This window comes from Klebsiella sp. 10, from assembly GCF_018223925.1.
In the GTDB taxonomy this organism is placed as follows: Bacteria; Pseudomonadota; Gammaproteobacteria; order Enterobacterales; family Enterobacteriaceae; genus Klebsiella; species Klebsiella pneumoniae.
Map to the genome: position 1 here is coordinate 115,344 of NZ_JAGRRB010000016.1, position 57,671 is coordinate 173,014.

Here is a 57,671-nt window from a genome sequence, read left to right on the forward strand (position 1 = left end):
GCCTTCGTTCAGGTTGACCGCGATGATACCGGCGGAACGCGGACGGCTGAACTCGGTCAGCGCGGTTTTCTTCACGGTACCGCTGGCGGTCGCCATAAAGACGTTGACGCCCTCTTCGTACTCGCGGACCGGCAGGATGGCGGTGATGCGCTCATCGGCTTCCAGCGGCAGCAGGTTGACGATCGGCCGACCGCGCGCGCCGCGGCTGGCTTCCGGCAGCTGATAGACCTTCATCCAGTACAGACGGCCGCGGCTTGAGAAGCAGAGGATGGTGTCATGGGTGTTGGCCACCAGCAGGCGGTCGATAAAGTCTTCTTCTTTAATGCGCGCTGCCGATTTGCCTTTACCGCCACGACGCTGTGCTTCGTAGTCGGTCAGCGGCTGATACTTCACATACCCCTGATGCGACAGGGTGACCACCACATCTTCCTGGTTGATCAGATCTTCGATGTTAATATCAGCGCTGTTGGCGGTGATTTCGGTACGACGTTCGTCGCCGAACTGGTCGCGGATCAGCTCCAGCTCTTCGCGAATCACTTCCATCAGACGGTCGGCGCTGCCGAGAATGTGCAGCAGCTCCGCGATCTGCTCCAGCAGCTCTTTATATTCGTCGAGCAGTTTTTCATGCTCAAGGCCGGTCAGTTTCTGCAGACGCAGATCCAGAATCGCCTGAGCCTGCTGCTCGGTCAGATAGTATTTACCGTCGCGTACGCCGAACTCTGGCTCCAGCCATTCCGGACGCGCGGCGTCATCCCCGGCGCGCTCCAGCATCGCCGCGACGTTACCAAGATCCCACGCCTGGGCAACCAGCGCCGTTTTCGCTTCTGCCGGGGTCGGCGCGCGACGGATCAGTTCGATAATCGGGTCGATGTTGGCCAGCGCAACGGCCAGCGCTTCGAGGATATGCGCCCGGTCGCGCGCTTTGCGCAGTTCGAAAATCGTACGACGGGTCACCACTTCACGGCGGTGGCGTACAAACGCGGCGATGATGTCCTTCAGGTTCATGATCTTCGGCTGACCATGGTGCAGAGCTACCATGTTGATGCCGAAGGAGACCTGCAGCTGGGTCTGGGAATAGAGGTTGTTAAGCACCACTTCCCCTACCGCATCGCGCTTCACTTCAATCACGATGCGCATCCCGTCTTTATCAGACTCGTCACGCAGCGCGCTGATGCCTTCCACGCGTTTTTCTTTGACCAGCTCGGCGATTTTCTCGATCAGGCGCGCTTTGTTCACCTGATACGGAATTTCGTGCACGATGATGGTTTCGCGGCCGGATTTCGCGTCCACTTCCACTTCCGCGCGCGCGCGAATGTACACTTTACCGCGACCGGTGCGATAGGCCTCTTCGATGCCGCGACGGCCATTGATAATGGCGGCGGTCGGGAAATCAGGGCCAGGAATATGCGCCATCAGCCCTTCAATGCTGATGTCTTCATCGTCAACATACGCCAGACAGCCGTTAATCACTTCCGTCAGGTTATGCGGCGGTATGTTGGTGGCCATCCCTACGGCGATCCCGGAGGCGCCGTTCACCAGCAGGTTAGGAATTTTGGTCGGCATGACGTCCGGAATACGCTCCGTACCGTCATAGTTGTCGACGAAATCGACCGTCTCTTTTTCAAGATCGGCCATCAGCTCATGAGCGATTTTCGCCAGACGAATTTCGGTATAACGCATCGCCGCGGCGGAGTCGCCGTCGATGGAACCAAAGTTACCCTGGCCGTCCACCAGCATGTAACGCAGCGAGAACGGCTGCGCCATACGCACGATGGTGTCGTATACCGCGGAGTCGCCGTGCGGGTGGTATTTACCGATTACGTCACCAACGACACGGGCTGATTTTTTATAGGCTTTGTTCCAGTCATTGCCCAATACGTTCATGGCGTAAAGTACGCGACGGTGTACCGGCTTCAGGCCATCTCGGACATCCGGCAGCGCACGGCCAACAATGACCGACATCGCATAATCCAGATAAGAGTTCTTAAGCTCTTCCTCAATGTTGACCGGTGTAATTTCTCTCGCAAGGTCGCTCATCTAACCGCTATCCCTCTACTGTATCCCGGATTCAAAGGTCGCAAATTATAACACAGCCGCGCTAATAGAGGTAAAGCAATACGGTTTATTCATGGCGCGCTGCTGATATACTCGCAGGTCTGAACAGAAAAGGAGTAAAAGCGCCCATGAATGCCGAAAAAACGTCGGTAGCCCCTAACGTCGATCATGCTGAAATCGCCAAATTCGAAGCCGTCGCCTCGCGCTGGTGGGATCTGGAGGGCGAGTTCAAACCGCTCCACCGCATCAACCCGCTGCGGCTGGGCTATATTGCCGAACGCTCCGGCGGCCTGTTCGGTAAAAAAGTCCTCGATGTCGGCTGCGGCGGCGGCATCCTCGCCGAGAGCATGGCGCGCGAAGGCGCGACGGTCACCGGGCTGGACATGGGGGCCGAACCGCTGCAGGTCGCCAGGCTGCACGCCCTGGAGAGCGGTATTCAGGTAGACTATGTTCAGGAAACAGTTGAGGAACATGCCGCGAAGCACCCGCAGCAGTATGACGTCGTGACCTGCATGGAGATGCTGGAGCACGTCCCCGACCCGCAGTCGGTGGTACACGCCTGCGCGCGGTTAGTGAAGCCCGGCGGCCAGGTCTTCTTCTCCACCATCAACCGCAACGGCAAGGCCTGGCTGATGGCGGTAGTCGGGGCGGAATATGTCATGAAGATGGTGCCCAAAGGCACTCATGATGTGAAGAAGTTTATCAAACCGGCCGAGCTGCTGGGCTGGGTAGATCAGACTACTCTGAAAGAGCAGCATATCATCGGTCTGCATTACAATCCGCTGACCAATACCTTCAAGTTAGCGCCGGGGGTTGATGTTAACTATATGTTGCATACCACCGCCAAACAGGACTGAGGTCAGCACCTCCGCTTATGATGATTGCGCGGCATCAAGCCGCGTGATTATTTCTTCCGATGAAGAAATCAGCACTCGATCAAATTTTCATTTTTTTTTCTGTTTTATTGACTTCTTCTCCAGGCCTTATGCGACGTGGACTTGCGGATTATTACCCTTCCGCAACCTCAATTTAACGTCAAAATCAACCCTTGTACTCAAAAGATTCCTTACTAAAATACTCACCATATAGCGTTTCTTTTATCGACAACCCCCTACATATAGTATTTATCCACAGAGTTAGTCACAACGGCCTTCTGTGGATAAACGGGGGATATTTTCTTTCACGGACAGGTAAAATCCACATGAATCAGAGTCTGCTGGTGACAAAGCGCGACGGGACCACCGAGCGCATCAATCTCGACAAAATCCATCGCGTACTGGATTGGGCGGCAGAAGGACTGAATAACGTTTCGATTTCCCAGGTAGAGCTGCGCTCCCATATCCAGTTCTATGACGGCATCAAAACCGCGGACATCCACGAAACCATTATTAAAGCCGCTGCGGATCTGATCTCCCGCGACGCACCGGATTACCAGTACCTCGCCGCGCGTCTGGCGATTTTCCATTTGCGTAAAAAAGCCTTCGGTCAGTTTGAGCCGCCGGCGCTCTACGATCACGTGGTGAAGATGGTCGAGAAAGGTAAATACGATCATCATCTGCTGGAAGACTACACGGAAGAAGAGTTCCAGCAGATGGACGGTTTCCTCGACCACTGGCGCGACATGAACTTCTCCTACGCAGCCGTTAAGCAGCTGGAAGGCAAGTATCTGGTACAAAACCGCGTCACCGGCGAAATTTATGAGAGCGCGCAGTTCCTCTATATTCTGGTCGCCGCTTGCCTGTTCTCGAACTATCCGCGCGAAACGCGTCTGGACTATATCAAGCGTTTCTACGACGCGGTGTCCACCTTTAAAATCTCGCTGCCGACGCCGATCATGTCCGGCGTGCGTACCCCAACCCGTCAGTTCAGCTCCTGCGTGCTGATCGAGTGCGGCGACAGCCTGGATTCCATCAACGCCACCTCCAGCGCGATTGTGAAATACGTTTCCCAGCGCGCCGGCATCGGCATCAACGCCGGGCGCATTCGCGCGCTGGGCAGCCCGATCCGCGGCGGCGAAGCCTTCCACACCGGCTGCATTCCATTCTACAAGCATTTCCAGACCGCGGTGAAATCCTGCTCGCAGGGCGGCGTGCGCGGCGGCGCGGCAACCCTCTTCTACCCAATGTGGCATCTGGAAGTGGAAAGCCTGCTGGTGCTGAAAAACAACCGTGGTACCGACGCCAACCGCGTTCGTCACATGGACTACGGGGTACAGATCAACAAGCTGATGTACACCCGTCTGCTGAAGGGCGGCGATATTACCCTGTTCAGCCCTTCCGACGTCCCGGGCCTGTATGACGCCTTCTTCGCCGATCAGGACGAGTTTGAGCGCCTGTACACCCAGTACGAGCAGGACGACAGCATTCGTAAGCAGCGTATTAAAGCCGTTGAGCTGTTCTCGCTGATGATGCAGGAGCGCGCCTCTACCGGCCGCATCTATATCCAGAACGTCGACCACTGCAACACCCACAGCCCGTTCGATCCGGTAGTCGCCCCGGTGCGTCAGTCTAACCTGTGCCTGGAGATTGCTCTGCCGACCAAACCGCTGGAAGATGTCAACGACGAAAACGGCGAAATCGCGCTGTGCACCCTGTCGGCCTTCAACCTCGGGGCTATCGACAGCCTCGACGAGCTGGAAGAGCTGGCGGTGCTGGCGGTGCGTGCTCTGGATGCGCTGCTCGACTATCAGGATTACCCCATCCCGGCGGCTAAACGCGGCGCGATGGGGCGTCGTACGCTGGGTATCGGCGTGATCAACTTCGCTTACTATCTGGCGAAGCATGGCAAACGCTACTCCGACGGCAGCGCCAACAACCTGACGCACAAAACGTTCGAAGCGATTCAGTACTATCTGCTGAAGGCCTCTAACGAGCTGGCTATCGAGCAAGGCGCCTGCCCGTGGTTCAACGAAACCACCTATGCGCAGGGCATCCTGCCGATCGATACCTATAAGAAAGATCTGGACGGCATCGTCAGCGAACCCCTGCACTACGACTGGGAAGCATTGCGCGAATCCATTAAAACCCACGGCCTGCGCAACTCCACGCTCTCCGCGCTGATGCCGTCCGAGACCTCGTCGCAGATCTCCAACGCCACCAACGGCATTGAGCCGCCGCGCGGCCACGTGAGTATCAAAGCGTCCAAGGACGGTATCCTGCGCCAGGTGGTGCCGGATTACGAAAACCTGCAGAACGCCTACGAGCTGCTGTGGGAGATGCCGAACAACGACGGTTATCTGCAGCTGGTGGGTATCATGCAGAAGTTTATCGACCAGTCGATCTCTGCCAACACTAACTACGATCCGACGCGCTTCCCGTCCGGAAAAGTGCCGATGCAGCAGTTGCTCAAAGACCTGCTCAACGCCTATAAATTCGGCGTCAAAACGCTGTACTATCACAACACCCGTGATGGCGCTGAAGACGCCCAGGATGACCTGGCCCCGTCCATCCAGGACGACGGCTGCGAAAGCGGCGCTTGTAAGATCTAAGGTATTTTTGCCGGGTAACGCTACGCTTACCCGGCCTACGTTTGTGTAGGCCCGGCCAACCCATTCCTGCCGGGCAATACAGTTCAACAGGACTCACTTCAATGGCATACACCACTTTTTCACAGACGAAAAACGATCAGCTGCTGGAACCTATGTTTTTTGGCCAGCCGGTTAACGTGGCCCGCTACGATCAGCAAAAATACGACATCTTTGAAAAGCTGATTGAAAAGCAGCTCTCCTTCTTCTGGCGCCCGGAAGAGGTTGACGTTTCCCGCGATCGCATCGACTACCAGGCGCTGCCGGAACATGAAAAACATATTTTCATCAGCAACCTGAAGTACCAGACGCTGCTCGACTCCATCCAGGGCCGTAGCCCGAATGTGGCGCTGCTGCCGCTGATCTCCATCCCGGAGCTGGAGACCTGGGTAGAAACCTGGGCCTTCTCCGAGACCATTCACTCGCGTTCGTACACTCACATCATCCGCAACATCGTCAACGACCCGGCGACCGTGTTCGACGACATCGTCACCAACGAGCAGATCCAGAAACGTGCGGAAGGCATCTCTCACTATTACGATTCGCTGATCGAGATGACCAGCTACTGGCATCTGCTGGGCGAAGGCACCCACACCGTCAACGGCAAAACCGTGACCGTGAATCTGCGCGAGCTGAAAAAGAAACTCTATCTGTGCCTGATGAGCGTTAATGCCCTGGAAGCGATCCGCTTCTACGTCAGCTTCGCCTGCTCCTTCGCCTTTGCCGAACGCAAACTGATGGAAGGCAACGCCAAAATTATCCGCCTGATCGCCCGCGATGAAGCGCTGCACCTGACCGGCACCCAGCATATGCTGAACCTGCTGCGCTCCGGCAGCGACGATCCGGAAATGGCGGAAATCGCCGAAGAGTGCAAGCAGGAGTGCTATGACCTGTTCGTGCTGGCGGCGCAGCAGGAGAAAGAGTGGGCGGACTACCTGTTCCGCGACGGCTCGATGATCGGCCTGAATAAAGACATTCTCTGCCAGTACGTCGAGTACATCACCAATATCCGCATGCAGGCGGTGGGCCTCGATCTGCCGTTCCAGACCCGCTCCAACCCGATCCCATGGATCAACACCTGGCTGGTCTCCGACAACGTTCAGGTGGCGCCGCAGGAAGTGGAAGTCAGTTCTTATCTCGTCGGCCAGATCGATTCTGAAGTCGATGCCGACGATCTGAGTAACTTCCAGCTGTAATGAAGCGGATCTTCCTGAAAATCTCTGACACTCGCCTTGAGTGTCAGGATGAACACCCTTCCCTGCTGGCGGCGCTGGAGTCGCATAATATCGACGTCGAATATCAGTGCCGCGAAGGCTACTGCGGCTCCTGCCGCACGCGTCTGGTCTCCGGCCAGGTTGACTGGCTGACCGAGCCGCTGGCCTTTATCCAGCCGGGAGAAATTTTGCCCTGCTGCTGCCGGGCGAAAGGCGATATTGAGATCGAGATGTAGTCTTGTCAGGTGGCGCTACGCTTACCTGACCTACTGTTCCAGGACCGGCCGTTTACGCACTGCCGCCCTGGGCTGCTGAAACTGCCGGTGTTGACGGCCTCAAAATCGCTGAGACGTTCCCGGAAGGCCGGGGCAGCCCGCATGGATGCGGGCTGAGGGCCGTGTTTTGCATGGACGCTACCTCGGCCCGACCCGAAGCCTGCAGGGATAAGTCGAAGGGACCGCGCAGCGGCGATTTTGCTGGCCGGAGCCCGGGGGTACAGGGGGAGGCGGCGACTGGCCTCCCCCTGTGCGCTCCCTGCGCTATAAAAGGCATAACGCAGAAGAAATATCGGGAGCGCAATCTTCCAGGAAATAACATAGAACAAACGTTATTCCCGGGTCGAAATCGTTGCACGCCGAGAACAGTGTCAACAAAACCGCAGTTCGTACGCCGGGTAAGGCGTAGCCGCCACCCGGCTTTTTACTGTTTCGCGTCCAGGAACTGCACCGCTTTATCCGGGAAATCGGTAAACAAGCCGTCGACGCCCGCCTGGTGATACAGCAGGTCATAGAGCTGATTAACGTTAGTGGCGTACTCCGGCAACTGATCCGCGCGCACGGTGTACGGATGCACCTGCAGATGGCTGGCATGCGCCTCTTTTACCATCGCCGTCAGCTTCACCGCGCCCGGCTTTGAGCCTTCCGCCACCAGCATATGGTAATCCGGGCCAATACCGTCGGCGTACTGCGCAATCTGCGCCATCGCACCCGGCTGGAACATCCAGTCGTAGCTGTAGTTCACCCATTTGCCATCTGCCTGTTTCTGCTGGGTTTCATTCCAGTCGGTATAGGCGATGAGCTGCACCAGATTGAGATCCATCCCCATCTTCGGTTCCAGCTCATTTTTGATACGTTTGAGCTCGTTGGCGTCAAAGCACTGCAGATAAACCTTATCCTGCTTGCTGGTGTAGCCATATTCCTTCAGCACTTTCAGGGTACTGGCAGCAATATCTTTGCCTTCCTGATGGTGGAACCACGGCGCTTTGATTTCCGGGTAGATACCGATATTTTTACCCGTCGAATGGTTCAGCCCCTGGACAAACTCAATCTCTTCTTCAAAGGTATGAATGCGAAAATCGGATTTGCCCATCGGGAAACGCCCGGGATAGGTTTGGACGTTCTTACCATTTTTCGGCTCAAAACCTTCGGTAAACTTCAACGACTTAATCTCGGCCAGGGTAAAGTCGATGGCGTAGAAACGGCCATCTTTACGCGCCCGCTGCGGGAAACGCTGCGCAACGTCAGTCACCCGATCGAGATAATGGTCGTGTAACACCACCAGCCGGTCGTCTTTGGTCATCACCAGATCTTGCTCAAGGTAATCCGCCCCCTGAGCGTAAGCCATCGCTTTCGCCGGCAGGGTATGTTCCGGCAGATACCCGCTGGCGCCGCGGTGGGCGATGACCATTTTCTCCGCTGCGACAGCGCTGAAGCACAGCGCCGAACTGGCCAAAATCATGCCGCTCATTAGCGCGGTGAGTTTCATGTTCATCGTCGCTCCTTAGGCTTGTTTCAGTTGTTGATGATGACGACGCTCGCCAAGCATCACGATAACCAGCAGGATAACCGCCAGCACGCTGCCGCCGATCATCACCATGAAGCCGCCGTCCCAGCCGAAGAAATCGACGGTGTAGCCGACGATGGCGCTCGCCGCCACGGAACCGCCAAGATAGCCAAACAGGCCGGTGAAGCCCGCGGCGGTCCCGGCGGCTTTTTTCGGCGCCAGCTCGAGGGCATGCAGACCGATCAGCATCACCGGGCCGTAGATCAGGAAGCCGATAATAATCATACAGGCCATATCGACGCCCGGATTGCCCGGCGGGTTCAGCCAGTAAACGACAGTGGCGATGGTCACCAGGGTCATAAAGAACACGCCGGTCGCGCCGCGGTTGCCTTTAAACACTTTGTCCGACATCCAGCCGCACAGCAGGGTGCCAGGGATCCCCGCGTACTCGTACAGGAAGTAGGCCCAGGAGGATTTATCCAGCGCGAAGTGTTTGACCTCTTTCAGGTAGGTCGGCGACCAGTCCAGAATGCCGTAGCGCAGCAGATAAACGAAGACGTTAGCGATAGCGATGTACCACAGCAGCTTGTTCGGCAGAATGTACTGCATAAAGATCTGCTTCGCCGTCAGCTCTTCTTCGTGCTTTTCACTATAGTCATCCGGATAGTCGTTTTTATATTCTTCAATCGGCGGCAGACCGCAGGACTGCGGGGTGTCGCGCATCATTGCGAAGGCGAAAATCGCCAGCAGAATGGCGCCGAATGCCGGCATATACAGCGCCGCGTGCCAGTCGTTAAACCACGCCATCCCTAACAGGAACAGCAGCGGCGGAATGCCGCCGCCGACGTTATGCGCGCAGTTCCACACCGAGACAATCCCGCCGCGCTCTTTCTGCGACCACCAGTGCACCATGGTCCGGCCGCACGGCGGCCAGCCCATCCCCTGGAACCAGCCGCAGAGGAACAGCAGCACGAACATTATCATGATGCTGGACGTCGCCCACGGCACGAAGCCCATCACCAGCATCACCAGCGCGGCGAGGATCAAGCCAGCCGGCAGGAAAATGCGCGGATTCGAGCGGTCAGAGACCGATCCCATGATGAATTTCGAAAATCCATAGGCGATGGAGATACCGGAAAGGGCGAAGCCGAGGTCGCCACGAGAGAACCCCTGCTCGATAAGATAAGGCATCGCCAGGGCAAAGTTCTTACGAACCAAATAGTAGGCGGCATAACCAAAAAAGATGCCAATAAAAATCTGCCAGCGTAATCGGCGATATAGCGGGTCAATCTCCGCTGCTGGCAAACGCGCTTTATGCGCGGCGGGTTTAAAAATACTTAACATATCAGCCTCCGTGGCCCTTGCTGTTTTCTACTGACGTCACGACAAAATCCCAGATTAATCACCAACTTCAAATATGGTCGCGATGGTAGGCAATACGTAGAGTTGATACTGTGAAACATCGCACAATTTGTTACAGAAATATGACAAAACGTTCCAATGTGAGCACGAAATCACATAACACGCTCAAATAACGCGCGAATATGCTCGAAATCAAACAATAACCTTACTAATTGTGGCTAAATGGCGTTAAACGAAAGCAGAGGAGCTGAAGATGACGGGACGTCTTGATAGCGAGGTCATTATCATCGGCGGCGGAGCAACCGGCGCCGGTATCGCCCGCGACTGCGCCCGGCGCGGATTACGAACGCTGCTCATTGAGCGCCATGATATCGCCACCGGGGCGACCGGCCGGAATCATGGACTGCTGCACAGCGGCGCCCGCTACGCGGTGACCGACAACGAATCCGCCCGCGAATGCATCAGTGAGAACCGCATCCTGCGCCGCATCGCCCGCCACTGCATTGAACCGACCAATGGGCTGTTTATCACCCTGCCTGAAGATGACATGGCGTATCAGCAGACTTTTATCACCGCCTGCCAGCAGGCCGGCATTGAGGCCACGCCGCTCTCGCCGCAGGACGCGCTGCGCCGGGAGCCCGCCGTCAACCCGACGCTGCTGGGCGCGGTGCAGGTCCCGGACGGCACCATCGACCCGTTTCGCCTCACCGCGGCCAATATGCTCGACGCCCGCGAACACGGCGCGCAGATCCTTACCGGCTGCGAAGTGACAGGCCTGCTACGCCAGGGCGATCGCGTCTGTGGCGTCCAGGTATACGACCGCCAACTTCACCAGGCCCGCACGCTGTACGCCGGGGTGGTGGTTAACGCCGCCGGGATCTGGGGGCAGCGCATTGCGGAATATGCCGACCTGCGCATCACCATGTTCCCGGCGAAGGGATCGCTGTTGATCCTCGACCACCGGATTAACAACCTGGTGATCAACCGCTGCCGTAAGCCGGCCGACGCCGATATTCTGGTGCCCGGGGATACCATCTCGCTGATCGGCACCACCTCAATGCATATTCCTTATGACGACATTGACGACAACCGGGTAACGACGGCGGAAGTCGATACCCTGCTGCGCGAAGGCGAAAAGCTGGCGCCGGTCATGGGCCGCACCCGGATCCTCCGCGCCTACTCCGGCGTCCGCCCGCTGGTGGCCAGCGATAACGATCCCAGCGGGCGCAGCGTCAGCCGCGGCATCGTCCTGCTCGACCATGCCCAGCGTGACGGTATGGAAGGCTTCATTACTATCACCGGCGGCAAGCTGATGACCTATCGCCTGATGGCCGAGTGGGCCACCGACGCCGTCTGTCGTAAGCTGGGAAACACCACCCCCTGTAGCACGGCCGAGACCCCGCTGCCCGGTTCACAGGAGCCAACGGAAAGTACCCTGCAAAAAATTATCTCCCTCCCCACCCCGCTGCGCGGCTCGGCCGTCTACCGTCACGGCGATCGCACTCCTGCCTGGCTTGGCGACAGCCGCCAGCACCGTAGCCTGGTCTGCGAATGCGAAGCCGTTACCGCTGGCGAAGTGAAATACGCGGTGGAAAATCTGGCGGTCAACACCCTCCTCGACCTGCGCCGCCGCACCCGGATTGGCATGGGCACCTGCCAGGGGGAACTCTGCGCCTGCCGCGCTGCCGGACTGTTGCAGCGCTTTAACGTCACCACCCCCGCGCAGTCATTAACCCAGCTCTCGGCGTTTCTCAATGAACGCTGGAAGGGCGTTCAGCCCATCGCCTGGGGCGATGCGCTGCGCGAAAGCGAATTTACCCGCTGGGTCTACCTCGGCCTGTGCGGACTGCCACAGGAGCACCAGGATGAAGTTTGATTGCGCAATTGTCGGCGGCGGGCTCGCCGGCCTGTTGTGCGGGCTGGCGCTGAATCAGTACGGCCTGCGCAGCGTCATTATCAGCCGCGGGCAGAGCGCGCTGCATTTTTCCTCCGCGTCGTTAGACCTGCTCTCGGCGCTGCCCAACGGCGATAACGTTACTGACGTCGCACAAGGTCTGCAGCAACTCGCTGAACAGCTTCCTGAACACCCTTATTCCCGGCTCGGCGCCGGGGCGGTACTCGAATACGCGACACAGACCGAAGCCCTGTTGGCCGCCTGCGGCGCGGTGATGCAGGGCGACGCGCGCCAGCCTCACCGACGGGTGACGCCGCTGGGGACGTTGCGCCCGGCATGGTTGTCACCACAAGAGGTTCCGCTGGCGCCACTGCCGCAGCAAGGCGTCTGCCTGGTGGGGATCAGCGGCTTTGCCGATTTTCAGCCGCATCTCGCCGCCGCTGCACTCGGTCAACACGGAGTTACCGCCGCGGCGGTGGAAATCGAGTTACCGCTGCTGGATGTGCTGCGTGACAACCCCACCGAGTTTCGCGCCGCTAACATCGCCCGCGTGCTGGATGATGAGAATCTATGGCCGGCCCTGCATGCAGCGCTGCTGCCGCTGGCGCAGCAGCATGACCTGCTGATCATGCCCGCCTGTTTTGGCCTCGCCGACGATCGCCTGTACCCCTGGCTGCAGACGCGTCTGCCCTGCCCGCTGCGTTTGCTGCCGACGCTGCCGCCTTCGGTTCCCGGGATGCGTTTACATTCTCAGCTGCAACGCCAGTTCATTCGTGAGGGCGGCACCTGGCTTGCTGGCGATGAAGTGGTGAAAATCAGCCATCAGCAGGACGCCGTCGAGGCCGTCTGGACGCGAAATCACGGCGATGTCGCACTGCGTCCGCGTTTCACCGTGCTGGCCAGCGGCAGCTTTTTCAGCAACGGTCTTGTCGCCACTCGCGATAGCGTGCGCGAGCCGATCCTCGGCCTCGATCTGCAGCAGACCCTGCCACGGGAAAGCTGGTACCAGCGCGATTTCTTCGCCTCACAACCGTGGCAGCGGTTCGGCGTGAAAACCGATGCCCTGCTGCGCCCCCTGCTGGACGGGCAGCCGTTCCATAATCTGTTCGCCATTGGCTCATTGCTCGGCGGGTTCGATGCCATTCAGCTCGGCTGTGGCGGCGGTGTCTGCGCCGTCACCGCGCTGCACGCCGCCAGACAGATCCACGCCCTTGCCGGAGGCCGGCCATGAACGATACCCGTTTTGAAAGCTGCATTAAGTGCACGGTCTGTACCACCACCTGCCCGGTAAGTCGGGTCAATCCACGCTATCCCGGCCCGAAACAGGCGGGGCCGGACGGCGAACGTCTGCGTCTGAAGGATGGCGCGCTGTACGACGAGGCGCTGAAGTACTGCATTAACTGCAAGCGCTGCGAGGTTGCCTGCCCGTCGGATGTGAAAATTGGCGATATCATTCAGCGCGCCCGGGCACAGTACGGCCAGCAAAAGCCGACCCTGCGCGACGCCATCCTCAGCCATACCGACCTGATGGGCACCCTTTCCACTCCCTTTGCCCCCCTGGTCAACGCCACGACCGGTTTAAAACCGGTACGCCGCCTGCTCGACGCGGCGCTTAAAATCGACCACCGGCGCACACTACCGAAATATGGCTTCGGCACCTTCCGCCGCGCTTACCGCCAGCTCGCGGCCAGACAGGCGCAGTACCCTGAGCAGGTGGTCTTCTTTCATGGCTGCTACGTCAACTATAACCATCCGCAGCTGGGTAAGGATCTGATCCGCGTCGTCAACGCGCTGGGTACCGGCGTGCAGTTGTTATCGAAGGAAAAATGCTGCGGCGTGCCGCTGATCGCCAACGGCTTTTTCGACAAGGCGCGTAAACAGGCGCAGAGTAACGTCGCTGCGATGCGGGAAAACACGCTACCGATCATTGCCACCTCCTCGACCTGCGCCTTTACGCTACGTGATGAATACCCCCATCTCCTCGATGTCGATAACAGCGATCTTCGCGATCGGGTCGAGCTTGCCACCCGCTGGATCTGGAAACAGCTGGCTGCCGGCAGGACGCTACCGCTGCGCCCGCTGCCGCTGAAGGTGGTCTATCACACCCCGTGTCATATGGAAAAGATGGGCTGGTCGCTGTATACCCTCGAGCTGCTGCGGCTGATCCCCGGCCTGCAGCTGGAGGTGCTGGATTCACAGTGCTGCGGCATCGCAGGCACCTACGGGTTTAAAACTGAGAATTACGCGGTATCCCAGGCTATCGGCGCCCCGCTGTTCCGTCAGATTGAGGAGAGCGGGGCCGACCTCGTCGTCACCGACTGCGAGACCTGCAAATGGCAGATTGAGATGTCCACCAGCAAACGCTGCGAGCATCCGCTGACGGTGCTGGCGCAGGCGCTCGTCTGAGCCCAGCGCCAGCCTGTGCCGTCAATAGCTCGTTTTCTCTTGCGGCTGGGCGCTGTCAGATTTAAACATCGCCAGCCGGCGGTCCAGCGCCTGGGTATACAGCATGGTATCCACCCCGACGGCGACAAAGTTGGCCCCCCAGGCAAGACATTTTTCCGCCATCGCCGGGTCGACCGCCAGAAATCCGGCCGCTTTCCCCGCCGCGCGAATGCGCCGGATGCTCTGCTCGATCACCCGCTGCACGTCAGGGTGACCGGCATCGTCCGGGTAGCCCAGCGAGGCGGAGAGATCCGCCGGACCGATGAACACCCCGTCAATGCCGTCCACCTCGAGAATAGCGTCCAGGTTCTCCAGCGCGGTTCGGCTCTCGACCTGAATCAGCAGACAAAGTTCGTCATTTGCCTCCGCCATATAATTCTCCACCCTTCCCCAGCGCGCCGCTCTCGCCACGCCGGCGCCAACGCCGCGGCTCCCGATGGGGGGATAACGGGTCGCTGAGACCACCTCCCGAGCCTGCTCGGCGGTATCGACCATCGGCACCAGCAAGGTTCTGGCGCCAATATCCAGCACCTGTTTTATCAGGCTGCGGTTGCCCTCGACCGGGCGAATGACCGGCTGGCTGGCATAGGGGGCAATCGCCTGCAGCTGATGATAAAGGTCCTGAATGGTGTTCGGGGCATGCTCGCCGTCGATCAGAAGCCAGTCGTATCCCGACGTCGCAGCGATCTCCGCCATGTAGGATGAGGTGGAGCTCAGCCACAGGCCGATTTGCGTCTCACCGCGTAATAATCCCCGTTTGAAGGGGTTAGATAACAGTGCGTTCATAGCGATTCCTTTATTCAATGCTGTACGCTGCCGCGCTGGGGTACCGCGCGGGTAAGGCTCAATGAAAAGATAATGACCACCCCGACAATGGCGACGCCGGCCAGGGTTAACAGTCCGGCGGCGCTGCTGGCGAACAACGTTTCGGCCTGCACGCGCACGATCGGCGCCAGAAAACCACCGATGGCGCCAAACAGGTTAACAAAGCCAATCCCTGCGGCCAGCGCCGTGCCGGACAGCAGCTGCGTCGGCATCGTCCAGAAGACCGGCTGCACGGCGATCACCCCGACCGCCGCCACGCACAGCGCGATGATAGCCAGCACCGGCGCCACCAGTCCGGACACTGCAATCCCGACCGCCGCCGCCAGCAGCGTCAGGGCGGCAATATTGCGTCGCTCGCCGGTGCGATCGGAGTAGCGAGGGATAAGCCAGGTGCCAAACAGCGCCGCCACCCACGGGATGGCCGTCACCACCGAGGCAACGAAGCCGACTTTGGTGCCCAGCAGCGCAGCAACCTGGGTGGGCAGGAAGAAAATCAGACCATAGACCGCCACCTGAATGGTCAGATAAATCAGCGCCAGCTGCCAGACCCGCCCGTTACGCAGCGCATCGGACAGGCGCGAGGCAATCTTTTTCTCCTCCTCGCGCGCCAGCTCGCTTATCAGCGCCTGTTTCTCCGCTGCGCTCAGGAAGCGGGCATGCTGCGGCGAATCGTCCAGCCAGAAGAAGGTGAACGCTCCCGCGGCGACGGCGAGCAGGCCTTCAATGACAAACATCCAGAACCAGCCGGGATGGCCCATAAATCCATGCATCTCCAGCAGCGCACCGGATAAAGGCGATCCCAGCGTCAGGGCCAGCGGCGCGCCCATATAAAACAGCCCCATAATGCTGGCGCGGTTTTGCTGGGGAAACCACTGTGAAGTGAGGTAGATCATTCCGGGAAAGAAGCCCGCCTCCGCCGCGCCCAGCAGGGTACGTACCAGCAGGAATTTCGCTTCCGTATCCGCCCACGCCATCGCCGCCGACAGCACGCCCCACAGCAGCGTGGTGCAGCCGATCCATCGCCTGGCGCCAAATTTGCGCATCAGCAGATTGGCCGGCACCCCGAGGAAGGCATAGACCACAAAGAAGATACCGGCCCCCAGCGCGTAGGCCTCATTGCTGAGTCCGGTATCCAGCTGGTAGGTCTCTTTGGCGAAACCGATATTAGAACGGTCAAGAAACGCCAGCACGTACAGCGCCAGCATAAAGGGGATTAAGCGGGCGCGGTTTTTCTTCACCACGCTCTCCAGCAGAGTGTTGCTCATCATAATATCCTCAGGCGCGGGCCGCCGGGCGGCCTGACGCAATCAGTGTTGATAAGGACGCTTCAGGTTGCAGTCGCGATTGAGCTCGACGCCAAAGCCGGGTTTATCCAGGACCGATTTATGAATGCGCCCTCTCTCCGGCACCGGCTCGCCGAGCAGGATCGGGTCGAACTGCGGGCGCAGCGTGGCGCAGTCCGGACTGGTCATCAGAAACTCGCTGAACGGCGTGTTGGTAAAGGTGATCACCGCATGATGTGAGTAAACCGACGAGCCGTGGGGCACTACCAGCTGCCCGCGCGCTTTGGCGATGGCCGCGATCTCCACCAGGGTGGTTAAGCCGCCGCACCAGCCGACGTCGGGCTGCATAATATCGATGCCGGTTTCCGACAGGGTGCGGAAGGACTGCAGCGTGCCGTGGTGCTCGCCGCTGGTCACCATCATCCCGGCCGGCGCCTGGCGCTTCAGCTCGCGATAGCCTTCATACTGCTGCGGCGGCAGACACTCTTCGATCCACTTGAGGTTATAAGGGGCGCAGGCATGGGCAAGTTTGGTGGCATAGTTAACGTCCTGGCTCATCCAGCAGTCCAGCATTAACCAGAAATCCGGGCCGCATTTTTCGCGCATATCCGCCACCATGGCGACGTCTTTGCGGATCCCGGCGTCGCCATCGTGCGGCCCCCAGTGGGTAGGCATTTTGCCGCCGATAAAGCCCATCTCCTGCGCCAGGTCCGGACGTGCGCCGGTGGCATAGAACTGGATTTCGTCGCGCACCGCCCCACCCAACAGTTTGTAGACCGGCAGGCCAACCACTTTCCCGAACAGGTCCCACAGCGCCAGGTCGACACAGGAGATGGTATTCATCACCAGGCCGCCGGATCCCGCGTAGTAAAGGGTGGCGTTAAGCATCTGGTCATGGATCAGTTTGATATCGCTGACGCATTTGCCTTCGATAAAGCGGTTGAGATGTTTTTCGACGATAAAGCAGCCCATCTCCCCGGCCGTCGACACCGCAAAGCCGGTCTGTCCGTTGTCGGCTTCCACTTCCACAATCAGCGTCCCCAGCACGTTGATGCCAAACGACTGCCGGGACTGCTCATACTGTTTATATTTGCTCATCGGGGTGGCGATATGATCGTCAATCCAGTGGTTAGCCCCCTGGTCATGGTAATCGCCGCCGCCGGCGCCCTGCTCTGCTGTGGCGCCGCCGATGAACCAGGCGCGGACGTGTTTAATTTTCGGTAGGGTCATGATGTTCTCCTTATGATGAGGCGAGTTGTTCGAAGGGGCTTTTCCACCCCAGCAGACGTGAAATATCTTTCGCGCAGGCAATCGCCTTACCAGCCAGGTAATCGCGATTGTCTTCATTGATTTGCAGACGGGTACCCACCACCGAGATGGCGGCGGTCAGGTCGTTATTGGCGTTAAATACCGGGGCAGCCACGCAGCGCACATCCGGATAGTCCTCGCCATTATCAAAGCTCCAGCCCCGGGCGCGGATCCGCCCCAGCTCCTCCCGCAGCTGTTGAGCATCGGTGATGGTCGTTGGCGTGGCCCGCTCCCACTGCAGGTCTTCGATAATCGACGCCTGAACGCTGGCGGGCTGCCAGGCCAGCAAACATTTGCCGATCCCGGAGCGGTAAAGAGACAGGCTCTTACCCTCATGCGAGCGCACGCTGATGGTGGCGGGAGACTCAATTTTCAGAATGTAGTAGGCGTTACCCTGATCGATAATGCCCAAGTGACAAAGCAGGCCGCACTCATCCATCAGCCGGGTGAGGCGCGGCCGCGCCAGCTCGCGCAGGTCCATTTTGCTCAGCGCCTGCCCGGCCAGCTCCACCAGCTTGGTCCACAGGCAGTAGTTATCCTGATTATCCATACTGATGAAGCGCTGCTTTTTCAGCTCGCCCAGCAGCAGATACACCGTGCTTTTCGGGATCCCCAGATCCGCTATTATCGTCGCCGCGCTGCAGGGGCCGATGCGGCCAATTAAATTGAGGATCTCAATCGCGCGGGTCAGCGCCGGGACTTTCGTTGATTCCAACATACTGGACTCCAATCCTGAATACTGGAATCAGTGTTGCGATTGTCCGGGCGGTAAAGTGTGAGCGACATCGCGGGGCAATCGTTTTCCCGTATACTGGACCGTTCGCAGCAGAAAATTGCGACTTAACGCACAGAATTTTTTCAGAAGAGTACAACAGGTTGGACGACCGGCGCCCCGAGGATACGGTGCGCCGGGGGGAATGACTTACAGCGAGAGGGAATCCACCACGTTAATCCAGCCATGTTCGCTGGCCAGCGGTTGGCCATTCAGCCAGCGACGCAGCATGTTTAACGCCATCATAGCGCAGACTTCCTGGCGTACCGCCAGGCTGTGGCGGGTGGCGCTAAACTTCACCCGCAGTGCGAAGGTGCCGTCCGGGGTGGCCAGGGCCACGTTAAGATGATCGTTTTCCTGACCGCTCACCGCCAGAGCCAGGCCGGCAAAATGGTTTATGCGCCGCTCGGCCGCCCAGCGGGCCGCCTGCGCCAGCGTCTCCTCCTGCGCCGGAACGACTTCGCTGGCCAGCAGCGGCGCGCCGGCGCGGGACAGCTGGAGCGCCAGCAGGCCGCTGGTAAACTGCTCGCTGAGCGTCAGGCTCAGCTGCCGCTCCTGCAGACAGCGGGCGATCTGCGCCGGTAACCCTTCCGTGCCTTCGAAAATCAGGCTGTCGCCAGCCACCTTACGCACCTCCGGCCACAGAGCCAGCATGGCGTCGCGCTGGTTGGCCGGTCCGGTTAGCTTGAGTTCAATGATCGGCATCGACGAGCGGTAACCCATCACCACGCCCGGAGGCAGCGTCAGCGGATTAAGACTTTGCGCCAGCTCGCTCTCCGAGCGGCCAAAGGTGGTCAAACGCAGGCATACCGGCGGGTCCGGCAGCGTAAAGCGCTGGCGCAGGCGCGGTAAAATTTCCTGCTCGACCATCACCTTAAATTCAGAGGGGACCCCGGGAGTGAAAAACATCAGGCAGCGGTTGAGCTGGATGGCAAAGCCACAGGCCGTACCGACCGGGTTGTTGATCATCTCGGCGCTGGCCGGGATTTCCGCCTGCTTACGGTTGCTTTCCGCCATCGGCCTGCCGCGCTCGGCAAAAAAGCGGGTCATGGTTTCCAGCCACTCCGGATGCAAAATAAGCCCTTCGCCTTTCGCAGTGGCGGCGGCCAGCGCGCTCAGGTCGTCGCTGGTTGGGCCGAGGCCGCCGTTGACGATCAGCACATCCGCCTGTTCGCTGCGTTCGCGCAGAATCGCCACCAGCGCATCGAGATCGTCGCCAACGGTATTGCGGCGCGTTAACGGTAAACCCTGATTAAAAAAGAAATCCGCCAGCCATGCCGCATTGGTATCAATAATTTGACCATGCAACACTTCATCGCCGGTGGACAGCATTTCCACATTCAACATTGCTCACTCCTTGCCTGCCAGGTGAGAAATACTATAACGCAAAGCGGGATGCTGACGAGGAGGAAAATCTGGCGCAGCAAGAAGATGCCGCGCCGGAAGAGATTAGAAGCTGGCGCTGGCGCCGATGTATGGGCCGTCGGCGATGGTGTTATCGCGGTTGCCATCTTTGCCCGCCAGGTTCAGGTAACGGTAGCCGGCCTGGATGCTAAGCGGACGCATAATGGTCCAGCTGGCGCCGACGTTGGCTTCCTGGTAGCTATCAATGCCGCTGGAGAGCGAATCCGGAGAGTAGTAATAATCGCCGTACAGGCGGAAGCTGTCGCCGATTTTCCACTGCAGGCCGCCGCCGACCGCGGCCGCATAACCTTCATCGCCCTGTTTCGGATTGGTGTAAATACCTTTACCACCCACGGTCGCGAGGAACGGCCCCAGCGGAATATTGAGTCCCAGGCCTAAACCCGCGGCGTCGCCGTCGTTATCGCTGTGCAGCCAGTTACCCGAAACGGCCAGGCCGGTGGACTCGGTGCCGAAGCCGACGCCAAGGTTGGTGTAATGCTCGCCGGCTTCACCGGTAACGCTAATCGCATGGGCCGCCGAAGAAACCATCATCACGCCCGCCAGCGCCATAAAAATGCTTTTTTTCATTATTTACTCTATCCAGAAAATTAAAATCAAAGAAGTCCCGAAAAAACCTGAAAATTCTACTGCGCACCCATCAGGAATCAATGACCTGGCGAAATGAATTTTCACAAGAGTGTAACCAGTTGCGTATTTTTACGGCATCGAGCGTTGCCAGAACCACGAACAGCCTATCCAACGCCAGTAATATTCATGTTTATTATGATTAACGCTGACACATTGACGAAAACAGAGAGCTGGCGCCGCACGATCGGCGCGGCGCGGGTGGATAAGGGAATAATTAATGCTGCAGCCGGGCCAGACATTCCGGGGCGAGGCCGGTCAGTTTCGCCACCAGCGACAGGTCGAGTCCGTTAGCAAGCATCGCCCGGGCGATACGCTCCGCGGTCTGCTGCTCACCTTGCTCGATACCTTGCTGTAGACCTTGTTCAAGACCTTGCTTTAATCCTTGCTGATGGCCGCGTTGTTCCAGAAACTGGGCAATATTCATTAGCGTCTCCTTATGCGGCCGCCGGGGAACGTTTTGCGCAAGATGGCGCAAAAAAGCAACCGGATCGGCGGCGTTTCCTGCCTGTAATAAATAGTGCAACAGCGTCTTAAGCTGCCTGCGGCTAGTGTATCCCAGCGCCAGGAGCCTGACCAGCTGCTCATGCAGGTCCATCAAATCCCGCTGGCGAATATGCTTCTGTAGCAGCTCCAGCATCGCCACGCGCCGATGGCGCATGATTTCATCGTCCGGGGTGCTAGTGATATCAATTAAGGGAAAATCTTCACCATAGATCCGCCGCGCGATGTCCGGATCGGCAAAGCCTGCCAGCCAGCACATCGGGTAAGGCCAGGGAGAAACGCGACCATGATAAAACAGCAGCGGGATCACCAGCGGCAGCTGCGTATGCCCTTTATCCAGATGACGCTGCATCGCGGCTATCGCATAGCGCATCAGGCGAAATGCCATATGGCGGTCCGCCGAGCTTTGGTGCTCTATCAACAGATAGATATAGCCCTCCCCCGCCTGCGTTTGCAGCGAGTAAAGGATATCGGAATGACTCGCCCGCAGTTCGTCGTCAATAAAGCTCCCGGACTCCAGCCGCAGCGTGTTCAGATTACATAACGCGCGCAGCGGTGCGGGAAGGTGAATGTCCAGAAAATCCCTGGCCGTCGCCCGATGCGACAGCAGGTGTTTAAATACAGCATCGTGGGGGGAATTCGTCGCCCTTTCCATGGCGGTGCTCCATACAATCATTTTCGCTTAACGTAGCACTCAACAAGACCTGAACTGTATTTCGCTTGCAGTTTACCGAGGCGGCTCGCAAACTATTTCACCAGCATACCGCCCCATCCCTCTGCAGGAGAAAACCCATGCGCCACAGGACGATTGTTTGCCCGCTGATCGAGAATGAAGGCCATTATCTGCTTTGCAAAATGGCCGCCGACCGCGGGGTTTTTCCCGGGCAATGGGCCTTATCCGGCGGCGGCGTGGAGCCAGGGGAACGTATTGAAGAGGCGCTGCGGCGGGAAATACGCGAAGAGCTCGGCGAAAAACTCATCCTTACCCATATCGCGCCATGGTGCTTTCGCGACGATACCCGCGTCAAAACCTACCCCGACGGGCATCAGGAAACGATCTACATGATCTATCTCATCTTCAACTGCGTGAGCGCCAATCGCGATGTGACGATCAACGAGGAGTTTGACGATTACGCCTGGGTCAAAGCCGAAGATCTCAAAAACTACGATCTTAATGCCGCCACCCGCGTTACTCTCAGCCTGAAAGGGCTACTTTAGTCCAGCATACCGCGTTCAACCCACCCGGCGTTATGCCGCGGGATAATGAGGGTGGCTACGATACGGTCGCATGCGTCTGCTGCCTGACCCACTCGCACAGCGCCCGGCGCGAAATCTTAATCCCGCCGTTTTTTAACGTTTCCGGCAACCGCAGCCAACGCACCGGCTGCTGAAAACGCGCTAACCGCTCAGCGCTCCATGCCGCCAGCGCGCTCAACTCGCAGCCGTCATCGCATTCCACCACCGCTACCGGGCGCTGGCCGTATTCCGCATCATCCAGCGGCACGATAAACACCTGCTGTACCTGTGGATGGGCGAGTATCACACGCTCGACCTCTTCCGGTTGAATACCTTCTCCACCGCTAAAAAAGAGGTTATCCAGTCGCCCAACAACCGTCAGCCGACCGTTATGCAATGCTCCGCGATCGCGCGTCGCAAACCAGCCTTCATTGTTGGTTAATGACAACAATTGACCATCCCGCCAGTAGCCTGCGGCCATACTCGACGCCCGCAGCCAGATCTCGCCGGCGACAATTTTCACCTCTCGCCCCGGCAGCGCTTCGCCAACATCCGCAGCGCCGTCGGCCTCTTTGGCACACACGGTGGAGGCGAATTCGGTGAGGCCATAGCCGCAGAAGCTGCGTATGCCCTGCTTTCGCGCCCGTTCAGTCAATTCGACCGGGATCGACGCGCCGCCGAGCAGCACCGCCTTGAGGGAAACCGCAGCATCATCATTCAGCAGGCGCCATAGCTGAGTCGGCACCAGCGAAGCATGGGTACAGCCGTGCAGCATCTGCGCCAGCGGCTGTTTGTCACATACCGTAAGTCGCGCGCCGGCCAGCAGCCAGCGCCAGACGATCCCCTGACCGGAGACATGGAACAACGGCAGCGACAGCAGCCAGTCATCTCCTGCGGCAAACGGCATCAGCGCCAGCACGCCAGCCGCGCTGGCCAGATGGGCGCTGGCGCTATGTACCGCCGCTTTCGGCAGGCCGATTGAACCGGAGGTCAACGTCATCGACACCAACCGATCGCCATGCCAGCAAACAGCATGCTCGCCCTCGACCAACTGCAGGGTTAACATCGGTAAATTCCCCGGCAACACATCGCCATTCAGTACCAGCTGATGCTGCATGGTTAACGCGGGTAACAACGCCTGCAGCAACACCGCTGGCAGCTGCGGATTCAGCGGCAGCACCCGCGCCCCGCACTGTAGCAGCGCCAGCCATGCCAGCAGAGTTTCCGGCTGGTTATAGGCCCGGAGCGCCACGCCCTGCCCTTCCATTACGCCCTGCGCGGCAAAACCAGACGCCAGCGCGTCAACCCGCGCGCATAGCTCCCGCCAGGTCAACGGCTGGTTATTCAGACGTAAGGCGAGGGCCTCTCCGCGCCGCTGACGCCAGTGCCGCCAGGGCCAGTCGTTAAAGGTCACAGCAGCGGCTCCAGCGCATCAATGTTGAGCACCGGCAGCGTACTTTCGGGCCACGGCCGTACCAGTTGGGCGCCCATCAGCGACAGCGTATCCAGCCCAGGAATAGTCTGCGGCGTCAGCCAGGCGGCAATCCGCGCCAGCTGGGTTAAGCCGAGACTGGACTCGATCGACGAGCTGATCACTACGCTCAACCCCAGCGCATGCGCCGCGGCGACCTGTTGCTGCACCTTCAGCAAACTGCCGGTTAGCGTCGGTTTGATCACCACCGCACGCACCCCCGGCTCGGCGACAAAGCGGAAATCCGCCTCGCGCAGGCTTTCATCCCAGGCGATAGCGATCCCTGTCTCGCGGCTAAAGGCCCGAGAATCCTCCCGCGTTTTGCAAGGTTCTTCAAGAAAAGCAATGCGCTGGCGGTACGCCGGATTAACGTATTTGGCGAACTGTTGCGCTTTGAGCGGCGTCCAGGCGCGGTTGGCATCGAGCCGCAGCTGCAGGTCGGGGATCGCCTCCAGCAGCAGATTGACCACCATACCGTCGCGGACCGCCTCCCAGAGGCCAACTTTGACCTTAGCGACCTTCTCGCCGGGCATCGCCGCCAGTCTGGCGAATAGCTCATCCGGATCGCCGGAGCAGAGCGGCGCCGCGCGATAATCCGCGGCCTGCGGTAGTTCGCCGCCAAGCTCCGCCTGCGCGCAGCTGATGCCAAACGCGACGGAGGGCTGCGTGGGAAGCGGCGGCTCGGCGCCGTCGCGCCAGGCCTGTGCCCACGCTAACAGCGCCATTTGCGCCTCTTCCAGCGTCTCGACACTGAATCCCGGCAGGGGAGAAATTTCGCCCCAGCCTTCGCGTTCCCCCTCCTGCAGGCGGATGAACAGCCCGTCGCGGGTTTTTAACCGCCGCTCGCGCAGCACCACGCCCGCGTCCATCGGTATCTGCCAGCGGTAAACCTGCGAAACGCGCATTATGGATTCCGTTTAAATTTGCTGAAGTCCGGCTGACGTTTCTGGTTGAAGGCGTTGCGTCCTTCCTGCCCCTCTTCCGTCATATAGAACAGCATGGTGGCGTTGCCCGCCAGCTCCTGCAGACCAGCCTGGCCGTCGCAGTCGGCGTTCAGCGCCGCTTTCAGGCAGCGCAAGGCCATCGGGCTGTTCTGCAGCATTTCACGACACCAGCGCACGGTCTCTTTTTCCAGATCCGCCAGCGGTACCACGGTATTCACCAGCCCCATGTCCAGCGCCTGCTGAGCGTCATACTGGCGGCACAGGAACCAGATTTCGCGCGCTTTTTTCTGCCCGACGATCCGCGCCATATAGGAGGCGCCCCAGCCGCCGTCGAAAGAGCCGACTTTTGGCCCGGTCTGGCCGAAGATGGCGTTTTCCGCCGCGATAGTCAGATCGCACATCATATGCAGCACGTGACCGCCGCCGATAGAGTAGCCGGCCACCATCGCGACCACCGGTTTCGGGCATGTGCGGATCTGACGCTGGAAGTCGAGCACGTTAAGATGATGAACGCCGGAGTCGTCCTGATAGCCGCCGTAGTCGCCGCGGACTTTCTGGTCGCCGCCGGCGCAGAAGGCTTTCTCACCTTCACCGGTCAGCACGATGACGCCGATATTGTCGTCATAGCGGGCATCCGCCAGCGCCTGGATCATCTCTTTGACGGTCAGCGGGCGGAAGGCGTTGCGCACCTGCGGACGATTAATGGTGATTTTGGCAATCCCGTCAGTCGATTTGTGATAGCGAATATCGGTATAGCCTTCGGAGCAATCGTGCCATTCAACGGGGGCGTAGAGCATTGCTTCATCAAGAGAGATCATAGAATGTCCTTCAGTTAACTTGCCAGAATCTGCGCCAGACAGGCAATCACCGCCGCCGGGTTGTCCCGGTGCGCGTTGTGTCCGGCATGGTGAATAAGATGGAGATCCGCCGCGAGCGTCTGCGCGATGGCGCGAAACTTCGCGTCGCGCTCGCCGCACAGGTAGTGAAAAGGAAAATCGCGCGCCTGCAGAGACGCGCGCAGATCGGCCTGCGCGGCAAGGGAGGTTGCCTGCAGCATCGCCGCCAGCGTCGCGCCGTTGTTCCGGCTGCGTAAGGCGACCAATGACTCACGCTGCGCGGCATTCAGCGAAGCGAAGACCGGCTGCTGATACCAGTCGGCAAAGACCTGCTCAAGCGGCTCGCGGCGAAAACGTTCCGCCCAGGCGCTATCATTGCTGCGCCGCGCCTGCCGCGCCTCTACATCCTGCAGGCCCGGATGGCCGCCTTCAACGATCAGCCCGCGCATGCCTGCGCGCGGCTGGCTGGCGAAGTTCATTGCCACCCGGCCGCCCAGCGAGTAGCCGATCAGCCAATACTTATGTATGTTGTAACTATTAAACATAGACTGCAGCAGAGTATTGACCCCGGCAAAGTCCTGCACCGCGATATCCGCGGAGCCGCCGTGCCCCGGCAGATCGAGGTACAGCCGCGGCCAGGCGGGAAAGGCGTCGCCCACTTTCCGCCACTCGTTGCGGTCGCCGGAAAAACCGTGCAGAAACACCAGCCAGGGATAGCCCGGCTGGCCGTTGTCGACAGCAGCGCTGAGGATCACAGGCGACTTACCTGCGCCAGCAGCTGCTGGAGGGTCTGCGCGCCGTCGGTCTCATTGACCGCCAGCTCAATCACCGTCGCCCCTGCCCTGCGCCAGGCGCCGGCCAGCGCCTCATCCAGCGACGGCCAGTCATCAGGGCGATGATAGGCCAGGCCGAACATCGCCGCCGCGTGGCTGAAATCCACGTTCTGCGGCATTAAATAGAACTGACGGCGTTCGTCCTGCGGCGTCGGCAGCATAGAAAAAATCTGCCCGCCGTTGTTATTCACCACGATCAGCACCAGCGGCGCCGACGCCTGGCGCAGCAGGGCCAGCGAGTTGAGATCGTAGAGCGCGGAGAGATCGCCAACGATGGCCAGCGTCGGTCGGGCGCTGGCGCGCTGCACGCCGGCCGCAGTGGCGATCAGGCCATCGATACCGCTGGCGCCGCGGTTGCTGTAGACCGGATACCCGGCCGGCAACTGCGCCAGGGCGTCGATCAGGCGCACCACCAGGCTGTTGCCAACAAACAATTGGCCCTGCTCCGGCAGATAGCGCCGAATACGCTGCGCCAGCTGCGCTTCGCCAAAAGGCTCGTTGCTGGCGACCGCAGCCTGCCACGCCTGCCCGGCAAGCTGTGGGATCACCGTCGCCCACGGCTGGCGTTTCTCCGCCGGATGTAATTCGAGCCAGCGCTCAACGCTTGAGAGCAGACGGCGACCGCGGTGCTGCGCCGGGTCGAGGCGACCGGGCAGATTATCCACCAGCCAGTATTCATCCGGCTCGCAGGTCGCCTGCCACTGGAGCACGCGTTTGCCGGTCAGGCTGCTGCCGAGTTGCACGACGATCTGCGCCTGCGCCAGCTCGCTGACCGCTTTGCCGTTGCCCAGCCACAGGTCGGCGCACGGCAGCGGCTGCCCGGTCTGCGACAGGACATCGCCGATCAGCGGCCAGCCGAGGGTCTGCGCCCACTCAGCGACCTTTTTCCCTTCCGCGGCGCTCATTCTGCCCGCCACGACGACGCCGCGTTTTTGTCGCCAGAAGAACCAGTCGCGCTGCTTCTCGCTCTCTAACTGCAGCGCCTGGCGCAGCCAGGGTTTGTCGCTCTGCCACCAGTTGCCGAGCTGCTGCTGCCACTCCACGCCGGTCTCATCCATATCACCATACAGCGGTTCAGCGAACGGACAGTTAATATGCACCCCGCCGGCGTGCAGCGCCCCCAGCGCCTGGTCGATGGTTGAGACCAGCCAACGGGCAGGAATATCCTGCGAGGGACGCGGCAAAGAAATCGTCTGCACAGGATGGGAGGCAAACATCCCCGGCTGGCGGATAGCCTGGTTCGCGCCGCAGTCGATCAGCTCCGGCGGACGGTCGGCGGTTAACAGGATCAGCTTTTCACCGGTGAGCCCTGCCTCAATCAGCGCCGGATAGAGGTTTGCGGTGGCGGTCCCGGAGGTGACTATCACCGCCACCGGCTGCCGGCTGGCCTTCGCCAGGCCGAGCGCCAGGTGGCCGAGGCCGCGTTCGTCGAAATGGGTATGATGGATAAAGGCGCGGTTTTCCGCCGCCGCCAGGGTTAAGGGTGTCGATCGCGAGCCCGGCGCGATGCAGATATGCTGCACGCCATGGCGCGTTAAAGCTTCCAGGATCACCGCCGCCCAGCGTCGGTTAAATGCGCTTACTGACATGAAATTGTCCGGTATCAAATATTGATGCTAAGTATAGATAAGGCAAAGTGACGTCGTTTTGATATGCATCGTCATTCAAGCTTTATGGACACAGCAGCGAGCGCAGCCCGGCTGCTTTGTTGTCAATCTCCTGCCACTCCTGCTGTGCATCAGAGCCGCTGACGATCCCCGCCCCGGCATACAACCGCAGGGTGTCGTGGTTCACTTTCGCCGAACGCAGCGCCACGCAAAACTCGCTTTGCGCCAGTGACAGATACCCGGCGGACCCGGCGTACCATTCGCGGGAAAACGGTTCATGACGCTGAATGAACGCCAGCGCCGCCCGGCGCGGCAGGCCGGCCACCGCGGCGGTGGGCTGCAGCTGCAGCAGACAGCGGCTGTCGTCAGGCGCCGCCAGCTCGGTCCAGATGCAGCGTCGGAGATGCTGCACCTTACGCAGCCTCACCACTTGCGGCGGCAGGACGTCCAGCGTCGAGGCCTCACTCTGCAGGCGCTGGCAGATATCCTCTACCACCAGCATGTTTTCCCGCTGGTTTTTGTCGTCTTTCATCAACCAGTCGGCCAGTTGCTGCGCCTTCGCGTCTTCCTGATGGTTCGCGACGGTCCCCGCCAGCGCTTCGGTGCGCAGCAGCGCGCCGCGCCGGCGCCACAGCCGTTCCGGCGTGGAGCCGAAAAATGCCTGCCGGGCATTGAACGCCATCAGGAAATGAAAACAGTTAAGATTGCTGCGCCGGCTAGCCGCCATGATGCTCACGGCATCCAGCGGGGCGGCAAACTGCAGGTCGGTTGCCCGCGCCAGTACTACTTTATCCATTTCACCGGCGCTGATCGCCTTAGTCGCCCGCGCAATCATTGCCTGCCATTGAGGATAGTCGGATGAGTGGCGCTCGCTCAGCAACGGCGGTATGGCGCCGGGAGTCGCCTGAGTGGTTGTCAGGCTGGCGAGAAACGCGCGGGCCGTCGCGGCATCCTCACGCAGGGAGATATCACTATGCAGCACCAGCCGCAGCACGGCCCTGCCGCCGCACCGGCGCCACTCCAGACGCGGCAGCGCCAGGCTGCCCTGCTGCGGTTCAAACGCATTCAGGCCGCAGATACGCAGATCCTGCCGGCCGGCCTGGCGTAAAAAGCGGTTCGCCGCGTCGAGCGAGAAAAAGGTTTTTACCGCCCCCAGCGTCGCCAGTTCCTCATCGCCATTGCGCTGCTGCCAGTAAAACTGCGGCCATTGCGCCTGCTGGCCACACCATAGTAGCGGATCGAAGGCATCATTCAGCGGAAAGGCAACATCGATAATTCGCGTGCCGGGCGAGTCTGGAAATGACTCGCCCAGGCCGTCTTGCAAACGGGCCAGCGCAGTGGAAACAGACAGCACGCAAACCTCCACGGTAGTAAAACCCCACATTATAAGGGGTTCGACGACGGAATAGCAGTACCCATGATGAGGGAGCGGGTTTTATCTTACCCGCTCGCCGGGCCAGAGCTGCGCGTGGACGAGGGTGCAGAGGAGTCAGACAGCGCGCTTTTCTCGCGCCATGCCAATGTGGGGGATGCCATCCTCATCATAGACCTCGGTCACCGGCGTAAAACCGAAGTGGGCGTAAAAGGATTGCAGGTGCGCCTGCGCCCCGAGGTAAATCGCCTTTTGCGGCCAGTGCTGCTGACAGCTAGCCAGCGCCTGCTCCATCAGCTGATAGCCGAGCTTCGCACCACGGGCGGCGGGGCTGACGATGACCCGGCCAATCACCACCGGCGCAAACTCCTCTTCGCTTTTGAGGATCCGCGCGTAGGCCACCAGTTCGCCATCGCGCCAGCCGAGCAGATGGCGATTTTCACCAACCAAATCATCGCCGTCGACATCCTGATAGACGCACTGCTGCTCTACGACAAAGACTTCACTGCGCAATTTCAGCAGCGCATACAGCTGGGGAACGGTGAGTTCACTATGGTGGAGATCCTGCCAGGTCATCATCTGCTGCTCCTTATTGATATACTGATACTTTGCGACTCGCCCTGAGGACACTGGACGATGGAATTAACTTTTTTGGGGACATCCGCCGGGGTGCCGACCCGCACGCGTAATATGACGTCGATAATACTGAATTTGCAACAGCCGACCCGCACCGAAATGTGGTTGTTTGACTGCGGCGAAGGGACCCAGCATCAGTTTCTTCACACGCCCTACCATCCCGGCAAACTGAATAAGATTTTTATTACCCATCTGCACGGCGACCACCTGTTCGGCCTGCCCGGCCTGCTGTGCAGCCGCTCGATGCAGGGAAACTCCCTTCCCCTCACCCTCTACGGGCCAAAAGGACTCAAAGAGTTTGTTGAGACCGCGCTGCGCCTGAGCGGTTCGTGGACCGACTATCCGCTCACCATCATCGAAGTCGGCCCTGGTCTGGTGTTCGACGAAGAGGGCTATCGGGTCACCGCGTATCCGCTCAGCCATCCGGTGGAGTGCTATGGGTATCGCATTGCGCAGCATGACAAGCCCGGCACCCTCGACGCCGCCCAGCTGATTGCCGATGGCGTACCTCCCGGGCCGCTGTTCCATCAACTCAAGCGCGGACAGCGCGTCGAGCTGGCAGATGGCCGGGTCATCGACGGCAGCCGCTATCTGGGGCCAGCGACCCCGGGTAAAACGCTGGCCATCTTCGGCGATACCGCCCCCTGCCCGCAGGCGCTGGAGATGGCTCGCGGGGCGGATGTGATGGTCCACGAAACCACCCTTGAGCAGGCGATGGCGGAGAAAGCCAATAGCCGCGGCCACTCTTCCAGTCAGCAGACCGCGGCGCTTGCCAAAGAAGCGGGGGTCGGTACGCTGATCGCCACCCACTTTAGCTCGCGCTACGATGCCGAAGGCTGTCTGCGTATGCTGGCGGAATGCCGGGAGATTTTCCCTAACACGCTGCTGGCGGAAGACTTTATGGTCTACAAGATGGCGTAAAATCCGGGCATAAAAAAACCGCCATCCCGGCGGTTTTTTATTGAGTCAATCAACTTACATCAGCGGCGTCGCCAGCTGCACGATGCTAATCAGCGGCTGCGGCCAGATACCGAGCACCAGCACCAGCAGCGCGGAGATCAGCACCACGATACCGCCGGCGCTGTACTGCCAGTTTGACGGCGCATCGCGATTCAGCTGCTCCGGCGCGCTCAGATACAGGCTCACTGCCACGCGCAGGTAGTAGTAGAGACCGATCGCCGAGCCGACAACCACCGCGGCAACCAGCCACCACAGATGCGCATGCACACCGACGGCCAGCACGTAGAACTTACCGATAAAGCCGAGGGTCATCGGGATACCGGCCAGGGAGAGCATCATCACCGTCATCACAGCCGACAGGATCGGACGGTGCCAGAACAGGCCGCGGTAGGAGAACAGCGAGTCAGCATCCGGACCGCGGTACGGGCTGGACATCAGGCTGACCACGCCGAACGCGCCGAGGCTGCTGAACAGGTAACCGGCCAGGTAAACGCCCACGGCTTCCATCGACATTTCACCGCTCTGCAGGGCAATCAGCGCCACCAGCAGATAGCCGAGATGGGAGATGGAAGAGTAACCGAGCAGGCGCTTAATGTTGGTCTGGCTCAGCGCCATCAGGTTACCGAAGATGATAGAGGCGAAGGCGATCAGGCCCAGCACCACGCGTACCGCTTCGCTGTTGCCCACCGGCATGTACAGGAACAGACGCATCACTACGCCGAAGATAGCGATCTTGCTGGCGGTCGCCAGGAAGGTGGAGACCGGCGCAGGCGCCCCCTGGTAAACGTCCGGCGTCCACAGGTGGAACGGCACCAGCGACAGTTTAAAGCCAAGACCGACGATCATCAGACCGAGGCCCGCCAGCAGCAGCGGCTCGTGCAGCATGTTGTCCGCCAGGCTTTTGCCCAGCGCGAGGAAGGACAGGTTGCCGGAGTTCGCATACACCAGCGCCATACCGAACAGCAGGAAGGACGAAGCTGCCGCGGAGAGGATGGTGTATTTGATGCTCGCTTCCAGCGAACGCTTCTGGCGGAAGGCGTAACCAACCAGGCCGAACAGCGGCAGCGAAATCAGCTCAATACCGAGGAACAGCGCCGCCAGATGATTCGCGCCGGCCAGCAGAATGCCGCCCAGGGCGGCGATCAGCACCAGCAGGTAGAACTCTTCTTTGTTGTCCTTGTAACCCTCAAGCCACGGGTAGGCGAAAGTACAGGTCGCGAGGCTCGCCAGCAGCACCAGACCGGTGTAAAGCATGGCGTAGCCGTCAACGCGGATCAGCGGCGTGACGTCCATCGCCCCGTTCTGGCCGACGAACCAGAGCGAGACCAGCGCGGCGTTAAGTCCAAGAACCGACAGCGTGGCATTGAGAAAATGATTGCGTCGCCACGCAATGGAGAGCATCACAACCACCACCGTCAAGCCGACGATCAGCAGCGGTAGCAGTGCGATCAGTTGTTGTGGAGTTATTGTCATGGCGAATTACGGCCTTGTAGTAGAAACAGAATTAACAAACCACTGCTGAATGTTGCTCATCGCAGCATGCGAGGTGTCGAGGATCGGCTGCGGGAAGAAGCCCAACAGCACCAGCAGCACCACCAGCAGCAGGATGATAGACAGTTCACGCAGGGACATCCCCGGCAACTCTTTCGCCGCCACTTCGCTCTTCGCTTTACCGAAGTAAGCGCGATGTAACATCGACAGCGAGTAAACGGACGCGAATACCAGACCAAAGGTGGAGATGACGGTGATCGTCGGCACCACTTTATAGCTGCCGAACAGGATCATAAATTCGCCGACGAAGTTACCGGTGCCCGGCATCCCCAGAGTGGCGACCGCGAAGAACATCGACATCGCCGGCAGCCATTTAATTTTGCTCCACAGACCGCCCATTTGGCGCATATCGCGGGTATGCAGACGTTCGTACAGCTGGCCGCAGAGAATAAACAGACCCGCCGCGGACAGACCGTGAGCAATCATCTGGATCACCGCTCCCTGATAGGCCAGCTGGCTGCCGGTGTAGATAGCAATCAGCACGAAGCCCATGTGGGACACGGAAGTGTAGGCGATCAGGCGTTTAATATCGGTCTGGGCGAAGGCCATCCACGCGCCGTAGAAGATACCAATCACGCCCAGCCACATGGCGATGGGCGCAAACTCGGCGGAGGCATTCGGGAACAGCGGCAGCGCAAAGCGCAGCAGACCGTAGGCGGCGGTTTTCAGCAGGATCCCCGCGAGGTCGACAGAGCCGGCGGTCGGCGCCTGGGAGTGAGCGTCCGGCAGCCAGCCGTGCAGCGGCACCACCGGCATTTTCACCGCGAAGGCGATGAAGAAGCCGAGCATCAGCAGGTATTCCACGCCGTGAGACATCGGGGTTTTCAGCAGCTCTTCATAGTTGAAGGTCCACACGCCGGTGGCGTTGAAGTGGACGAAGGCCAGCGCCAGAATGGCAATCAGCATCACCAGACCGCTCGCCTGGGTATAGATGAAGAACTTGGTGGCCGCTGTGATACGCGTTTTACCGTCCGAGGCTTTGTGGCCCCACAGCGCGATCAGGAAGTACATCGGCACCAACATCATTTCCCAGAAGAAGAAGAACAGGAACATGTCGATGGCGAGGAACACGCCGATAACGCCGCCCAGGATCCACATCAGGTTGAGGTGGAAGAAGCCCTGGTATTTTTCGATTTCACGCCACGAACAGAGCACCGCCAGCACGCCGAGGAGACCGGTCAGCACCACCATCAGCAGCGACAGGCCGTCGATCGCCAGATGGATGCTAATGCCGAAGCGTGGGATCCACGGCAGCACGAATTCCGACTGCCATTGCGGAATACCCGCGGATTGCGTCAGAGAATAGCCGCCCTGCATCCACAGCTGCAGGCCAAGCACCAGCGTCAGTCCCATGGTAATCAGCGCAATCCAGCGCGGCACTTTCACGCCAAAGCGTTCGGTCTGCCAGCACAGGAAGCCGCCGATAAAGGGAATTAATATTAGCCAGGGTAGTAACATGGCGATTTTTATTCCTTGTTAAAGTCCCGTTCAGGACCGATTTTCAACGAATTCGACTACATTCACGTTTGAGTGCGGTTTGTTGTGTCGGGTGGCGCTTCGCTTACCCGACCTACGGTCTCGTAGGCCCGGTAAGCGAAGCGCCACCGGGCAAAACCGCGCGATCAAATCAACGCAATACCATCAGCAGCGCCAGCACCACCACCGCGCCGATGCTCATTGAAGCCACATACCAGCGCAGATAACCGTTCTCGCTCACCAGCAGGCCTTTGCCTGCGAAGCGGGAAAGGATCGCCGGGATATTCATCAACGAGTTCAGCGGATCGCGTTTCAGCAGCCAGGCAATACCGAGGAATGGTTTTACGAACACCTTGTCGTATAACCAGTCGAAGCCCCAGGCATGGAACCACCAGGTACCGAAGAAGCGGCCAGGCGCACTGTTGGCGATGGAGGTCACCAGCGTGCGTTTGCCCAGCCACAGCCATGCAGCGATCAGAATCCCGGCAATGGCGATGATCCCGGAGGCAATCTCCAGCGTCATCACGCTACCGTGGGCGAGCTCAGTGGTCTGCGGCAGTACGCCTTCCAGCGGCGGCACAATCAGCGCGCCAACGAAGGTGGATAGTACCAGCAGCACAATCAGCGGCAGATGATGGGTAATCCCCTTCCCTGCGTGCGCGTGAATTTGCTCTTTACCGTGGAATACGATGAAAATCATCCGGAAGGTGTACAGCGAGGTCATAAAGGCGCCGACCAGGCCTGCCACCATCAGATTGATATGGCCATTGGCCATCGCGCCTGCCAGAATCTCATCCTTACTGAAGAAGCCTGCGGTGATAAGCGGCAGTGCGGACAGCGCCGCGCCCCCCACCAGGAAGCAGACGTATACCAGCGGAATCGATTTGCGCAGGCCGCCCATCTTGAAGATGTTCTGTTCGTGATGGCAGGCCAGAATGACCGAACCAGACGACAGGAACAGCAGCGCTTTAAAGAACGCGTGAGTCATCAGGTGGAAAATCGCCGCGTCCCATGCCTGCACGCCCAGCGCGAGGAACATGTAGCCAATCTGGCTCATGGTAGAGTAGGCGAGAACGCGTTTGATATCGGTCTGCACCAGCGCGGCGAAGCCCGCCAACACCAGGGTGACCGCCCCGACGATACCGACCAGATGCAGCACTTCCGGCGTCATCAGGAACAGGCCGTGGGTACGGGCGATCAGATAGACGCCCGCGGTGACCATGGTCGCGGCGTGGATCAGCGCAGAGACCGGCGTCGGACCCGCCATCGCATCGGCAAGCCACGTTTGCAGCGGCAGCTGGGCGGATTTACCGACCGCGCCGCCAAGCAGCATCAGCGTCGCCCACTGCAGCGTGGTGCTGCCGTTAGCGAAGTGCTGCGGCGCCAGCTCCACCATTTCGCGAAAGTTCAGGGTGCCCAGTTCGTTATAAAGAATGAACAGCGCGAAGGCGAGGAACACGTCGCCGACGCGGGTCACCACAAACGCTTTCATCGCTGCGGCGCCGTTCTTCGGATCGGTGTAGTAGAAACCGATCAGCAGGTAAGAACAGAGGCCCACGCCTTCCCAACCGAGGTACATCAGCAGCAGGTTATCGGCCAGTACCAGAACCACCATGCTGGCGATAAACAGGTTGGTATAGGCGAAGAAGCGGGAATATCCCTCTTCACCGCGCATGTACCAGGAGGCGAACATGTGGATCAGGAAGCCGACGCCGGTAACTACGGAGAGCATGGTCAGCGACAGGCCGTCCAACACCAGGTTGAAGCCGATGTTGAAATCACCGACCGACATCCAGGTCCACAGCGGCACGCTGACCGCCTGTTTGCCGTTAGCGAAAAAGTCGACGCCAACGTACGCGGTGACCAGCGCCGCCAGGCCTACCGAGCCCATGCCAACGGTGGCGGAAAGATTTTCCGACCAGCGCCCGCGGGAGAAGGCCAGCAGCACAAAGCCAATCAATGGCAAAAGAATGGTTAAGGCAAGCATGTTCATCCACGCAACTCACTTACTGAATCGATGTTCAGGTTCTGGCGGCGACGATGGAGCTGCAGCAGCAGCGCCAGGCCGATACTCGCTTCCGCAGCCGCGAGGCTGATGGCGAGGATATACATTATCTGACCATCTGCCTGACCCCAGTAGCTACCCGCCACCACAAAGGCCAGCGCGGCGGCGTTAATCATGATTTCCAGGCTAATCAACATAAACAGCAGATTGCGGCGGATCACCAGCCCCGTCAGACCAAGCACAAACAGGATGGCCGCGAGGATCAGTCCATGTGTTAAGGGGATCATGCGTGTTCCTCCGTTTTTCGTTTGTCGCTGTCGTTCAGACGGTTGCTCAGCACCTCGCCGGCGCGCTCTTCGCGGCCAATGTGGAAGGCAACCACCAGGCCCGCCAGCAGCAGCATGGAGGCCAGCTCCACCGCCAGGACGTACGGCCCAAACAGCGCAATGCCCACTTCTTTGGCGTTAATCGCCGCACCGTCGATACCCTGGTCGTTAATGCCCAGGATGGCGTAAACGATAACCACCAGCAGCACCGCGGAGAGGATGGCCGGGCCAATCCAGATCCCCGGCTGCAGCCACTTGCGCTCCTGTTCGATCTCGGTGCCGCCCAGGTTGAGCATCATCACCACGAAGACGAACAGCACCATAATGGCCCCGGCGTAGACGATGATTTCCAGCGCTCCGGCGAAGTACGCGCCCAGCGAGAAGAACACCCCGGCAATCGCCAGCAGCGAAATAATCAGGTACAGCAGCGCATGCACCGGATTGGTGTGGGTGACGACCCGCAAGGTTGCGAGGATGGCTATCAGGCCACAGATATAAAAAGCGAATTCCATTGCCCCTCTCCTTACGGTAACAGGCTCTTGACGTCGATTGGCTTAGCTTCATTTTCCGCTTCGCCCTTATCTTTACCGTCGATTGCCATACCCGCCATCCGGTAGAAGTTATATTCCGGGTATTTGCCCGGACCGGAAATCAGCAGATCCTCTTTTTCGTACACCAGATCCTGACGCTTGTATTCACCCAGCTCGAAGTCCGGGGTCAACTGGATCGCCGTGGTCGGGCACGCTTCTTCGCACAGGCCGCAGAAGATGCAGCGTGAGAAGTTGATGCGGAAGAACTCCGGATACCAGCGGCCGTCTACCGTCTCTGCTTTCTGCAGCGAGATACAGCCCACCGGGCAGGCTACCGCACACAGGTTACAGGCGACGCAGCGCTCTGCACCGTCCGGATCGCGGGTCAGCACGATGCGACCGCGATAGCGCGGTGGCAGGTAGACCGGCTCTTCCGGATACATCCGGGTTTCACGTTTGGCGAAGGCATGCAGGCCAATCATCCAGATACTACGGACCTGGGTGCCGAACCCCACCAATAATTCTTTTAAGGTCATGTTCAATTCACCCCTTATTGCGCCTGCCAGAGAATGACAGCCGCCGTTACCAACAAGTTGACCAGCGTTAACGGCAGGCATACCTTCCAGCCAAAGGACATTACCTGGTCATAGCGCGGACGCGGTAATGATGCGCGGATCAAAATGAACATCATCATGAAGAACGCGGTTTTCAGCGCGAACCAGATGAAAGGAGGTAACCACGGGCCATTCCAGCCGCCAAAGAACAGCGTGACGATCAGCGCTGAAACGGTGACGATACCGATGTATTCCCCGACGAAGAACAGACCGAATTTCATGCCGGAATATTCAATGTGGTAACCATCGGCCAGTTCCTGCTCCGCTTCCGGCTGGTCGAACGGGTGACGGTGACACACCGCCACGCCGGCGATGGCGAAAGTCACGAAGCCGAAGAACTGCGGGATAACGTTCCACAGATGCGCCTGGTTGTTGACGATATCGGTCATATTGAATGACCCCGCCTGCGCCACCACGCCCATCAGGGAGAGACCGAGAAATACTTCGTAGCTCAGGGTCTGCGCGGAAGCACGCATCGCCCCCAGCAGCGAGTATTTGTTATTGCTCGACCAACCGGCGAACAGCACCGCGTAGACCGCCAGGCCTGCCATCATCAGGAAGAAGAGGATGCCGATGTTCAGGTCGGCCACCACCCACGTCGGGCTAACCGGCACGATAGCGAAGGCCAGCAGCAGCGAGGTAAAGGCGATAACCGGCGCCAGAGTAAAGATCACGCGATCGGAGAAGCGCGGGATCCAGTCCTCTTTAAAGAACATCTTGATCATGTCGGCGACCAGCTGCAGCGAACCGCCCCAGCCGACGCGGTTAGGTCCGTAGCGGTTCTGGAACAAGCCGAGCAGACGACGCTCGCCGAAGCTCATGAACGCGCCGCAGGTGACAACCACCAGCAGAATGACCACGGCCTTCAGGATGCTTAACAGAATGTCGATAAGATCCGGCGTTAACCAGCTCATGCTTTCGCCTCCTGCAGTGAATCAATACGCGATCCGGTCAGCACCGGCGCAATGCCCGGCATGCCCATCGGTAAGCCAACCTGTCCCGCGGTCAGGCCTTCAGATATAACCAGCGGCAGACGCAGGGTCTGGCCTTCCACGCTAAAGGAGAGCATTGCGCCTGGGTTGACGCCAAGCTTCGCGGCATCCGCCGGGTTCAGCTTGATGTACGGCTCAGGCATCCGGCTCTGGAACACCGGCGCGCGCTGAGACAGCTCATCGCTGCCGAACAGATGGTAGTACGGCGCAATTCGCCATTTGCCCTCTTCCGCCTGGAAGCTGGCCGGCACCGCCGTGAAGTACTCCAGTCCGCTGGCGGACGCTTCAAACAGACGAACGCCCGGATCGCCGTGGCGCAGTTTCCCGCCCACTTCATCCTGGAACTTGTTCCATGCCTGCGGGGAGTTCCAGCCCGGCGCCCAGGCGAACGGGATCTGCGAACGCGGGGCGGACGGCTGGTTGTTCCCTTCCATGGAGAAGGCGAACATCGTGTCTTTATCCTGCGGCTGACGCGGCTCGTGCACGCTGATGTTAGCGCGCATCGCCGTGCGGCCGCTGTAGCGGTGCGGTTCACGCGCCAGCTTCTGGCCACGGATGCGGAAGGTCGCATCCGGCGCGGCGTCTTTAATGCCCGCCAGCTGCGGCAGCGCGGCAATCGCCGCATCAATGACGTGGTCCAGCTGAGTCCAGTCAACCTGACGGTTGTTGACGGTGCTGTGCAGCGAATGCAGCCAGCGCCAGCTTTCCAGCATTACGGTTTTCGCGTCGTAGTAAGCCGGATCGTAAACCTGGAAGAAACGTTGGGCGCGGCCTTCGTTGTTCACCACGGTACCGTCGCTTTCCGCAAAGCTTGCCGCGGAGAGCACCAGGTGCGCTTTGTCCATAATCGCGGTGCGCTGATGATCCACCACCATCACCAGCGGCGCTTTCGCCAGCGCAGCGTCAACGCGCGCGGCGGAAGCATGACGGTGAAGGTCGTTTTCCAGCACGATCACCGCGTCTGCGGCGCCGCTTTCCAGTTCGTCCAGCGCCTCTTCAAGCGAGCCGCCGCCGATCATGCCCAGTCCGACGCTGTTAACCGCCCGGGCGACCATGGTCACCCCGACATCGGCGCCGCGGCCTTTCAGAGCTTTCGCCACGTTAGCGGCGGCCTGGATGATCTCCATGCTGCCGGCGTTGGTCCCGGAGATGATCAGCGGTTTTTTCGCCCCGGCCAGCGCCTGAACGATAACGTCGACTTTACCCTGCAGGTCCTGGCTCAGGCCTTCAACCGCCGGCGCGCTGTCGTCCAGCGCATGGGCAATAGCAAAGCCGAGACGCGCCTGATCTTCTACCGGCGCACGGTAGGTCCACGCCGCGATGTCATCCAGGCGGGTGTCATCGACGTTGGTGACGAATAGCGGGTGCTTGGCGCGCTGGCCGATGTTGAGGATCGCGGCGATCTGCCAGTCGGCCACTTTCTGCGCCGCCGCCATTTCGCGTGCTTTCCCTTTCACTGCCTGGCGTACCGCCAGGGCCACGCGCGCGCCGGTCTGGGTAATGTCTTCGCCCAGCACCAGTACCGCATCGTAGGATTCGATATCGCGCAGGCTTGGCGTGTGGATCCCGCCCTCGCGCAGCACTTTCAGCATCATCTGCAGGCGCGCTTGTTCGCCTTTGGCGATACCGGTATAGAAGTTGTCGGCGCCCACCAGCTCGCGCAGCGCGAAGTTGCTTTCAATGCTGGCGCGCGGGGAGCCGATGCCGATCACTTTCTTCGACTGGCGCAGGATATCCGCCGCCCCCTGCATCGCCTGCTCGGCGTTAAGGGTGATCAGATCGTCGCCGCGGCGCTGTACCGGCTGACGCGGACGGTCTTTCAGGTTCACGTAGCCATAGCCGAAACGACCGCGGTCGCAGAGGAAGTAGCGGTTCACTGTACCGTTATAGCGGTTTTCGATACGACGCAACTCGCCATAGCGTTCGCCCGGGCTGATGTTACAGCCGATGGAACACTGCTGGCAGATGCTCGGCGCAAACTGCATGTCCCACTTACGGTTATAGCGCTCGGAGTGGGTTTTGTCGGTGAAGACGCCGGTCGGGCAGACTTCCACCAGGTTGCCGGAGAACTCGCTCTCCAGGGTGCCATCTTCCGGGCGGCCGAAGTAGACGTTGTCGTGCGCGCCATAGACGCCCAGATCGGTGCCGTCGGCATAATCTTTGTAGTAGCGCACGCAGCGGTAGCAGGCGATGCAGCGGTTCATTTCGTGCGAAATAAACGGCCCCAGATCCTGATTGCGGTGGGTACGCTTGGTGAAACGATAGCGGCGGAAGCTATGACCGGTCATCACCGTCATATCCTGCAGGTGGCAGTTGCCGCCCTCTTCGCAGACCGGGCAGTCGTGCGGGTGGTTAGTCATCAACCACTCCACCACGCTTTCGCGGAACTGCTTCGCTTCGCTGTCGTCGATAGAAATAAAGGTGCCGTCGGATGCCGGAGTCATACAGGACATCACCAGGCGACCACGCGTGTCTTCCGCGTTCTGATATTGCTTCACCGCACACTGGCGGCAAGCACCGACGCTCCCTAGCGCCGGGTGCCAGCAAAAGTAGGGAATATCAAGACCAAGAGAGAGACAAGCCTCTAGCAGGTTGTCCGCCCCGTTGACCTCGTATTCTTTGCCGTCTACATGAATCGTAGCCATTTGCGTGCTTCCAAAAATAAAAAACCTTTAGATTACCAGCGCGTCTTAAGCAGGTTCGGCTGAATCCCGTTGATTGCATGGGTATTGCTGAACTGCTGCTTAATGCCAGCCTCGAATTCTTCGCGGAAATATTTAATCGCGCTCTGTAGCGGCTCGACCGCGCCCGGCGCGTGCGCGCAGAAGGTTTTACCCGGGCCCAGGAATCGACACAGTTGCTCAAGGGTTTCGATATCGCCAGGCTGGCCTTCGCCGCGCTCCAGGGCGCGCAGGATCTTCACGCTCCACGGCAGACCATCGCGGCACGGCGTACACCAGCCGCAGGACTCGCGGGCAAAGAACTCTTCAAGGTTGCGCACCAGCGAGACCATGTTGATCTCGTGGTCAACGGCCATCGCCAGCGAGGTGCCCAGACGGCTGCCCGCTTTACCAATGCTTTCGAATTCCATCGGCAGATCGAGGTGCGCTTCGGTGAGGAAGTCGGTCCCTGCTCCACCCGGTTGCCAGGCTTTAAACTTCAGGCCATCGCGCATACCGCCGGCGTAATCTTCGAGGATCTCGCGGGCAGTGGTGCCGAACGGCAGCTCCCAGACGCCCGGATTCTTCACCCGGCCGGAGAAGCCCATCAGCTTGGTGCCAGCATCTTTGCTGGTGGAAATGTTCTGGTACCACTCGACGCCGTTGGCGAGGATCGCTGGCACGTTGCACAGGGTTTCTACGTTGTTGACGCAGGTCGGCTTGCCCCAGACGCCGGAGCTCGCCGGGAACGGCGGCTTGGATCGCGGGTTGGCGCGGCGGCCTTCCAGAGAGTTGATCAGCGCCGTCTCTTCGCCGCAGATATAGCGCCCTGCCCCGGTGTGCACGAACAGCTCGAAGTCAAACCCGGTGCCGAGGATGTTTTTCCCCAACAGACCCGCTTCGGTGGCTTCAGCAATCGCGCGACGCAGATGCTGGGCCGCTTCAATATATTCCCCGCGCAGGAAGATGTAGCCGCGGTACGCTTTCAGCGCAAACGCGGAGATCAGCATGCCTTCCACCAGCAGGTGCGGCAGCTGCTCCATCAGCAGGCGGTCTTTATAGGTGCCCGGCTCCATTTCATCGGCGTTACACAGCAGGTAACGGATGTTCATGGATTCGTCTTTCGGCATCAGGCTCCACTTCAGACCAGTAGAGAAGCCCGCGCCGCCGCGCCCTTTCAGGCCAGCGTCTTTTACCGCCGTGACAATCTCATCCGGGGCCATCCCGGTCAGGGCTTTACGCGCCCCTTCATAGCCATTTTTACTGCGATACTCGTCCAGCCACACCGGCTGCTTGTCGTCGCGCAGGCGCCAGGTGAGCGGATGCGTTTCCGCAGTACGAATTACGGTTTTCATTTGTACTGCTCCAGCAGGTCAGGAATTGCCTCCGGCGTCAGATGGCTGTGAGTATCCTCATCAATCATCATGGTCGGTCCCTTGTCGCAGTTACCCAGGCAGCAGGTCGGCAGCAGGGTAAAGCGGCCATCAAAGGTGGTCTGCCCCGGCTTGATATTCAGTTTCTTCTCAATGGCGGCCTGAATACCCTGATAGCCGGTGATGTGGCATACCACGCTGTCGCAGTAGCGGATCACGTGACGGCCAACCGGCTGGCGGAAAATCTGGCTGTAGAACGTCGCCACGCCTTCCACGTCGCTGGCCGGGATCCCCAGCACATCGGCGATGGCGTAGATCGCGCCATCCGGCACCCAGCCGCGCTGTTTCTGAACGATTTTCAGCGCTTCGATGGACGCCGCACGCGGGTCTTCGTAGTGGTGCTTCTCGTGCTCAATAGCCTCACGCTCTGCCGCACTCAGCTCAAAAGCCTCGGTTTGTGGTTGTTGATTCTCGTGCATAATTAGCGGTCCACGTCTGACATAACAAAATCGATACTACCCAGATAGACGATCAGGTCGGATACCAGGCTGCCGCGGATCGCCGACGGGATCTGCTGCAAGTGCGCAAAGCTCGGCGTACGCACGCGGGTACGGTAGCTCATGGTGCTGCCGTCGCTGGTCAGGTAGTAACTGTTGATCCCTTTGGTCGCCTCAATCATCTGGAAAGATTCGTTGGCCGGCATCACCGGGCCCCACGATACCTGCAGGAAGTGGGTGATCAGGGTTTCGATATGCTGCAGCGTGCGCTCTTTCGGCGGCGGCGTGGTCAGCGGGTGATCCGCTTTGAACGGGCCTTCCGGCATGTTATCGAGGCACTGCTGAAGAATGCGCAGGCTCTGGCGCAGCTCTTCTACTTTCAGCATCACGCGAGTGTAGCAGTCAGAGACGCCACCCCCGGTCGGGACTTCGAAGTCGAAGTTTTCATAGCCAGAGTAAGGACGCCATTTACGCACGTCGAAGTCGATACCGGTGGCGCGCAGGCCTGCGCCGGTGGTGCCCCACTCCAGCGCCTCTTTGGCGGTATAGGCTGCCACGCCGACGGAACGGCCTTTCAGAATGGTGTTGCGCAGGGCGGCCTTCTCATAGGAGTCCAGACGCTTCGGCATCCACTCGAGGAACTCACGCAGCAGGCGATCCCAGCCACGCGGCAGATCGTGCGCGACGCCGCCGATGCGGAACCACGCCGGGTGCATACGGAACCCGGTAATCGCTTCCACCAGATCGTAAATTTTCTGCCGATCGGTAAAGGCGAAGAAGACCGGCGTCATCGCGCCGACGTCCTGAATAAAGGTCGAGATATACAGCAGGTGGCTGTTGATGCGGAACAGCTCGGAGAGCATCACGCGGATCACGTTCACGCGATCCGGTACGGTGATCCCAGCCAGTTTTTCCACCGCCAGCACGTACGGCATCTCGTTGACGCAGCCGCCGAGATATTCAATACGGTCGGTATACGGGATGTAGCTGTGCCAGGACTGACGCTCGCCCATCTTCTCGGCGCCGCGGTGGTGATAACCGATATCCGGTACGCAGTCGACGATCTCTTCGCCGTCCAGCTGCAGAATAATGCGAAACGCACCATGCGCCGATGGGTGGTTCGGACCGAGGTTGAGGAACATGAAGTCCTCGTTGTCGGTGCCGCGCTTCATGCCCCACTCTTCCGGTTTAAAGGTCAGCGCCTCCATCTCCAGATCCTGTTTGGCTTTGGTCAGCTCAAACGGGTCGAACTCGGTGGCACGCGCCGGATAATCTTTACGCAGCGGGTGACCTTCCCAGGTCGGCGGCATCATGATGCGACGCAGGTTCGGGTGACCATCGAAGGTAATGCCAAACATTTCCCAGGTTTCACGCTCATACCAGTTGGCGTTGGGGAACAGTTTGGTGAAGGTCGGCAGATGCAGATCGTTTTCCGACAGCGCCACCTTGAGCATGATGTCGCGGTTGCGATCGATGGAGATCAGGTGATAGAAAACGGAAAAATCCGCGGCGGGCAGGCCATCGCGGTGCGTGCGCAGACGTTCGTCCATGCCGTGCAGGTCAAACAGCATCACGTAAGGCTTCGGCAATTTCTTCAGGAAATCACCCACCTCCAGCAGCTGTTCACGCTTCACCCATACCACCGGTACGCCGGTACGGGTTGGCTGAACGGTAAAGGCATCCGGCCCAAAGCGGTTGCGCAGTTCGCCAATCACCGGGTCATCAAGGTGATCGCGGGTTTGCCAGGCTGGTGCGGCGTCATGCGCGGTTAAATCGGTCATATTGTTCACCATTGCAAAAGGTCCGTGGTGACTGCCGGCGAGACTTCGCGCTGTTGTAGATTGATTTGCGAAGTGGTTCTCCCGCCCGCAGGCGCAAATTAAATCTCGTCCGGCGTCCGCAGATTGGTCACTGCAATACGTTCGCCGCGTTTACGCTCGCGTTCCGACTGCATATTGGCGCGATAAACGCCCTGATCGCCAACCACCCATGAGAGCGGACGACGTTCTTTACCAATGGACTCCTGCAGCAGCATCAGCGCCTGCATATAGGCCTCCGGACGCGGCGGGCAGCCCGGGATGTACACATCGACCGGAATGAATTTATCCACGCCCTGGACGACGGAATAGATGTCGTACATCCCGCCTGAGTTGGCGCAGGCGCCCATGGAGATCACCCACTTCGGCTCCAGCATCTGATCGTAGAGACGCTGAATAACCGGCGCCATTTTGGTAAAGCAGGTTCCCGCGACCACCATCAGGTCCGCCTGACGCGGAGAGGCGCGCAGAACTTCTGCCCCAAAACGCGCAACGTCATGCACCGCAGTGAATGACGTCACCATTTCCACATAACAGCAAGAAAGGCCGAAGTTGTACGGCCAAATTGAGTTCTTACGGCCCCAGTTCACCATGTCATGCAGCGCGTGTTCGAGTTTCCCCATATACACGCTTTTATTGACTTCCTGCTCCAGAGGATCGGTAACGATCTCCTGTTTCTGCAGGGGGTAACGGTCGTTCTCACCGTTAGGATCTATGCGGGTGAGCGTATAATCCATCTTATTGCCTCGCTTTTACTGCATATGACGGTTAGTGGGACTGTCTGTTTCCGGGTTAACCAGCGTGCGACGGGAACGCGCAGGCGTCCAGTCCAGTGCGCCGATGCGAACGAGATAAACCAGACCAGCCAGTAGCACTAAAATGAAAATTGCGGCTTCCACAAAGCCGACCCAGCCGCTCTCGCGGATAGAGGTCGACCATGCGTAGAGATACAGGGCTTCCACGTCGAAGATAACGAAGAACATGGCAACCAGATAAAACTTCGCAGAAAGACGTAAGCGGGCCGAACCGACGGAGTCGATCCCCGATTCAAACGGCGTGTTTTTACTACGCGCGCGCGCGCGACCGCCAAGGTACCAGCCGCCGACGAGCATGAGGCAGCACAGGCCGATAGCGATGATGAGAAATATAGCGAATGCCCAATGATGAGCGATGACTTCAGTGGATGTTGACATACGCATTGCTTAACCAAAAAAGTGTAGCGCCAAAACCCTCTGCTCTTACTGGCAGATGAACGCCACAGCGTTTCACGGGAGGAATAAAAAATAACCGTGCAAAAAAGCGTCCCTGGTCGATGTGAGAAGCCCAGATGCCGTGGCTTTTTACCCCTTTCTTTAACCTTTTGTCAACTTTAACAAAAGTTTTCATAACATTAATTTACATTGGAATCTTTTCATTAACATTAAATGCCCTTTTCTGCGAAATAACCTTGCATACTGTTCGGTTTTAGTGTTGTTGAATCGTGTCCGTTTCCGTCGTAAATCAAAAATCCCTTCTATTTTGACAGGATTTAGCCTCGATTCCTCCCCCCAAAGAGGGGTATTTTCTTGATCTGCGACACGGTTTTGTTAATTACCCCAGGAAATCGGCAACAATCCATCCGGTTTTTTAACATTAGCAGGAAGTGTTGAAAGTGCAGGGAAAAGTCGACAAGCTGAGCGCCTTGTCACGCCAATACGCTGATTTTTCTGCAAAGAAATACAAAAAAGATTCAAAACATCAATAAGAGTGCAAAAAAAAGAGCCGCCAGGCGGGAAACCAACTCCTGAGGCTCTTTTTGGGCACTTACATTCTGTTACCAGTTTTTGTGATCTTTGTTAGCAAGAATACCCTTACAAAACCAAGGTATTCCCTCCCTCTTCCGGAGTAAGTGCTGTGCCCGTTTCCCAGGGATGGATCTCCTGGCTCAGAGACTGAAAAATCGCCTGCGGCAGTTCGCTCACCGTCCGCGGATTGCAGCTGACGACGTACCGGGTGTCCGGCAACGCCGGTAACCCCTCACTGATGCCAGCCACGCGTAGATCCGGGCTCATCATTTCGACCGGGCGCGCCGTCACGCCCAGCCCGGCCTTCACCGCCGCTTTCACGCCCGATAGCGAGGAAGCTCCGTGGGCCAGATGCCAACTGACGCGAGCAGTTTCCAGCGCGGCGATAATATCCTGGCGGAATGGGCTTGGCTCTTCGAGCAGGATCAGGGGGATAGATTCCCCCTTCGCCAGCACATATTCCGCTGCGCAATACCAGAGAGTAGGTGATGTTCTCAGGGTAAAAGAGGTAAAGCCGGGAGGCTGATGGGTGGTCAACGCCAGATCGACCAGCCCCTCGGCCAACATATCCATGATGGCGGCATGGGGGTGAACTTTGATCTCCAACGTCATTCTGGGATAGAAACAGCCGATGCGGTTTAACAAAAACGGCAGGATGGTGTCAGCCGTTTCTTCTGACGCACCGATGCTCAGAGCCCCCTGCAGGCTGCCATACATCAGCGACATACAGGCTTCATCGTTAAAACGGAGAATTTTGCGGGCATAGCCCAGCAGCTGGATCCCCTGCTCGGTCAGCAGCTTATTGCGGCCGTGGCGGGCGAAAAGCTCTTTGCCCACCAGCTGTTCCAGGCGTTGCATTTGCTGACTGACCGCGGACTGAGTACGACACACTGCGGCGGCGGCGGCGGCAAAAGTGTTCAAATCAGCGACCGCGACAAAGGTACGCAGCAGATCGAGATCGAGGTTGAGTATGGGACGTGTTGTATTAATCATCTTTCTTCACTTACAGGTGGCTAACGCTGACCTGCCTTGTTGATGCTTTACGCCAGGTTTCCGGCTATTCCCTGAGCCTCGTGCTCACCGTCTAACGGCGGATAAACAACTGGACGAACGTTATTACATGCCAAAGTACTCGTCTGGGCAAATGCGCAGAACTGCGGAGTAATATATTGTTCGTATTTCTCATTATTATTTATTACCACGACCAGCCAGGCGCCATACGTCGCCGCGGGAACCCGGTCAGTGATGCTGAGAAAATCGCTCTTCTGGCGTAACTTTCCGGCAGAAAAGGAACAATAAAATCCTGTAATAACAATATATTAAATATCAATGCAACCGCAGTTCTTGGCGGTTAACACGGATATTAACGGTGATATTCTAACCTATCCCCCTCCTTTTTATAAGCCTTAATAAGGATTAACTGAGACAATTTTAAATTTTTTTCAACATTTTATATTAATTAACAAACCTCAGATTATTACCCGCTAAAAATAATAATAATGTGGTCGCACGCTGTTTTTTATTAAAATTATTTAACATCAAAATTACAAGCCAATCGCGCTTGTATGCAGGATAGCGTTTTTTAGCGACTCCCCCTTCTCCCTCCCCATATTACCGGGCAAACAAACGAGATAAATGATGGCAAAATCGCTACTAAATCTATATTTACGACCAAAAAATCGACATAAAAAGGCATAAGCCACAGACCAAATCCGCAATCGGTAGATAAATCAATTGCGCTTAAAATCCGGCGTTAGCAAAATCTTCTCCTGCAAAGCCTTCAAAACAGCGGGGAGGGGGAGTACATTGTTCCGTGCTGACTTCCACGGCAGGGAGTGGCGATAACAGCTAAAAGGTCAAGATTCATGTCCCCCATCGAAAAATCCAGCAAGTTAGAGAACGTCTGTTATGACATCCGCGGCCCGGTTCTGAAAGAAGCCAAACGTCTTGAAGAAGAAGGCAATAAGGTTCTGAAACTGAACATCGGCAACCCGGCGCCATTCGGCTTCGAGGCCCCTGACGAGATCCTCGTCGACGTCATCCGCAATTTGCCTACCGCCCAGGGTTACTGCGATTCGAAAGGATTGTACTCGGCGCGTAAAGCTATCATGCAGCATTACCAGGCCCGGGGTATGCGCGATGTCACGGTGGAAGACATCTATATCGGCAACGGCGTGTCCGAACTGATTGTGCAGGCGATGCAGGCGCTGTTAAACAGCGGCGATGAGATGCTGGTTCCCGCCCCGGACTACCCGCTGTGGACGGCGGCGGTGTCGCTTTCCAGCGGCAAAGCGGTGCACTATCTGTGTGACGAATCCTCTGACTGGTTCCCGGATCTGGACGACATCCGCGCAAAAATCACACCGCGCACCCGCGGGATCGTGATCATTAACCCTAACAACCCCACCGGCGCGGTCTATTCCAAAGAATTGCTGCAGGAGATCGTGGAGATCGCTCGTCAGCATAATCTGATCATTTTCGCCGATGAAATTTACGACAAGATCCTCTACGACGAAGCCCAGCATCACTCTATTGCCGCCCTGGCGCCGGACCTGCTGACGGTGACCTTTAACGGATTGTCGAAAACCTACCGCGTTGCCGGCTTCCGTCAGGGCTGGATGGTGTTGAATGGCCCGAAAAAACACGCGAAGGGCTATATCGAAGGGCTGGAGATGCTGGCTTCAATGCGTCTTTGCGCCAACGTGCCGGCCCAGCATGCTATCCAGACGGCGCTGGGCGGCTATCAGAGCATCAGCGAATTCATCATCCCCGGCGGACGCCTGTATGAACAACGCAACCGCGCCTGGGAGCTTATCAACGATATTCCGGGCGTCTCCTGCGTGAAGCCAAAAGGCGCGCTGTATATGTTCCCGAAAATCGATGCCAAACGCTTCAATATTCATGACGACCAGAAAATGGTGCTCGACTTCCTGCTGCAGGAGAAAGTCCTGCTGGTGCAGGGCACCGCCTTTAACTGGCCGTGGCCGGATCACGTACGCATCGTGACCCTGCCGCGCGAAGACGACCTGGAGATGGCTATCTCCCGCTTTGGCCGCTTCCTCTCCGGCTACCATCAGCTTTAATCGCGCCGCCGCCGGCATTTGCATCCGGCGGCGATCCCTGCGCACAATGGAACCCGATGTTGTCACTGATTAAGGGTCCCTATGAGTCAGAGTCATTTCTTTGCCCACCTCTCCCGCCTGAAACTGATTAACCGCTGGCCGCTGATGCGCAACGTGCGCACCGAAAATGTCTCCGAACACAGCCTGCAGGTGGCGATGGTCGCCCACGCGCTGGCGGCGATTAAAAACCGCAAATTTGGCGGCCAGGTCAACGCCGAGCGTATCGCCCTGCTGGCGATGTACCATGACGCCTCGGAAGTACTAACTGGCGACCTCCCTACTCCGGTGAAATATTTCAATTCGCAGATTGCCCAGGAATATAAGGCGATTGAGAAAATTGCTCAGCAAAAGCTGGTGGAGATGGTCCCTGACGAGCTGCGCGATATTTTCGAGCCGCTGATTGATGAGCATCACTACAGTGAGGAAGAGCAGTCGATCGTTAAACAGGCTGACGCCCTCTGCGCTTACCTGAAGTGCCTCGAAGAGCTGTCTGCAGGCAATAACGAATTTCTGCTGGCCAAAGGTCGGCTGGAAAAGACCCTGGCATCGCGGCGCAGCGCGGAGATGGATTACTTTATGCAAGTGTTCGTCCCAAGCTTCCAGCTGTCGCTGGACGAAATTAGCCAGGATTCGCCGCTGTAAGGTTCTGGCCGGGCGGCGGTTGTGCTCTACCCGGCCAGAATATCTTAAAACGGAAACAGTACCGGGATCAGCAGGACGCAGACCACCATCACCAGTATGGTAAAGGGCACGCCTATTTTGACAAAATCGCTAAATGAGTACTTGCCAGGGCCAAGCACCAGGGTGTTAACCGGCGAGGAGACCGGGGTCATAAACGCCGCCGAAGCCGCCATCGCCACCACCATGGCAAAAGGATAGGGAGAGACGCCCATTGACTTCGCCGCCGCTAAGGCAATAGGCGCCATCAGCACCGCCGTGGCGGTGTTTGAGATAAACAGCCCAATCGCCGCGCACATCATGAACAGGCAGCCGAGCATCAGATAAGGCCCCTCGCCTCCGGCGACATCCATCAGTCCCTTCACCACCAGATCCACCCCGCCGGTTTTTTGCAGCGCCAGGGCAAACGGCATCATCCCAACAATCAAAATAATGCTCGGCCAGTGGATCGCCTTGTAGGCGCTCTCGGCATTGATGCAGCGGAATTTGCCCATCAGCAGACAGGCGATAATCGCGGCAATCGGGTTGGGAATTTCATCGGTGAGCATCAGGGCTACCATCAGCACCAGGCAGAAAATCGCATGCGGAGCCTGGCTGTGGGCCGGCGAAGCGTCATCGACCTCAACCGGCATATTGAGTACCACGAAATCCCGGCCGCGCTTCGCCAGCAGGGCAATTTGCCGCCAGTTGCCGACCACCAGCAGGATATCGCCGAGCTGCAGCGGCTCATCGACCACCGAACCATCCATCGCTTTGCCATCGCGCTTCATGCCGACGATATTGAGACCAAACCGGGTGCGGAAGGCTATCTCACGCACCGTTTTGCCAATCATCTCTGAATCCGGGATCAGCGCCACCTCCGCCATCCCCACATCCAGCGCCTGATCGGCAAAATACTCGCCGCGCAATACCATCGGCTCAAGCATTTGCTCGCCGCAGAACTGGCGTAAATCGACATCGGAGGCGGACATATCGATCAGCAGGACGTCGCGGGCGCGAAATTCCGATACCCCGTTGACGTTGACAATTACCCGGCGGAACCGCCGCCAGCGTTCAACGCCGATCACGTTGGCGCAGTAGCGCTCACGCAGCTTTAAATCATCCAGCCGCTGACCGATCATCGGCGAACCCGGGCGGATGGCCAGCCGGCGAGCGCGGCCGGTGAGGTGATACTCGCGGATCAAATCGCGGAAGGTGCTTCTTTTTCGCCCATCGCGTGCGGAGTCGCCATTATCCGTCTTCAGCATAAAGCGCACCGCCAGCATATAGACGATGCCCAGGATCAGCACCACCAGGCCAATCGGCGTGACGCTGAAAAAGCTGAAGCCGTGCAGTCCCTCGCGCAGCAATTCACTGTTGACCACCAGGTTGGGCGGCGTCGCCACCAGGGTCATCATCCCGCTGATAAGCCCGGCGAAGCTCAGCGGCATCATCAGCCGCGATGGCGAGGTATTCATCCGCGCCGAGACGCTAAGTACCACCGGGATGAAAATGGCGACCACCCCGGTGGAGCTCATAAACGCGCCCAGACCGGCGACGGTGAGCATCAGGTAGATCAGCATTTTGGTTTCGCTGTTCCCCGCCACGCTCACCAGCCATGCCCCCATTTTGGTGGCGACTCCGGTGCGCACCAGGCCATCGCCGATAATAAACAGGGCGGCAATCAGGATCACGTTAGGATCGCTGAATCCGGAAAAAGCTTCATTTAACGTCAGCGTTCCGCTGAGGACAAAGGCGACAATGACCATCAGGGCGATAGCATCCATGCGCACCTTGCCGGTAGCAAACAGCACAACCGCGATGGCCAGGAGGGATAAAACCCAAATCAATTCACCGTTCACAACGTTTCCTTGTCACAAGTGGGAGTCGACATAGTGGCATAAAAAAGCCCCGACGACGCGGGGCGAAATCATGGGTTTACGCTTTGAGACGCACATTTACCACGCCGTCAGTCTGGCGTTCAACCACCAGATCTTCCAGGCTGCTCAGCACGAGGTCGGCTTCATCCAGGCGAGGGGCATCGGCGGGCACGTTGACCGCGATAGTGCGACAGNNGCGACAGCCGGCCGCCAGTCCGGAGAGGAGCCCCGCCGGCGCATCTTCCACCACCGCGCACTCCCCGGCAGGCAGACCCAGCCGCTCGGCGCCCAGCAAATAGGCGTCCGGCGCCGGTTTGCCGTGTTTCACCTGCTCGGCGGTGACGAACACCTCAGGCATCGGCAGGCCCGCCGCGCGGTGACGCGCGTGGGCAACCGGAATCGAGCCGGAGGTGACAATCGCCCACGGGATCCCGGCCTCATTGAGCGTATTCAGCAGGGCTAATGCCCCCGGCAGCGCGACGATACCCTCAATATCAGTGGCTTCTATCTGCTCGAGGTAGCGAAATTCGGCCTGGATATCCTCCTCGCTGCGCCCCGGCATAAAATGGCGAATGGAGGTAATGGCCTGCTTGCCGTGAATAAAACTGAGAATTTCATCATGGTCAATGGCGAAACGATCGCCCCACTTGCACCATGAACGCTCTACCACCGGCAAGGAATCCACCAGCGTCCCGTCTAAATCGAACAGGAAACCTTTACACTGCACGGGCACCTCCCTCAGGCGTTGATAATTTGATTAATTTCATTACTGCTCAGATGATACTGGCGCGGGCAAGCGTGCCAGACGCTCAGCATCCGCTGATATTTCTCCCACATCGGGGTCTGCGAGTTAAAGCCATGGGTACCGGCGTCAAAATGGCTGTAGCGGCCTTCAACGTTGACCATAAAACGCACATAGCCGAGATAACGCGCTTCGGTGGCGGCATCAAATCCGAGGAAGGTGACCCGGCGTTCATCGATACCCGCCGCGTCTTTCAGGTTGGTCCAGGAGACGTGCAGCGCGTGGTACATCTCCATGATATCAATAACGGTACGGCAGGTTTCTTCCGTCAGCTGGCCGAACTCGCGGTCCAGTTCACGCATCTGTAGCCCATACCCACGCTCTATGATGGTTTGCAGACGACGGTAGCGTTCCGCATTATCCGGGTCGAGCATCGTCATCATTTTGTACTGATTGGATAAAATCAGACGCTGCGCATTGGTCATTTCCATGTTGTGACTCCTGTAGCACGGTAGGGCGTGAAATAAAGAAGGCGCATAAATCATGCGCCTTCTTTTATATGCGTTTTCCGTAGTGAATTACAAATCATCAAGGAAAGTTTTATCCAGTTGTTTGAAGGCGCGCTTAAGCGTGTCAGCCAGCGCCTGATAATCGGGCTTGCCTTCGACCGGTGCCAGCGCCTGCCCCGCCTCCTGCAGTTTGCCGCGCACTTCATAGAACCAGTTAAGAATGGAGGGCGGCAGCGGCGTCACCGAACGCTTACCCAACCACCAGAGTCCCTGCATCGGCAGGCTCAGCGCAAACAGCGCGGTAGCGACGGCGGGGCCCAGCTGGCCGCCAAGAGCTATCTGCCAGCAGAGGGTAAAAATGGCGATTGGCGGCATGATGCGGATGGCATAGCGGGTGGCACGAATAATGCGGTTTTCAATAAACACCGGTGCGAGGCGCTTGTCGAGAGGCCAGGTCTTTGCGTAATGCTGCCCGCGGTTGAACAAGCTAAAGAAGCTAACGGGGCGTTTCTCAGGGGTCGACATGGCTTTACCTCAACTTTACATATAAAACTTAAAAAATTCGTGCAAAACACCAACTATGCATGACATCGTTCAAAAGATTTTGGCAAAGGATGCCGCAATCAGGTATCCTGTGCCCGCCTGAAAGGGCGGTTAGACTCTTTGCCAGGCTAGTCAAATTATCGCATATTCTGCCATTGGCTGAAAATTATGCAAAATGGCATAAAATCAAATGTACTTCTCTCATCGTGCCCGAAAACAGAACAAGGCATGATGTTAATCATAAATGTCGAGGTCATCCTGCGCTACGCTAATGACACACTGACGTTTTTTTAGCCACGTATCATAAAAAGGTACTTCCATGTCGAGTAAGTTAGTACTGGTTCTGAACTGCGGTAGCTCCTCTCTGAAATTTGCTATCCTTGACGCCGTGAACGGCGACGAATATCTGTCCGGTTTAGCGGAATGCTTCCACCTGCCGGAAGCCCGTATCAAATGGAAAATGGACGGCAGCAAACAAGAAGCCGAGTTAGGCGCGGGCGCCGCGCACAGTGAAGCGCTGAACTTTATCGTTAACACTATTCTGGCACAAAAACCAGAACTGTCTGCTCAGCTGACCGCAATCGGCCACCGTATCGTACACGGCGGTGAAAAATACACCAGCTCCGTGGTGATCGACGAGTCCGTAATTCAGGGTATTAAAGACGCCGCGTCTTTCGCACCGCTGCACAACCCGGCACACCTGATCGGCATCGCTGAAGCGCTGAAATCCTTCCCGCACCTGAAAGACAAAAACGTGGCTGTATTCGATACGGCGTTCCATCAGACCATGCCGGAAGAATCCTATCTCTACGCCCTGCCGTACAGCCTGTACAAAGAGCACGGCGTTCGTCGTTACGGCGCGCACGGCACCAGCCACTTCTACGTGACTCAGGAAGCCGCTAAGATCCTCAACAAGCCGGTGGAAGAGCTGAACATCATCACCTGCCACCTCGGCAACGGTGGTTCTGTTTCCGCTATCCGTAACGGTAAATGCGTTGACACCTCCATGGGTCTGACCCCGCTGGAAGGCCTGGTGATGGGTACCCGCTCCGGTGACATCGATCCGGCCATCATCTTCCATCTGCACGACACCCTGGGCATGAGCGTTGACGCGATCAACAAAATGCTGACCAAAGAGTCCGGCCTGCTGGGTCTGACCGAAGTCACCAGCGACTGCCGCTACGTGGAAGACAACTATCAGGAAAAAGCCGACGCTAAACGCGCGATGGACGTTTACTGCCACCGCCTGGCGAAATACATCGGTTCCTACACCGCGCTGATGGACGGCCGTCTTGACGCCGTTATTTTCACCGGTGGTATCGGTGAAAACGCCGCGATGGTGCGTGAGCTGTCGCTGGGTAAACTGGGCGTACTGGGCTTTGAAGTTGACCATGAGCGTAACCTTGCTGCCCGCTTCGGCAAGTCTGGCTTCATCAACAAAGAAGGCACCCGTCCTGCCGTGGTTATCCCGACCAACGAAGAGCTGGTCATCGCGCAAGACGCCAGCCGTCTGACCGCATAATTCCACATCGCCAGCCCTGACCCGCAATAATTCGAGCTGCAGGAAGGCGGCGACACAGCAAAACCCCGGCCGCGTACAGCGCGTACGCCACCGGGGTGAGCAAGTAGAGCCAACGCACGTGCAACTTGAAATATGACGGATAGCTGGCGGTGCTGTTTTGTATCCCGCCTGATACTGGCGGTAACGAAAGAGGATATACCGTGTCCCGTACTATCATGTTAATTCCTACCGGTACCAGCGTAGGTCTGACCAGCGTCAGCCTCGGTGTGATCCGCGCTATGGAACGCAAAGGCGTTCGTCTGAGCGTCTTTAAACCTATCGCCCAGCCGCGTTCCGGTGGCGATGCCCCAGACCAGACCACCACCATCGTTCGCGCCAGCTCCTCCACCACCACCGCCGCTGAACCGCTGAAGATGAGCCATGTTGAGTCTCTGCTCTCCAGCAATCAGAAAGATGTGCTGATGGAAGAGATCATTGCCAACTACCACGCGAATACTCAGGACGCGGAAGTGGTGCTGGTGGAAGGCCTGGTACCGACCCGTAAGCATCAGTTCGCCCAGGCGCTGAACTTTGAAATCGCCAAAACGCTGAACGCTGAAATCGTCTTCGTGATGTCTCAGGGCACCGACACGCCAGAACAGCTGAACGAGCGTATCGAACTGACCCGTAACAGCTTTGGCGGCGCCAAAAATACCAGCATCACCGGCGTTATCGTCAACAAACTGAATGCCCCTGTCGACGATCAGGGCCGTACCCGTCCTGACCTGTCGGAAATTTTCGACGACTCGTCGAAAGCAAAAATCGTGAAGATTGACCCGGCTCAGCTGCAGAAAGGCAGTACGCTGCCGGTGCTGGGCGCAGTGCCATGGAGCTTCGATCTGATCGCGACCCGCGCGATCGACATGGCTCACCATCTGAATGCGACCATCATTAACGAAGGCGATATCAATACCCGCCGCGTGAAATCCGTGACTTTCTGCGCGCGCAGCATCCCGCACATGCTGGAACACTTCCGCCCTGGTTCTCTGCTGGTTACCTCCGCAGACCGTCCTGACGTGCTGGTTGCGGCCTGCCTGGCGGCAATGAACGGCGTGGAAATCGGCGCCATTCTGCTGACCGGCGGCTATGAAATGGACGCGCGCATCAGCAAGCTGTGTGAACGCGCTTTCGCGACCGGCCTGCCGGTATTCATGGTCAACACCAACACCTGGCAGACCTCCCTGAGCCTGCAGAGCTTTAACCTCGAAGTACCTGTTGACGATCACGAGCGTATCGAGAAAGTTCAGGAATACGTGGCCAACTACATCAACGCCGACTGGATCGAATCGCTGACCGCGACATCCGAGCGCAGCCGCCGTCTCTCTCCGCCAGCCTTCCGCTACCAGCTGACCGAGCTGGCGCGCAAAGCCGGCAAACGTGTCGTTCTGCCGGAAGGCGACGAACCGCGTACCGTGAAAGCGGCGGCGATTTGCGCTGAACGCGGGATCGCCACCTGCGTCCTGCTGGGTAACCCGGATGAGATCAACCGCGTAGCCGCGGCCCAGGGCGTTGAGCTTGGCGCCGGCATTGAAATCGTCGATCCGGAAGTGGTTCGCGAAAGCTATGTGGGTCGCCTGGTCGAACTGCGTAAGAACAAAGGCATGACCGAAGCGGTCGCGCGTGAGCAGCTGGAAGACAACGTGGTTCTCGGCACCCTGATGCTGGAACAGGACGAAGTCGACGGTCTGGTATCCGGCGCGGTTCACACCACTGCCAACACCATTCGTCCGCCGCTGCAGCTGATCAAAACCGCGCCGGGCAGCTCGCTGGTCTCCTCCGTGTTCTTCATGCTGCTGCCGGAACAGGTTTACGTTTACGGCGACTGCGCGATCAACCCGGACCCGACCGCCGAGCAGCTGGCGGAAATCGCTATTCAGTCCGCTGAATCCGCGATTGCCTTCGGCATCGAGCCGCGCGTGGCGATGCTCTCCTACTCCACCGGTACCTCCGGCGCGGGTAGCGATGTCGAGAAAGTCCGCGAAGCGACCCGTCTGGCCCAGGAAAAACGTCCTGACCTGATGATCGACGGCCCGCTGCAGTATGACGCCGCGGTGATGGCTGACGTAGCGAAGTCCAAAGCGCCGAACTCACCGGTAGCTGGCCGCGCGACCGTGTTCATCT

Annotated in this window: 48 protein-coding genes (2 of these 48 cut by a window edge); 13 read left to right on the forward strand and 35 right to left on the reverse strand. The window is 58.6% G+C overall.

Annotated features, from left to right (window positions below; all coding sequences use genetic code 11):
• Positions 1–2,037 carry the 5' portion of a DNA topoisomerase (ATP-hydrolyzing) subunit A gene (gyrA, locus tag KHQ26_RS18475; protein WP_004175036.1) on the reverse strand. Its footprint begins 597 nt before the window's first position, so only the first 2,037 of its 2,634 coding nucleotides appear in the window; it begins with the start codon at positions 2,035–2,037; its stop codon lies off the left edge, out of view.
• Positions 2,038–2,183: 146 nt separating this feature from the next.
• Between gyrA and ubiG the strand changes: the two genes are divergently transcribed.
• The 4 genes from ubiG to yfaE all read left to right on the forward strand — a co-directional run bounded on the left by ubiG (position 2,184) and on the right by yfaE (position 7,028).
• Positions 2,184–2,912 (forward strand): bifunctional 2-polyprenyl-6-hydroxyphenol methylase/3-demethylubiquinol 3-O-methyltransferase UbiG, encoded by a 729-nt coding sequence (gene ubiG, locus KHQ26_RS18480; protein WP_002913014.1) that lies wholly within the window; start codon positions 2,184–2,186, stop codon positions 2,910–2,912.
• A gap of 344 nt (positions 2,913–3,256) precedes the next feature.
• The gene (gene nrdA, locus KHQ26_RS18485; RefSeq protein ID WP_002913016.1) at positions 3,257–5,542 is read left to right on the forward strand and encodes a class 1a ribonucleoside-diphosphate reductase subunit alpha; all 2,286 of its coding nucleotides are present in this window, start codon (positions 3,257–3,259) and stop codon (positions 5,540–5,542) included.
• 101 nt (positions 5,543–5,643) lie between these two features.
• The gene (nrdB, locus tag KHQ26_RS18490; RefSeq protein WP_004140835.1) at positions 5,644–6,774 is read left to right on the forward strand and encodes a class Ia ribonucleoside-diphosphate reductase subunit beta; all 1,131 of its coding nucleotides are present in this window, start codon (positions 5,644–5,646) and stop codon (positions 6,772–6,774) included.
• The gene (gene yfaE, locus KHQ26_RS18495) at positions 6,774–7,028 is read left to right on the forward strand and encodes a class I ribonucleotide reductase maintenance protein YfaE (protein WP_002913017.1); all 255 of its coding nucleotides are present in this window, start codon (positions 6,774–6,776) and stop codon (positions 7,026–7,028) included. Before nrdB ends, yfaE begins: the two co-directional genes overlap by 1 nt.
• Positions 7,029–7,491: 463 nt before the next feature.
• Here yfaE and glpQ read toward each other — a convergent pair whose 3' ends face one another.
• Complete coding sequence (gene glpQ / locus KHQ26_RS18500; protein WP_020804383.1) at positions 7,492–8,562, reverse strand: glycerophosphodiester phosphodiesterase; 1,071 nt, start codon at positions 8,560–8,562, stop codon at positions 7,492–7,494.
• 9 nt (positions 8,563–8,571) lie between these two features.
• Positions 8,572–9,918: a glycerol-3-phosphate transporter gene (gene glpT, locus KHQ26_RS18505; protein ID WP_002913019.1), complete on the reverse strand. Its 1,347-nt coding sequence runs from the start codon at positions 9,916–9,918 to the stop codon at positions 8,572–8,574.
• A 271-nt stretch (positions 9,919–10,189) separates the two neighbouring features.
• On the opposite strand from glpT, the gene glpA reads away from it, so the two are divergent.
• From glpA to glpC, 3 genes are read left to right on the forward strand one after another with little or no spacing between them, the layout of a single operon-like run.
• Positions 10,190–11,812, forward strand: coding sequence for an anaerobic glycerol-3-phosphate dehydrogenase subunit A (glpA, locus tag KHQ26_RS18510; protein ID WP_020804389.1), 1,623 nt, complete (start codon positions 10,190–10,192; stop codon positions 11,810–11,812).
• Positions 11,802–13,061 carry a glycerol-3-phosphate dehydrogenase subunit GlpB gene (gene glpB / locus KHQ26_RS18515; RefSeq protein ID WP_020804376.1) on the forward strand — a complete coding sequence of 420 codons (1,260 nt, stop codon included), beginning with the start codon at positions 11,802–11,804 and terminating at the stop codon, positions 13,059–13,061. Before glpA ends, glpB begins: the two co-directional genes overlap by 11 nt.
• The gene (gene glpC / locus KHQ26_RS18520; RefSeq protein ID WP_020804388.1) at positions 13,058–14,236 is read left to right on the forward strand and encodes an anaerobic glycerol-3-phosphate dehydrogenase subunit GlpC; all 1,179 of its coding nucleotides are present in this window, start codon (positions 13,058–13,060) and stop codon (positions 14,234–14,236) included. Before glpB ends, glpC begins: the two co-directional genes overlap by 4 nt.
• A 21-nt stretch (positions 14,237–14,257) precedes the next feature.
• Here glpC and yfaU read toward each other — a convergent pair whose 3' ends face one another.
• The 7 genes from yfaU to KHQ26_RS18555 all read right to left on the reverse strand — a co-directional run bounded on the left by yfaU (position 14,258) and on the right by KHQ26_RS18555 (position 21,671).
• Positions 14,258–15,061 (reverse strand): 2-keto-3-deoxy-L-rhamnonate aldolase, encoded by an 804-nt coding sequence (gene yfaU, locus KHQ26_RS18525; protein WP_004899554.1) that lies wholly within the window; start codon positions 15,059–15,061, stop codon positions 14,258–14,260.
• A gap of 14 nt (positions 15,062–15,075) precedes the next feature.
• A complete protein-coding gene (locus tag KHQ26_RS18530) occupies positions 15,076–16,365 on the reverse strand; it encodes an MFS transporter (RefSeq protein ID WP_002913045.1) in 1,290 nt (429 codons plus the stop codon).
• Positions 16,366–16,407: 42 nt separating this feature from the next.
• Positions 16,408–17,613: an L-rhamnonate dehydratase gene (rhmD, locus tag KHQ26_RS18535; protein WP_004175029.1), complete on the reverse strand. Its 1,206-nt coding sequence runs from the start codon at positions 17,611–17,613 to the stop codon at positions 16,408–16,410.
• Positions 17,614–17,623: 10 nt separating this feature from the next.
• A complete protein-coding gene (locus tag KHQ26_RS18540) occupies positions 17,624–18,409 on the reverse strand; it encodes an IclR family transcriptional regulator (RefSeq protein WP_020804379.1) in 786 nt (261 codons plus the stop codon).
• A gap of 204 nt (positions 18,410–18,613) precedes the next feature.
• Positions 18,614–19,810: a nicotinamide mononucleotide deamidase-related protein YfaY gene (locus KHQ26_RS18545; protein WP_004151110.1), complete on the reverse strand. Its 1,197-nt coding sequence runs from the start codon at positions 19,808–19,810 to the stop codon at positions 18,614–18,616.
• A gap of 102 nt (positions 19,811–19,912) precedes the next feature.
• On the reverse strand, positions 19,913–20,455 hold the full coding sequence (locus tag KHQ26_RS18550; RefSeq protein ID WP_002913070.1) for a YfaZ family outer membrane protein: 543 nt from the start codon (positions 20,453–20,455) through the stop codon (positions 19,913–19,915).
• Between the two features lie 274 nt (positions 20,456–20,729).
• The gene (locus KHQ26_RS18555; protein ID WP_004180717.1) at positions 20,730–21,671 is read right to left on the reverse strand and encodes an Rpn family recombination-promoting nuclease/putative transposase; all 942 of its coding nucleotides are present in this window, start codon (positions 21,669–21,671) and stop codon (positions 20,730–20,732) included.
• 137 nt (positions 21,672–21,808) lie between these two features.
• Here KHQ26_RS18555 and nudI point away from each other — a divergent pair, with 137 nt between their 5' ends.
• A complete protein-coding gene (gene nudI, locus KHQ26_RS18560) occupies positions 21,809–22,234 on the forward strand; it encodes a nucleoside triphosphatase NudI (RefSeq protein ID WP_004175023.1) in 426 nt (141 codons plus the stop codon).
• Between the two features lie 55 nt (positions 22,235–22,289).
• Here nudI and menE read toward each other — a convergent pair whose 3' ends face one another.
• The 7 genes from menE to KHQ26_RS18595 all read right to left on the reverse strand — a co-directional run bounded on the left by menE (position 22,290) and on the right by KHQ26_RS18595 (position 29,894).
• Positions 22,290–23,666 (reverse strand): o-succinylbenzoate--CoA ligase, encoded by a 1,377-nt coding sequence (gene menE, locus KHQ26_RS18565; protein WP_004175021.1) that lies wholly within the window; start codon positions 23,664–23,666, stop codon positions 22,290–22,292.
• Entirely contained in the window at positions 23,663–24,628 is a 966-nt protein-coding gene (gene menC / locus KHQ26_RS18570) for an o-succinylbenzoate synthase (protein ID WP_004175019.1), read from the reverse strand. Before menC ends, menE begins: the two co-directional genes overlap by 4 nt.
• Positions 24,628–25,485: a 1,4-dihydroxy-2-naphthoyl-CoA synthase gene (gene menB, locus KHQ26_RS18575; protein WP_002913098.1), complete on the reverse strand. Its 858-nt coding sequence runs from the start codon at positions 25,483–25,485 to the stop codon at positions 24,628–24,630. Before menB ends, menC begins: the two co-directional genes overlap by 1 nt.
• A 14-nt stretch (positions 25,486–25,499) precedes the next feature.
• Positions 25,500–26,258 (reverse strand): 2-succinyl-6-hydroxy-2,4-cyclohexadiene-1-carboxylate synthase, encoded by a 759-nt coding sequence (menH, locus tag KHQ26_RS18580; protein ID WP_004175016.1) that lies wholly within the window; start codon positions 26,256–26,258, stop codon positions 25,500–25,502.
• A complete protein-coding gene (menD, locus tag KHQ26_RS18585) occupies positions 26,255–27,925 on the reverse strand; it encodes a 2-succinyl-5-enolpyruvyl-6-hydroxy-3-cyclohexene-1-carboxylic-acid synthase (protein ID WP_020804381.1) in 1,671 nt (556 codons plus the stop codon). The genes menH and menD overlap by 4 nt, the downstream gene beginning before the upstream one ends.
• Positions 27,926–28,007: 82 nt before the next feature.
• Positions 28,008–29,297, reverse strand: a complete 1,290-nt coding sequence (gene menF, locus KHQ26_RS18590) for an isochorismate synthase MenF (RefSeq protein ID WP_020804382.1) — start codon at positions 29,295–29,297, stop codon at positions 28,008–28,010.
• Positions 29,298–29,432: 135 nt separating this feature from the next.
• Entirely contained in the window at positions 29,433–29,894 is a 462-nt protein-coding gene (locus KHQ26_RS18595; protein ID WP_004184987.1) for a GNAT family N-acetyltransferase, read from the reverse strand.
• Positions 29,895–29,951: 57 nt separating this feature from the next.
• On the opposite strand from KHQ26_RS18595, the gene rnz reads away from it, so the two are divergent.
• Entirely contained in the window at positions 29,952–30,872 is a 921-nt protein-coding gene (gene rnz / locus KHQ26_RS18600) for a ribonuclease Z (protein ID WP_020804386.1), read from the forward strand.
• A gap of 54 nt (positions 30,873–30,926) precedes the next feature.
• Here rnz and nuoN read toward each other — a convergent pair whose 3' ends face one another.
• The 14 genes from nuoN to KHQ26_RS18670 form a co-directional block, all read right to left on the reverse strand.
• A complete protein-coding gene (nuoN, locus tag KHQ26_RS18605) occupies positions 30,927–32,384 on the reverse strand; it encodes an NADH-quinone oxidoreductase subunit NuoN (protein WP_004151107.1) in 1,458 nt (485 codons plus the stop codon).
• 6 nt (positions 32,385–32,390) lie between these two features.
• Positions 32,391–33,920: an NADH-quinone oxidoreductase subunit M gene (gene nuoM, locus KHQ26_RS18610; protein ID WP_004214591.1), complete on the reverse strand. Its 1,530-nt coding sequence runs from the start codon at positions 33,918–33,920 to the stop codon at positions 32,391–32,393.
• A 169-nt stretch (positions 33,921–34,089) separates the two neighbouring features.
• Positions 34,090–35,931 (reverse strand): NADH-quinone oxidoreductase subunit L, encoded by a 1,842-nt coding sequence (gene nuoL / locus KHQ26_RS18615; protein WP_004140895.1) that lies wholly within the window; start codon positions 35,929–35,931, stop codon positions 34,090–34,092.
• Positions 35,928–36,230: an NADH-quinone oxidoreductase subunit NuoK gene (gene nuoK / locus KHQ26_RS18620; protein ID WP_002913148.1), complete on the reverse strand. Its 303-nt coding sequence runs from the start codon at positions 36,228–36,230 to the stop codon at positions 35,928–35,930. Before nuoK ends, nuoL begins: the two co-directional genes overlap by 4 nt.
• On the reverse strand, positions 36,227–36,781 hold the full coding sequence (gene nuoJ, locus KHQ26_RS18625) for an NADH-quinone oxidoreductase subunit J (RefSeq protein ID WP_002913150.1): 555 nt from the start codon (positions 36,779–36,781) through the stop codon (positions 36,227–36,229). The genes nuoK and nuoJ overlap by 4 nt, the downstream gene beginning before the upstream one ends.
• An 11-nt stretch (positions 36,782–36,792) precedes the next feature.
• Positions 36,793–37,335 carry an NADH-quinone oxidoreductase subunit NuoI gene (gene nuoI / locus KHQ26_RS18630; RefSeq protein WP_002913152.1) on the reverse strand — a complete coding sequence of 181 codons (543 nt, stop codon included), beginning with the start codon at positions 37,333–37,335 and terminating at the stop codon, positions 36,793–36,795.
• Positions 37,336–37,349: 14 nt separating this feature from the next.
• Positions 37,350–38,327, reverse strand: coding sequence for an NADH-quinone oxidoreductase subunit NuoH (nuoH, locus tag KHQ26_RS18635; protein ID WP_002913156.1), 978 nt, complete (start codon positions 38,325–38,327; stop codon positions 37,350–37,352).
• The gene (gene nuoG / locus KHQ26_RS18640) at positions 38,324–41,050 is read right to left on the reverse strand and encodes an NADH-quinone oxidoreductase subunit NuoG (RefSeq protein WP_029497120.1); all 2,727 of its coding nucleotides are present in this window, start codon (positions 41,048–41,050) and stop codon (positions 38,324–38,326) included. The genes nuoH and nuoG overlap by 4 nt, the downstream gene beginning before the upstream one ends.
• 32 nt (positions 41,051–41,082) lie before the next feature.
• Positions 41,083–42,420 carry an NADH-quinone oxidoreductase subunit NuoF gene (gene nuoF, locus KHQ26_RS18645; RefSeq protein ID WP_002913158.1) on the reverse strand — a complete coding sequence of 446 codons (1,338 nt, stop codon included), beginning with the start codon at positions 42,418–42,420 and terminating at the stop codon, positions 41,083–41,085.
• The gene (gene nuoE, locus KHQ26_RS18650) at positions 42,417–42,917 is read right to left on the reverse strand and encodes an NADH-quinone oxidoreductase subunit NuoE (protein ID WP_002913160.1); all 501 of its coding nucleotides are present in this window, start codon (positions 42,915–42,917) and stop codon (positions 42,417–42,419) included. Before nuoE ends, nuoF begins: the two co-directional genes overlap by 4 nt.
• Positions 42,918–42,919: 2 nt before the next feature.
• Complete coding sequence (gene nuoC, locus KHQ26_RS18655; protein ID WP_002913162.1) at positions 42,920–44,728, reverse strand: NADH-quinone oxidoreductase subunit C/D; 1,809 nt, start codon at positions 44,726–44,728, stop codon at positions 42,920–42,922.
• An 86-nt stretch (positions 44,729–44,814) separates the two neighbouring features.
• Entirely contained in the window at positions 44,815–45,489 is a 675-nt protein-coding gene (gene nuoB / locus KHQ26_RS18660; RefSeq protein WP_002913178.1) for an NADH-quinone oxidoreductase subunit NuoB, read from the reverse strand.
• A gap of 15 nt (positions 45,490–45,504) precedes the next feature.
• Positions 45,505–45,951, reverse strand: a complete 447-nt coding sequence (gene nuoA / locus KHQ26_RS18665; protein ID WP_002913181.1) for an NADH-quinone oxidoreductase subunit NuoA — start codon at positions 45,949–45,951, stop codon at positions 45,505–45,507.
• A 651-nt stretch (positions 45,952–46,602) separates the two neighbouring features.
• Positions 46,603–47,529 carry a LysR family transcriptional regulator gene (locus KHQ26_RS18670; protein ID WP_004174998.1) on the reverse strand — a complete coding sequence of 309 codons (927 nt, stop codon included), beginning with the start codon at positions 47,527–47,529 and terminating at the stop codon, positions 46,603–46,605.
• A gap of 872 nt (positions 47,530–48,401) precedes the next feature.
• On the opposite strand from KHQ26_RS18670, the gene alaA reads away from it, so the two are divergent.
• Together alaA and yfbR are read left to right on the forward strand one after the other, a co-directional pair.
• Entirely contained in the window at positions 48,402–49,619 is a 1,218-nt protein-coding gene (alaA, locus tag KHQ26_RS18675) for an alanine transaminase AlaA (protein WP_002913185.1), read from the forward strand.
• 81 nt (positions 49,620–49,700) lie between these two features.
• Entirely contained in the window at positions 49,701–50,300 is a 600-nt protein-coding gene (gene yfbR / locus KHQ26_RS18680) for a 5'-deoxynucleotidase (RefSeq protein ID WP_004899584.1), read from the forward strand.
• A gap of 44 nt (positions 50,301–50,344) precedes the next feature.
• Here yfbR and KHQ26_RS18685 read toward each other — a convergent pair whose 3' ends face one another.
• The 4 genes from KHQ26_RS18685 to yfbV form a co-directional block, all read right to left on the reverse strand.
• Positions 50,345–52,177 (reverse strand): SLC13 family permease, encoded by a 1,833-nt coding sequence (locus KHQ26_RS18685; RefSeq protein WP_004149189.1) that lies wholly within the window; start codon positions 52,175–52,177, stop codon positions 50,345–50,347.
• A gap of 76 nt (positions 52,178–52,253) precedes the next feature.
• Complete coding sequence (locus KHQ26_RS18690) at positions 52,254–52,922, reverse strand: sugar phosphatase (protein WP_211777934.1); 669 nt, start codon at positions 52,920–52,922, stop codon at positions 52,254–52,256.
• Between the two features lie 11 nt (positions 52,923–52,933).
• Positions 52,934–53,428 (reverse strand): YfbU family protein, encoded by a 495-nt coding sequence (locus KHQ26_RS18695; RefSeq protein WP_002913193.1) that lies wholly within the window; start codon positions 53,426–53,428, stop codon positions 52,934–52,936.
• A gap of 87 nt (positions 53,429–53,515) precedes the next feature.
• Positions 53,516–53,971, reverse strand: coding sequence for a terminus macrodomain insulation protein YfbV (gene yfbV / locus KHQ26_RS18700; protein ID WP_002913194.1), 456 nt, complete (start codon positions 53,969–53,971; stop codon positions 53,516–53,518).
• A 337-nt stretch (positions 53,972–54,308) separates the two neighbouring features.
• Here yfbV and ackA point away from each other — a divergent pair, with 337 nt between their 5' ends.
• Together ackA and pta are read left to right on the forward strand one after the other, a co-directional pair.
• Entirely contained in the window at positions 54,309–55,511 is a 1,203-nt protein-coding gene (gene ackA / locus KHQ26_RS18705) for an acetate kinase (protein ID WP_002913195.1), read from the forward strand.
• A gap of 200 nt (positions 55,512–55,711) precedes the next feature.
• A protein-coding gene (gene pta, locus KHQ26_RS18710) for a phosphate acetyltransferase (RefSeq protein ID WP_002913196.1) crosses the window boundary here: on the forward strand, positions 55,712–57,671 show its 5' portion. It continues 188 nt past the right edge of the window; only the first 1,960 of its 2,148 coding nucleotides appear in the window; its start codon is at positions 55,712–55,714; the stop codon falls past the right edge of the window.

Excerpts from the sequence above, each read along its gene's own strand:
- ubiG (WP_002913014.1), top strand. The coding sequence starts at position 2,184 with ATGAATGCCGAAAAAACGTCGGTAGCCCCTAACGTCGATCATGCTGAA.
- nrdA (WP_002913016.1), top strand. The coding sequence starts at position 3,257 with ATGAATCAGAGTCTGCTGGTGACAAAGCGCGACGGGACCACCGAGCGC.
- nrdB (WP_004140835.1), top strand. The coding sequence starts at position 5,644 with ATGGCATACACCACTTTTTCACAGACGAAAAACGATCAGCTGCTGGAA.
- yfaE (WP_002913017.1), top strand. The coding sequence starts at position 6,774 with ATGAAGCGGATCTTCCTGAAAATCTCTGACACTCGCCTTGAGTGTCAG.
- glpQ (WP_020804383.1), bottom strand. The coding sequence starts at position 8,562 with ATGAACATGAAACTCACCGCGCTAATGAGCGGCATGATTTTGGCCAGT.
- glpT (WP_002913019.1), bottom strand. The coding sequence starts at position 9,918 with ATGTTAAGTATTTTTAAACCCGCCGCGCATAAAGCGCGTTTGCCAGCA.
- glpA (WP_020804389.1), top strand. The coding sequence starts at position 10,190 with ATGACGGGACGTCTTGATAGCGAGGTCATTATCATCGGCGGCGGAGCA.
- glpB (WP_020804376.1), top strand. The coding sequence starts at position 11,802 with ATGAAGTTTGATTGCGCAATTGTCGGCGGCGGGCTCGCCGGCCTGTTG.
- glpC (WP_020804388.1), top strand. The coding sequence starts at position 13,058 with ATGAACGATACCCGTTTTGAAAGCTGCATTAAGTGCACGGTCTGTACC.
- yfaU (WP_004899554.1), bottom strand. The coding sequence starts at position 15,061 with ATGAACGCACTGTTATCTAACCCCTTCAAACGGGGATTATTACGCGGT.
- KHQ26_RS18530 (WP_002913045.1), bottom strand. The coding sequence starts at position 16,365 with ATGAGCAACACTCTGCTGGAGAGCGTGGTGAAGAAAAACCGCGCCCGC.
- rhmD (WP_004175029.1), bottom strand. The coding sequence starts at position 17,613 with ATGACCCTACCGAAAATTAAACACGTCCGCGCCTGGTTCATCGGCGGC.
- KHQ26_RS18540 (WP_020804379.1), bottom strand. The coding sequence starts at position 18,409 with ATGTTGGAATCAACGAAAGTCCCGGCGCTGACCCGCGCGATTGAGATC.
- KHQ26_RS18545 (WP_004151110.1), bottom strand. The coding sequence starts at position 19,810 with ATGTTGAATGTGGAAATGCTGTCCACCGGCGATGAAGTGTTGCATGGT.
- KHQ26_RS18550 (WP_002913070.1), bottom strand. The coding sequence starts at position 20,455 with ATGAAAAAAAGCATTTTTATGGCGCTGGCGGGCGTGATGATGGTTTCT.
- KHQ26_RS18555 (WP_004180717.1), bottom strand. The coding sequence starts at position 21,671 with ATGGAAAGGGCGACGAATTCCCCCCACGATGCTGTATTTAAACACCTG.
- nudI (WP_004175023.1), top strand. The coding sequence starts at position 21,809 with ATGCGCCACAGGACGATTGTTTGCCCGCTGATCGAGAATGAAGGCCAT.
- menC (WP_004175019.1), bottom strand. The coding sequence starts at position 24,628 with ATGCGCGTTTCGCAGGTTTACCGCTGGCAGATACCGATGGACGCGGGC.
- menB (WP_002913098.1), bottom strand. The coding sequence starts at position 25,485 with ATGATCTCTCTTGATGAAGCAATGCTCTACGCCCCCGTTGAATGGCAC.
- menD (WP_020804381.1), bottom strand. The coding sequence starts at position 27,925 with ATGTCAGTAAGCGCATTTAACCGACGCTGGGCGGCGGTGATCCTGGAA.
- KHQ26_RS18595 (WP_004184987.1), bottom strand. The coding sequence starts at position 29,894 with ATGATGACCTGGCAGGATCTCCACCATAGTGAACTCACCGTTCCCCAG.
- rnz (WP_020804386.1), top strand. The coding sequence starts at position 29,952 with ATGGAATTAACTTTTTTGGGGACATCCGCCGGGGTGCCGACCCGCACG.
- nuoN (WP_004151107.1), bottom strand. The coding sequence starts at position 32,384 with ATGACAATAACTCCACAACAACTGATCGCACTGCTACCGCTGCTGATC.
- nuoM (WP_004214591.1), bottom strand. The coding sequence starts at position 33,920 with ATGTTACTACCCTGGCTAATATTAATTCCCTTTATCGGCGGCTTCCTG.
- nuoL (WP_004140895.1), bottom strand. The coding sequence starts at position 35,931 with ATGAACATGCTTGCCTTAACCATTCTTTTGCCATTGATTGGCTTTGTG.
- nuoK (WP_002913148.1), bottom strand. The coding sequence starts at position 36,230 with ATGATCCCCTTAACACATGGACTGATCCTCGCGGCCATCCTGTTTGTG.
- nuoJ (WP_002913150.1), bottom strand. The coding sequence starts at position 36,781 with ATGGAATTCGCTTTTTATATCTGTGGCCTGATAGCCATCCTCGCAACC.
- nuoI (WP_002913152.1), bottom strand. The coding sequence starts at position 37,335 with ATGACCTTAAAAGAATTATTGGTGGGGTTCGGCACCCAGGTCCGTAGT.
- nuoH (WP_002913156.1), bottom strand. The coding sequence starts at position 38,327 with ATGAGCTGGTTAACGCCGGATCTTATCGACATTCTGTTAAGCATCCTG.
- nuoG (WP_029497120.1), bottom strand. The coding sequence starts at position 41,050 with ATGGCTACGATTCATGTAGACGGCAAAGAATACGAGGTCAACGGGGCG.
- nuoF (WP_002913158.1), bottom strand. The coding sequence starts at position 42,420 with ATGAAAACCGTAATTCGTACTGCGGAAACGCATCCGCTCACCTGGCGC.
- nuoE (WP_002913160.1), bottom strand. The coding sequence starts at position 42,917 with ATGCACGAGAATCAACAACCACAAACCGAGGCTTTTGAGCTGAGTGCG.
- nuoC (WP_002913162.1), bottom strand. The coding sequence starts at position 44,728 with ATGGTGAACAATATGACCGATTTAACCGCGCATGACGCCGCACCAGCC.
- nuoB (WP_002913178.1), bottom strand. The coding sequence starts at position 45,489 with ATGGATTATACGCTCACCCGCATAGATCCTAACGGTGAGAACGACCGT.
- nuoA (WP_002913181.1), bottom strand. The coding sequence starts at position 45,951 with ATGCGTATGTCAACATCCACTGAAGTCATCGCTCATCATTGGGCATTC.
- KHQ26_RS18670 (WP_004174998.1), bottom strand. The coding sequence starts at position 47,529 with ATGATTAATACAACACGTCCCATACTCAACCTCGATCTCGATCTGCTG.
- alaA (WP_002913185.1), top strand. The coding sequence starts at position 48,402 with ATGTCCCCCATCGAAAAATCCAGCAAGTTAGAGAACGTCTGTTATGAC.
- yfbR (WP_004899584.1), top strand. The coding sequence starts at position 49,701 with ATGAGTCAGAGTCATTTCTTTGCCCACCTCTCCCGCCTGAAACTGATT.
- KHQ26_RS18695 (WP_002913193.1), bottom strand. The coding sequence starts at position 53,428 with ATGGAAATGACCAATGCGCAGCGTCTGATTTTATCCAATCAGTACAAA.
- yfbV (WP_002913194.1), bottom strand. The coding sequence starts at position 53,971 with ATGTCGACCCCTGAGAAACGCCCCGTTAGCTTCTTTAGCTTGTTCAAC.
- ackA (WP_002913195.1), top strand. The coding sequence starts at position 54,309 with ATGTCGAGTAAGTTAGTACTGGTTCTGAACTGCGGTAGCTCCTCTCTG.